Below are 57,671 nucleotides of genomic sequence, written 5' to 3'. Positions count from 1 at the left end.
CCAGAAATTCATGGTATCCAGGATAACAAGTTTAGGACGCTTATTCATTTTTTCAAGTACTGACAACTGAACTCCAGGGTGTAGGTTTCCAAGTAATAAAATTTCTGAATCCTGCATAGAATCCGGAATTTTAGGATCAAAATTTTCCAACACATTCACTTCTGTAGCTAAAGTGTCTCTGGTATTTAAATCATTATGATATTTTCCTGACCAGAAGAAAGTTTTCCCTTCTTTTACAATTTCAATTCCTTCAATGTTTATGTCTCTGTCTGTAAACATATCAAGGTATTCTTGTGGAAAATCTCCTCCTACTACAGAAACGATACCCGATTTAACGCCTAAAATAGATGAAGTGATTCCAATATAAGTGGCTGCACCGCCTAAAATTTTGTCCGTTTTACCAAATGGTGTTTCGATTGCATCAAATGCAACACTTCCTACAACTAAAAGTTTCATATATTTTTCAATGTATATTAAAAGTAATTATTTTTTCCATTCAAAAGAGTCCAGCAAGTGCTTCATATCGTTTTTGATATAGTTCACTGCAGGAGCCAGAGAGTCCGGTTTCGGTCTCGTATTAAAGTATAAGTAAGCAGTTACAAAATGTTTTGTACTGTCTGTAATGTAAAATTGAAGATTGGAGGCACTTTGCCCTTTCAGTTCATAAAAGTTTCCATAGACCTTTTTTTCAGGATACTCAAAAGACTTCGTGTCTATAGAACTGGCTTTAATGGTGTGTTCATAAACCATTTTTTCGGCTTCCTTGATATGTTCAGCAAAGTCATTCTGTATCGGATAATACGTAACAAAAACTTTGGCTTTCATTTTTGGATAATTAAGATAGTACCAGCAAGGTTTCTTTCCTGCCGTAATGGAAACAAAATCAGAATATTCAAAAGTATAAGCACAATTGTTTTCAAACTTTTGATATTTCGGAGTTGGATATTCCAGACGCAATTCTCCATAAGGCTTCGGAGCAGTGTCTTTTCCACATGAAAGTAAAAGAAGTGATACAAAAATAAAAATGACTTTTTTAATCATTTTGCAAAAGTACAAATTAGATTTCAGATTTCGGAAGACAAATTTCAGTCTTTCAGAGAGTTTTGAATGTAATTTTCCAAAGGTTTGGGAAAGGATTTTTCATGAGAGCCCTGAATATCTGTAATGAGGTATTGATTTTCAGCTATAAAAGTATTCCATATCTTCTCTGAAGGCACTTCCACATTATATATTTCAATACTTAAATTCTTGTGAGTCAGCTTATGGGTAATGGTTTTCGAATGGGTAATAAAAGTTTCCATTTCCACAGGAATAGCTGTTGGAAACTCAAATAATTTTTTCCAGATAAAGTCATCTTTTCTCTGGCGGATCAGAAAATGCCCATTTCTTTGAACGAAATAATAGGTTAAAGCAAGATCTTCAGTCTTTACTTTCTTTGTTTTCACAGGATAATTGGCTGTTTTTTGCAAAGAAAATGCAAGACAATCTTTATTAATTGGACATTCTCCGCAAAGAGGATTTTTCGGTTTGCAGATCTCTGAACCCAGATCCATCATCGCTTGATTGAAATCGCCTACATTGTCAGGCATCACCAAAGCAGCCAATTCCGAAAAATAGATAAAAGCTCTGGAGTTTGAAATGTCAAAATCATCAGCAAAAAGACGGCTTAGCACTCTATAAAAGTTTCCGTCTACAGCAGGCATCTTTCCTCCGAAACAGATACTTGACACCGCAGCTGCAGTATATTTACCAATTCCTTTTAATGTTAAAATATTTTGATACTGAGTTGGAAATACCCCCTGATAATCATCCATTATCTGCCTGGCCGCTTTATGAATATTAATAGCTCTGGAGTAATAGCCTAATCCTTTCCAGTATAATAAGACCTCATCTTCATCAGCTTCTGCCAATGTTTTTACATCGGGAAATCTTTTGATAAAATTATTGTAGTGATTTAATCCCTGATTGATCCTTGTCTGCTGAAATACAATTTCACATATCCAGATCTTATAAGGGTCTTTTGTCTGTCTGAAAGGCAGATCCCTTGCATTATTTTTATACCACTCCAAAAGCCTGTTTCCTATATGAAGAAAATCTGAGCCTGTTCTACTATTTTCCAAAAATCTTAACTATTTATATCGCGGAAGAGATAAAAGCTCTCCTGATGAACATTATTTGAAGCTGCAAAGATAGGTTTATTTTATTTTTTCTTCACAGAATATACCGGAGCTGCTTTCAGCCACTGATATTTAAGATTTCTGTCTTTTGCAATAAACCGGTATCCCTGAAGGCTTTTCAGATAAACGTACATAGAATCATTATTCTTCAGCTTGAGCCTCTGTGGTGATAGGAACTGAAACGGATATTTCATGACAGAATCTCTTACGGTTTTCAATACTGTTCCGGATCTTACCTTATAGATAAAGAATGGTTTTCCACGGTCTTTTGAACTGTCTGCCAGCTTTACTTCCGAGCTTGCAATTACCAGCTCACTACCATCAAAGCATTCGTCTTCGTTCATGATATAAGCTTTACCTTCCTGATGCTCATCTGCAAATAAATCATTCTCGTAATTGCCCGGGCTCTGGTATTTTTTTTCACAGCTTACCAAAACTGCCATTAATAATACAGGCAGTACCAGGTTCAATTTTTTATTCATCTTACTATTTATTGGTGTTGGTAGAAAAAAACCGATGAAAAAAATTGCATCGGTTCTTTATTATTTAAAAATAAGTTTTTTATTCCTGAGTATATTCTGCATCCCATTCGTTACCATCATCTCCTTTGTGTCCGTCTAATTTAATAACGAAACTTTTTGTTGGGAAATAAGGGGTCATACGGATATCAAGCCATACTCTGTCTTTGTTCACTCTGTCTTGCTCGAAACGAACAATCTTGAATTTTTCAATTAATTTATCCGGTCCTTTGATATTGTCTAAGAATGTTACGATCTGTCTTCTCAAGTCATCTTCATTCTTAGCATTCCAGTTTTCGAAAGCTCTTCTGTTCAGGAAGTCAAGTAATACTTTAGTTACATAGTCGAATACACGAACTACGGAATAGGTCTGAAGACCGATGTTATCTCCTGTAAACAATGTTTTTGCAGAGAATGCCATGATTTTTCCATATTCGTTTACCATTGGTACAAGACCCATTTTTTCCAGCTGAGAAATTTCACTTTTCTTCAATTCGAATTTTACAGCGTCTACTTCGTTGATATTACCGTGTTTTTTACCGGCAGCTACCTGAGACATTAAAGTTTTGTGGATTTTTCCTGCTAATGAAGTGGAAGGAGGAAGTTCTACGTTATCTTCTTCTCCTACTTCTTCGGCTTTTCCACGTCCTACCAACCAGTTACAGGTCATAATTACATTACTTCTGTGAAGTTCTCCTCCTGTAAGGTTTGCAGAGTGGAATAAATCTACTACATCATCCGGTTTATCAAGGTTTGCAAAGTCTGTAACCATCATTACTTTATTCTCGTTACAGATTTTCGCCCATTTTTCAATGACTTTATTAGATCCTAAATACCCTGGTATTGCAAGGATTGAATAGTTATCTCTAAGGTCTAAACGGTCATAATAATTTTTGAATTCTTCAGAAATTGCATCAATAAATAAAGGATTATCTAAATCTGAAACCTGATCGATACTGGCATTGACAATGCTTACATTATCCACTTTATCCAATTCTGTATTTTTATAGAATTGTGCTACTGTTCTATAGTTGGTTTCCAACAGACGAACAGCATCAAGTGTATTTTTTAAGTTGGTTTTTAAATTCTGATCGGCCTGCTGTGCTTTACTTTTGCACGTTTCAGCCATTTTATCAGCAGATTCATTTCCTTCCAACAGGCTCACCCAAAGGTTGATTTTCTGAAGAAGTTCTTTTCTTTCATCTGCTTTATTGCTATCGGTAAGGAAAATTTCTTTTCTTGCCTTTCTTGTAGGGTTCATATTGGCGACTCCGTCTACAACGGATTCAACAAAGCCAAAACCTCCCATTTTATTGAGCTCTGCAAGTGGGTTGCCTTTCGGCTGCCCTGAGTGTTGCTGCTGCCCTTGCTGTTGGCTTTCCTGCGCCTGTAATTTGCTATCCATGATTTAATGTAAGTCTTTAATTATTTTTCAAGTTCCTGTGCTACGTCTTTCAGTACTTCGATGAACGCAGCCCTTGTCTGATCGTTCTCCAGCATATTTCGTAGAATTTTATTTGTTTTCAGCTGACGTACAATCTTGTTGTACTGCTCCTGCTCCATGCTCAGCTGCTGCAGATAATCTGATTTCTGAGTAAGGCTTTTGGGTGTAAAGTCGCCAAGATTTTGAAAACGGAATTCTTCTTCTACTACGCTCCCATCTTCTGTTTCATGCTGTACAGCTACAGAAGGCTGAAAATGTCTGAAAACATCTTCTACGGTTTTTAATCCTGTTACAATTTCAGGGGTATAAGATTCTTCTGTTGTAAGCTGGCTTACTATCAGTGATTTATTTTCCTGTATTTCCTGAATAGCTTCATTAGCGTCTACTTTTACCTCGTTTCCGCCAACACCATAATTAAACATTGCCATATTATTATTATTTTGAGATTTACTATTTTGGTTTGGATCTGTGTTTGAGTAATTTACGGACGTATCAAATAAATTACCAATCCAATGTTTAAATTTAAAAAAAAACTGTAACATACAAAATTTTGTCAAGATTTTTCTTGATTTATTTAAATTTAGCTATAATTACTTAACATACAATCACCATTTTACGATATCACTAAGCTATGAAAAATAAATAAAAATAAACCATAGAAAGATAAAATAAAATTTGATGTACTTTGATCAAACATTTGTTAAAATCAGAATTCCTCCCACGTGAGGAAAAAATATTCTTTATATTTAAATAAAGTAAACAGAATAATGAAAGATGTAAAGATTGCTTTTAGAAAACCAATATATCCTGTTTCAGAGGCATTAGAGCAGTATTTGGAAAAACATAACAGGACAACCAAGATCCAGTTTTTATATGAGGATCTGCTAAGATTCAGTGACAGTGTGAATATTCTGGATAAGGACGGCAAAGATACTTTATGGCTTGGTGTATTATATTCTGAATATGAGTTCAGAGAAATAGAGGCTAATTTAAATAAAATTTATACCCTCCTTCATTCTGATGGAGATGAGGCTACTTTACCCTATCTGAAAGTGGATACGATCGATTTTTGCACTTTCGGAAACTCTAAACCTTTCCGAATTCGGGTGAGAAATATCCTGAACGACAATTATACCAATTTTTATATTAAACAAGCCGATGCTTCACGCATATACGGGCTGGAAATTGAAGACCTTCTTTCTCCCAACCGGATTAACTTTCTGATTTATAAAAACACTTTAATAGAAGAGCATATCCTAGGAATTCCCGGGGATGTTTTTATTCAGAAGCATTTACACAATTGTACAGAACCGGAAAAGGCGCAAATCTCCAAAGAATTTGTAAAATTCAATGAACGCTGCCTTATTGGACTGCTTGGTGACATGCGCTCTTATAATTACGTTATCATTCCTATACACGATTTTGATCAGGTTATCTACAGAATCCGTCCCATTGATTTTGACCAGCAAAGTTATGAAGGGAATTTAAAAGTTTATCTTCCTCAGTATTTCAAAGAAAACAGTGTGATGGTTAATATGGTACTGGAAAAATTGAAGCCTAATTCTATAGAACAATACCGTAAAGAAGTACGTTCACAAATTGTAAAAAGAGTGACCAGCAGCAAAAACAGATTCGATGAACTCATTTCTATTATGAAAAAAGAAAATATTGCGCCGGAAGCCAATGTTACAGAGCTAAAAACAGCTTTGCAAAAACTCACGTACGACATCAATTTCAAGTATTGTAAAACGATGGGAGATATTATAGAAACAGGGATAAAGTTTGTTCTCAGGAATTATAAGAAAGCGTATTAAAAGAGAATCCGTCTCACATTGAATTGAGACGGATTCTTTCTTTTCTAACAATTTTTGGTATTACTACCAGATTTTTATTCTGTCCTGAGGAGCTTTATACATTTTATCACCAGGTTTGATATCAAATGCTTTGATAAATGCATCCTGATTAACTAATGGTCCAAATGCCCTGTACACTCCCGGAGAGTGAGGATCTGTTTTTACCTGATTGATCATATACTGATCTGTAGCTTTTGTTCTCCAGACGGTAGCCCAGCTTAAGAAAAATCTCTGATCCTGAGTGAATCCACTGATCTTACCTGGATTTCCTTTATCTTTTAAATACATTTGAAGGGCATCATAAGCTACAGATACGCCTCCTAAGTCACCGATATTTTCTCCGCTTGTAAATTTACCGTTTACAAAACTTCCTTTTACAGGTTCATACGCATTATATTGAGCAGCAAGCTGTCCTACTTTTGCATCAAAGTTCTTACGGTCAGCATCTGTCCACCAGTTATTAAGATTTCCGTCACCATCGAAACGGGAACCACTGTCATCAAATCCGTGAGAGATCTCATGTCCAATAACGGCTCCAATTCCCCCGAAATTCACGGCTGCATCTGCTTTAGGGTTATAGAAAGGAGGCTGAAGGATTGCTGCAGGGAATACAATTTCATTATTTGATCCGCTGTAGTATGCATTTACAGTTTGTGGAGACATTCCCCATTCTGTTTTATCAACAGGTTTTCCTACTTTGTCTAAGCTTCTCTGATACTGCCATGCCGCTACATTCTGAAGGTTGGAATATAATGTTGCTCCCTTATTGGTAGCTTCCACTTTCAACTGGGAATAATCTTTCCATTTATCAGGATAAGCGATCTTTACTGTAAATTTAGAAAGTTTTTCCTGAGCTTTTACTTTTGTTTCAGGAGACATCCAGTCTATATTGGCGATATGCGTTTTAAATGATTTTAAAAGGTAATCGATATACGTTTCCATCTGCTGTTTTGCTTCCGGAGTAAAATATTTTTCAACATATAATTTACCGAACGCTTCCCCAAGAACACCGTTAACCATTGTAAGGCCTCTCTTGTTCATTGGACGCTGCTCTTTCTGTCCCTGCAGATATTTTGCATAGAAATCAAATCTGATTTGTTCTAAACTTTCATCTAAATTACTTGCATTACCGTTAATAAGGTGATACTTCAGATAATCTTTTAAGAGAGGAAGGTTTTTTGGCGTTACAAACTGATCCATATTCTGATAATATTTCAGTTCTCCGATGATTACCCTGTCTGTATTTACCCCTGCATCTTTTAAATATTTTGCAAGGTCTATATTTTTCACAAGCCCCGAAAGCTCAGATACATTTTTAGGATTGTATCTCAGGTTAGCATCTCTGTTCTGCTCAAGAGTCAATAAATAATTGGCAAGTTGTTTCTCGAAATCAACCACATTCTGCCCTGCCTGAGCTGAATTTTTATATCCTAAAACCCCGAATAATTTTCCGACATATGCCTGATATTCTGCTAAAGTTTTAGTATTTGCTTCGTTTACTTTCTGATAATAATCTCTTCCCAAACCAAGATCCGGACCTCCAAGATATACAGCATTCATTTTAGAATTCTTCATATCTGCGCTTACCCGCCAGCCATAGAAAGAATTATCTCCTAATTTTGTTGCTTCCAGAAGGTACTTCTGAAGATCATTAAGGTTTTTAATGGCATCAATTTTTGTTAAATCACTTTTTATAGGTGATAAACCATCTGCATTTCTTTTGCTGGTATCCATAAAAGAAGCATACAGATTCTGAATTTTCTGCCCTTCAGTTCCTTCAGCATATTTTTCGGATAAAATTTTGTTTAAGATATCCAGTGAAGCATCATCCACATTTTCCCTCAATGCATTGAAAGATCCCCAATTGGCTTTATCAGAAGGAATCTGAGTGTTTTTCACCCAATTTCCGTTCACATAGCTAAAAAAGTCATCCTGTGGACGCACATTGGTATCCATATATGATACATTGATTCCCTCATCTTTTACTTCTTCTTTCACCGTCTCAGCAATTACTGCCGTAGCTTCAGTTTTTGTATCTGTCCCTGCAGTCTTCGTTGTACCACAAGAATTAAGAAATACAAGACCTGAAAGGGCAAGTATTCCAATATTTAGCTTTTTCATTAAAGATATTTTTGATTTTACACAAACTTATCAAATATACAAACTTTACTGATAATAGTTGAGGGATAATTAAAAAATGATGGAGTATAATTAGTTGAGGGATTTGGGACATGAGACTCGGATATAATGTGGAGATTGGGTTTATTTTAGGTTTTGGCTAAAGCCTAATGTATGGTGTTTATGAAGAAAGCGGACTAAAGTCCGCTTCTATTGATGGGTGATATGTGGATGGTATCTGCATTCGTTATAGACCACCCGTCAAATCAAAGGTTTGACACCCCTCCGGAGGAGGGGAATGATGGAGGTCTTTCATTTACAGATATGGGTAAAGCACCCGCACTTCTAACTTCTAACTTCTCCTTTAATCCCTACAAAAACAAAAACCGTTCATTGCTGAACGGTTTGTATGATTACCAGATTTTAATTCCGGATTCTAAAAATTAAATTAGACGTACCTCTCCTGTTATTTTTATAATATCTGAGCCTTCAGACACCGGTCTTTTAATATTGATGGTACCATCATTATTGTTAATATGAGATTCCAAAACTCCTGTGGCTGACACTCCGGAAGCATTAAATTCATAAAAGATATTTCCTACAAAAAAACCTTTATAATATCTGATTCCTGACTGAACATTTACTTCAAGATTCACGTAAATAATCTGCGTCCATGTATTCTTTATCTTCGTTTTAAGATGTAAAAAGCCAGGCTGTGAAGAGTCCAACTCAAATCCTGACGGACCATCATATCCTCGTGTATATTGTCCTGAATAATTTCCTGGAATCAGACCTTTTCCATTTCGGATATTGGCTAAGTAAGAAGGGAACTTTGTTTTAGCATTGATATTAAAATTAGCTCCAAAATTGTCTATTAAAAGATCATTAATAGAATTTCCATGAATCGTATCAAAACTCATTTCCATTCCGTAACCATAATCATTTTCAATATTTTCAAATAGCTGTTGATAGTCTGTCATTCCAATAAACGTATTATTAGGTAACAGATGTACACTATTCAATGGCAATCCTTTATATTTTATAAGTTTGTGCTGGGGTTGTACAAATCTGATATAATTATTATCTATTGTAAAATTATTAATATAATCATTAAATTCAAAAGCTCTGTCAAAGCCTTCAAGGTATGAATTGACAATTGAACAGTTATATACAGAAGAGTTAAATTGAATTCCTGTTGTGACTCCTTCAATGGATACAGCATCAAAATGACAAGCCGTTAAAGGACCATCAAATTTATATCCCACTAAAGAATTGGCAGCTATCAATGAACGGAAAATATTCAGATTCATTTCACCTGAAAAAATAAAACGCTCACCTATTCTTGTATCATGCTGATGGGTGGTTCTTAAATCATCAAAAACTGTATAATAATTATTGATTGACTTCAGTAGAGTTGAAAAATTGGCTGAAGAAATGTTAAATAATTTACAACCCTGATGCCAGTTTTTAATAATCAAAGCAGGATTGGTAACATCATAAAAAGTGGTCTGAAGGGAAAAGTTTCCAAATTTAATTCCCTGAGACATGCTATTATCCTTATCTGTTTCTATTGAGCTGATTAATTGACCATTCTTATAATACCCAGACTTAAACACAGTGACATCAGCTTTTATTAAAAATATAGATTCATTAAAATCATACGTTTTAGATAAAAAGGCAAAATCAGGATGCTGCGGAATTAAAATAGTGTCAGAAATAACATAGGTTCCTTTACCCGCAGTAACCGATAATTTAAATTGATCTGCAATAATAAAAGCTTGCTGAATAGCAGCTGTACTATCAATGATACCCTGTGGTGATGCACCAAACCACCTGATATCTACACGACTGTCTTCCAGTACTCTTCTGTAGTAAACATTTCCAACTTTTTTGAAAAGAATATCATCACAGTAGCTATCAATAATTGGAATATTGTCATATGTTTTATCTGTCTCTATAAAAGTTACCCATTCTCCGATATACGGATCATTAATTTCAATTGTATTCATCTTATTATTTTTATTATTTGGTAGCGAAATAATACATCTTGCAAGATTTACTTCTGAAATCAAAGATATTTATGGGTAGCGACAAAACCCGTCGTGTTATAATTTTAAAAACAAAAAATCACCTAAAATTTAGGTGATTTTTTATGTTAATAATAGGTATTACCAGATTTTAATTCTTTCTTCAGGAGCTTTGTATAGCTTGTCTCCTTTTTTCACGTCGAATGCTTTGTAGAATGAATCAACATTGATCAGCGGGCCGAAACTTCTGAAGTACCCCGGAGAGTGCGGATCCGTCTTCACCTGATTGATCATGTATTTCTCACTTGATAACGTTCTCCAAACGGTTGCCCAGCTTAAGAAGAATCTCTGATCCTGAGAGAATCCACTGATTTTCCCTGGGTTTCCTTTATCTTTTAAGTACATCTGAAGAGCGTCATATGCAATATTTACACCTCCTAAGTCAGCGATATTTTCACCATTTGTGAAAGTACCGTTTACAAAAGTTCCTTTTACGGGTTCATATTTATCATATTGAGAAGCAAGAGCTTTTGTAGCTTTTTCGAAGTTGGCTTTATCTTCCGGAGTCCACCAGTCTACTAAGTTACCGTCTGCATCAAACTGAGCACCTGAATCATCAAATCCGTGGCTCATTTCGTGACCGATAACGGCACCAATTCCACCGAAGTTTACAGCAGCATCAGCTTTAGGGTTGAAGAATGGCGGCTGAAGGATTGCTGCAGGGAACACGATTTCGTTGTTTACCGGGTTATAGTAAGCATTTACCGTTTGTGGAGTCATTCCCCATTCTGATTTATCAACCGGCTTGCCAATTTTAGCTAGATCTTTATTGTACTGCCATTCAGCAATATTCTGAAGATTTTTGTATAATGTTCCTTCTTTAGATTCAGGAGTAATTTCTAATTTTGAATAATCCTTCCATTTGTCCGGATAAGCAACTTTCACTGTAAATTTGTTCAGTTTCGTCATTGCTTTTGCTTTTGTAGTAGCAGACATCCACGCTAAGTTATTGATGTGAACAGCAAAGCTTTTCTTTAAATAGTCGATCAGTTCTACCATTTGAGCTTTAGCTTCTGCAGGGAAATATTTTTCAACATATAATTTTCCGAAAGCTTCTCCCAGAGAACCATTAATCAGCTCAAATCCTCTTTTGTTTAAAGCTCTCTGCTCCTGCTGACCTCTAAGATATTTACCATAGAAAGCAAATCTCATATTTCCAAGGTTCTCACTTAAGTAAGAAGCACTTCCGTTGATCAGGTGAAATTTTAAATAGTCTTTGATGATAGGAAGGTTTTTAGCATTCACTAATTGATCAAAGTTTTTATAATACCCTAATTCTCCGATAATTACTTTATCAGAATTCACCCCTACTTTTTTAAGGTAAGCAGGAAGGTCAACTCCTTTTACCAAAGTGGAAAGCTCAGCCATTGTCTGAGGGTTATACTGAAGGGTATTATCACGGCTCTGCTCGTTTGTAAGATAAGTTTTAGCGATGCTTTTCTCATAATCAACGATACCTTTTGCTGCTTCATCAGCATTTTTGTACCCTAATTCTTTAAGCATAGAAGCTACATATTTCTGATATTCAGCAATAGCTTCTGTATTTTTTTCGTTTACTTTCTGATAGTAGTCTCTTCCTAAACCAAGAGATGCTTCACCCAAGTAAACAGCGTTCATTTTAGAGTCTTTTAAATCTGCATATACTCCCCATCCGTAGAAATTATTCTCGCCTTCTTTAGTTACAGAAGCAAGATAATTCTGAAGATCGGCAACATTTTTGATGGCATCAATTTTAGTCAGATTTCCCTGAATAGGCTTGATTCCGTCTGCATTTCTCTTCTGCATGTTCATATATGTAGCATACAGGTCCTGGATTTTTTTACCCTCACTTCCGTCAGCAAATTTATCTTTCAAAAGCGAGTTCAGGATCGTCATAGAGTTGTTATCCGTATCTTCAGCTAATTTGTTGAAACTTCCCCAAGTTGGCTTATCAGAAGGAATTTTGGCAGTTTTCATCCAGGTTCCACTCACGTAGTTATAAAAATCATCCTGCGGACGTACAGAAGTATCCATAAGGCTAATATCCAAGCCTGTATCTGTGCTGTTTACAACTGTTTTAGTTACTTTAGCCTGGGCATTCACTGTATTTTGTGAACATATTCCTGCTAATAAAAACAAAGAAAGCGTTAGTTTTTTCATTATGATAACAATTTATACAATATGTATGATTTATTTACTATTTGTTACTTTTTTATAAAAACAAATTTAAACAAATATTAAGAAGTTGCTATCTCTTTTACATTTCCTGTTCTTTTCAGGAATCTCCAGGCCTGTATTTCGCCTTTCAGAGCTTTTCTTAAACTTTTAAACAGTACGATATACATCAGCCATCGGTATCCAAATCTCTGCGGAATAACATACGGCAGATTCGTTAATCTTTCACGCTGCATCATAAAGGGAAAAGGAATATCAGTAATAGCTAATATTTTGCTTCCATTTCCGGATAAAATTCAAAAAAAACAATGACGCCAGCCAGCAGTGAGAAAAACGGGATAATATATTGGAATAAGAAGATATTAGGCATCGCCCAAAGCCCCAATCTTTTATTTTAGGGTTAAGAAAGGTCTGTTTCTGCTCAGAAATAATCTTCTGAACTCTTATATTTTATGCTGTAAAAAAAGAGGCGATCTATTAAGAATTTACTAAAAGACTTACCAAATCCTGGATAACCTTTTGAGAAACGAAATCCATAAAATCTACTCTCTCCAGATGTGGCATATATAATTTAGAAGTTACCTCCTGATCATTAATCCTGATGGTATAGAAAACGGTTCCTACTTCTTTACCGTCTTCACCTTTTCCCGGACCTGCAACACCGGTTGTAGAAAGAGAGATATGGCTGTCAAATAATTTCTGAACACCTTCTGCCATTTCCTGTGCCACCTGTTCACTGACTACCGTAAATTGGTCTATCGTTTCCTGAGAAACATTTAAAATCTTCACTTTTTTCTCTGTGGCATAAGCTACTACCCCACCAAGAAAGTATTTTGAACTTCCGGAGACGGAAGTAATCATTTTAGCAAGCCCGCCTCCTGTGCAGCTTTCTGCAGTAGAAATCGTCAGTTTTCTATCAGTAAGCATTTCCGCCAGGATATTTTCAATTTTATCTTCAGATGTTGCAATAACATGATCTTTTATCAGTGGAAGCAGCTTCTGGATTTCCTCTTCAGTCTGCTGTTTCAGAAAATCTTCGTTATCACCGGATGCTGTAAGCCTAAGTTTAACCCGTGTTCCCACCGGAAGATAAGACAGGGCCATATTTTCAGGAAGAGCAAGTTCCCAGTTTTCAATGGTATCAGCCAGGATACTTTCAGGGATTCCGACCACGGAAACAATGCGGCTATGGATATAATTAAGGTTAAATTTTTCCTGTAAATAAGGGATAATCTGGTCTTTGATGAGTGGTTTCACTTCATAAGGAACACCCGGAAGGCTGTAGCATAATTTTCCGTTCTGTTCCATCATCATGCAGGGTGCCGTCCCATAATGATTTTGAAATACGACAGATTTTGTGGGAACAAAAGCCTGCTCTTTATTCCTTTCAAGGATATCCTGTCTTCCTCTTCTTTCCATATATCCCTTCAGATGGTTAAAAGTAACCTCATCCAGGGCAATTTTATCATTAAAAAATTCAGCCAGTGCTTTTTTGGTTTTATCATCTCTGGTGGGTCCCAGCCCGCCGGTTGTAATGATTAAGTCTCCAAGCTCCAAGGCGATTGCAAGTGTATTTTTAATGGTTTCAATTTCGTCCGAAATTGTAAATATCTGAGAAACTTTAATACCTATATTTTTAAGTTCAGAGGCAATAAAATTAGAATTGGTATCTATTGTATTTCCGGAAAGGATTTCATCCCCAATAGTAATCAGAACAGCTTTTTCCATAGATCAGTTTGTTGAAAAAATTCTCCTGCAAATGACGGAAAAATCTATGGCTGCGGCAACATAAAATGATTTTTTCTATTTTTGATGTCGATTATTTAAAACTATAATTAAAATTATGTCTAAATACGATGACGCCTCATGGCATTATGGCGGTGATTTTCCTGAAGAGCTTCCTGAAAAAAATGGAGCTACCCATACGGGAATGTTCCTGAACTGGTGTATTAACAATGATCTTATTTCTGATGATTTAAAAGAAGATGGTAAGGAAGAAATTGAAAAACTAAAACAGCGGGAAATTACAGGTGCCGAGTTTATTATGGATTCCTGTAAAGGTAAATTTTCTGAGTATGACCTGAATGAATTAGGAAATAAATTTGCAAAAGATTACTATGCAGATGATACTGATTTTGGGAACAGATTCAGCTCATTTGCCGATGACTATGTTAATATTTTTGATGCGAAGGCTGAAGAGAATGATTATGAATATGAAACGTTTTATCATATTGAAGATACTTACGAAAACTACGATTTGATGAGGCTGGTTATTGATCATCGTTTTGAAGAATGGAAAGAGTATTCTAAAAAATAAGAGAAAAGGGCCAGTCAGATGATTGGTCCTTATTATTTATTGATTATGTTTCACCCAGATAAGTTCGTCTGTATTATATCCTAATTTCTTTGCTTTTTCTATGAATCTTTGGCGCATACTTTCAGGAATATTAGGGGTTCTGGATAAAATCCAGAGGTATTTTAAACTGCTTCCTGCCACCAGGGCATACTGATATTCTTCATCAATATCAATCACATTATAGCCTGCCCAAAACGGCTTAAAGAATGCCACTTTGAGCCTGGCCTCTGTTTTATCTTTTACAAATCTGGCTTCACCAATGGCTTCTTTCCATTCTTTTTTCACGTAATTATAGCCCTTATTGTTTACTTTTACTGTTCCATCCGGATTTTCTGAATATTCTGCGGTGACATTATCCATATCCCTTTCGAAACGGTAATCAAAACGGGCTATTTCATACCATCTTCCGAGATATTTTTTAATATCAAAATTCTTTACCACTTTAGCTCCTGTGGGAACTCCCACCGAATAGGAATTAAAAATGATCAATCCGAGTGCTCCCAGTGAAACGGGAAGTATAATTTTGTGAAGAGTTTTCATAACAGAAAATTTTGCGTGGTTCTTATAAAAACTTCAAAAATAATGCCTTTACGCTGTTAAAGATTGGTAAATTCTATGAAAAAACTTTCAGAAAACCATCTTTAAAACTACCGGAAACTTCAATCTCCGTATCATCAGAAAGCATTACTGTTCCACTTTTATGATAAGATTTTACAAAATCTGTATTGATAATATGGGAGCGGTGCACTCTTACAAAAGGGTTTTCCAGCAAATCATCAAAATGTTTTAAAAAACGGCAAACCATTTTTTTGGAACCATCAGTAAGATATACCTGAGTAAAATTACCATCTGCCTGAAGCCGGACAATATCCTCCGTTTTCACCACATCAAAGCCTTGTAAGGTGGGAAGTATAAGCTGTTGTTTTTCGGGTTTCAGCTTTAAGTTTTCAAGCAGAATTTTATTCCTGTTGAGCTCATCTTTTTTCTCAAGGCTCTCCACAACTTTGTTGACTGCCAGAATGAGCTCCTGGATATCAATAGGTTTTAAAATATAATAACTTGCCGATTTATTTAAAGCCTGTAATGAATACTGTGAGAATGCTGTAATGAAAATGGTTTCATAGGAAAATTCTTTAGTTGCTTCCAGAACATCGAAAGCATTTCCAAAAGGCATCTCTACGTCTAAAAACACCAATTGTGGCTGTTTCTCAGCAATCAGGGGAACCGCTTGTTTTATATTTTCTGCTTCGCCAAGAATTTCCACCTGCGGACAATACTTAGTAATATAATTTCTCAGCACTTCTCTGGCTATGAGTTCATCGTCTACGATTACGGCTTTTATTTTCATAGGATAGGTTTTTTAATAGGCAACAGCTAGTAGGTGGCAGGTAATAATTTGAAGATCACAACCGGAATTGTTTATTCGTTTTTAAATTTTAATGTTTAGTATGTAGTTTTTGTACAGTTCCGGAGCATAGAGAAAACAATGTTAATAAATACTTCATGTCAATGCATTTACATGAGGTTAATTTTTATAGTCACCAGCACTCCACTGCTATTCTCTTTGTCTTTTACACTACAGGTTATATTTTTTTTATACAGGTCATTCAGCAGCTGTATTCTTTCCAGTGTGTTTTTCATTCCTCTGCCTTCTCTTGTTTTTTGATGCTCGGTTTTCTGTTTTTTACTTTCTTCAATTCCTATTCCATTATCTTCAATAGTCACCTTTACATATTGCTCTACTTTTTCAAAATTCAGTTTTAAAAATCCTTTTTCAGTTCTGTAGCGCAATCCGTGCCAGATCGCATTTTCAAGAAATGGCTGTACAAGCATTCCGGGTACCAGCTGGCTTTGTACATTCAGATTCTCATCTATATCAACTTCATAATCAAATTTGTCTGCAAACCGTGTTTTTTCCAGGGCAAGATAGTTCTGAAGAAGATCCAGCTCCTGTTGGAACGGGATAAAATCTTCTGTAGAGTTTTCCATTACCCCCCGCATCAGCTTAGAGAATTTTGTCAGATACTGGTTGGCTTCCAGTTCGTTATTGGTGGCTATAAAATGATTAACGCTGTTCAGGCTATTAAAAATAAAATGAGGATTCATTTCTCTTCTTAGCGACTGAAGGGCAATCTTCTTATTTTTGGTCTGAACTTTTTTCAGGGTCCTGAAAATAAAAATGATCAGGCCTGTCAACAGGATTAAAGCTCCAATCAGACCATAATTGAAAACATTTTTCTTGCGGATCAGCTCATCTTTCAGTTCTCTTTCTTTTTCGAGCTGAGAAATCCGCTGTTCTGTATCTTCCAGAATTTTATTGTCTACCAGACTTCTGTCTTTGGAAACCAGATCAGGAAGTTTTCCTAAAAAGTCTCTGTACAACGACACTGAAGCATCTGTATTTCCTGCTATATTGTAAAGGCTGTCCAGTTTTTTCACACTTTTTTGTGCTTCCAGTGTATGTCCTTTATCTAAAGCAATACCATAGGCATTTTTCAATAAGGCAACAGCCTCCTCTGTATCGTTCTTTTTTATATAAATATCTGCCAGTTCCTGAATCTGATTAACTTTCTCCTGAGAATCATCTTTTACGAAGTCTTCTTTCATCACCTTCTTTTTGGCCGCTATCGCTTTATCAAAATTTTTATTTTCAACATACAGATTCGCCAGCTTCTGATTAATTTCCAATGCCTGTTGTGGAGCCTCTTTTTTTGAAATCTTATAAGCAGCATTCAGGTTATCTTCAGCTTTAGAGACCTCATTCCGTTGTATATTGACATCTGCTAACTGGCTATATCCTTCTGCTAAACCGGTCTGCTCTTTTTCTTTTCTGATGAGATTGATATTACTCTGGATAGCTTCAGTCTTTTGCTCAGGTGTAGGAGAAGAAAGTCTGGTCACATCATTGGAATTAACGGCTCTGCTTTTTTCAGAATACCCCACTTGTGCTGCCATACTGTAATTGCTGATAGCGGGTGATATTTTATTCTGCTTTTCCTGAGACTGGGCTAATCTTCGGGTTACTTTTTCAATATTGGGTTTATCGTTAACCTTTTCATAGATCTTTTTAGCTTTTGTATAGTATTCTTCGCTTTTCGGAAAGTTTCCGTCATTGAAAAATGTTTCCCCAATATTATAGTAAGAATCAGCCTGAGCAGGTTCATTTTGGGTATCAATAGCTTTTTTCAGCTTCCTGGTTTCTACCTGAACTTCTTCCACAGCCTTAGTACTGCTTTGAGAATAGGTGCTATTTCCCAAAATCATTAGTAAAAGGATCGTAAAAAGTCTAAGTATTTTCATAAAACAAAGATATACATATATATAGTCTGCTCAAAAACTATTCACCAAGCGAAGCTGCCCGTTCACCAAGTTGAGTCCTCTAAGAAAAATCAATACCTCCAGGACTTCAATCTTCATAAAAAACACAAAACATTATATTTCAAATCAATAAGGCTTTATTATATTTGTATCCTCACCTCACTGTATAAGATCATGAAAAAATTTCAAATAGCATTAGCTGTTATTCTGTGTTTCAACAGTATCCGGGCTCAGATCTATATTCAAAATGTAACCGTCGCAGATGTAATTCATAAGAAAATGATTCCCGCTCAGACGATCATTATGAATAATGGAAAGATTACCAAAATAAAACCAAGCAAACAGATTAACATACCCCAGAATTCACACGTCATCAATGGTGAAGGTAAATATCTGATTCCGGGAATGACAGATGCCCATATCCATTTTTTTCAAAGCGGAAGTTTATATACAAGACCTGATGCACTTGATCTGAGAAAACATGTTCCTTATGAGGAAGAGATCAGCTGGGGACATGATAATATGGAAAACCTTCTTCAGTATTATCTTAAAGCCGGGATAACTTCTGTGATTGATCCCGGGGCTACCTACAATTTTCTTCTTCTCAGGGATTCTTTACAAAAGAATAAAAGATTACCCACGGTCTATATGTCCGGACCTCTTATTACCACCTATGAGCCTGAAGTTTTTAAAAACCTCAGTAAAGATGAACCTTTCAAACTGGCTCTCACGGCGGAAGAAGCCAGAAAATGGGTACAGGAACAGCTTCCTTATAAACCAGACTTTATCAAGATATGGTATATTGTTTTGGGAGATGCCAAAAAAAAGAAAGAGGAAGCCCAAAAACTGGAACCTGTAATAAAGGCTACTATTGAAGAAGCCCACAAAAACAATCTTAAAGTAGCAGTACATGCTACAGAACGTTTTACAGCAGAAACAGCAGTGATGAACGGTGCTAATTATCTTGTTCATAATATAGAAGATGAAGTGGTTTCGGATGATTTTGTAAAACTTTTACAGTCTAAAAAAGTGATCCTATGCCCTACCCTCACCGTAATGGACAATTATTACGACACCTATGCACAGAAGAAAAATTATAATACCTACGAACTTGAGCATTCCAATCCGAAAAGTATTGGTTCTATGTATGATTTAAAGCATCTGAAAGATACCTCAGATTCTGCAATGATAAAGAAATATAAACTAAGATTCAATTCTCCTCAGATAAAGGCCTATGTTTCAAAAACAGATTCTATCAGGAGAATTAATCTGAAGAAACTGACCGATGGCGGAGTAACGATTGCTGCCGGTACAGATGCCGGAAATATTGGAACCCAGCATGGCACTTCTTTTATCAACGAACTTAAAGCTATGAAGGAAAGTGGTATGAACAGCTGGCAGCTTCTACAGTCGGCAACCATCAATCCGGCTAAAATTCTTAATAAAGAAGCTCAATATGGCAGTATAGAAGAAGGAAAAGTTGCAGATCTTGTTCTGTTGAATGCCAACCCTATTGAAAATCTGGAAAACCTCACCCAGATTGATACTGTTATCAAAAACGGACAGCCCCTGAATCCCAATACAATACCGGAAACAACAAATGAAACATTGGTTCAGCAACAGGTAAATGGCTATAATGCCAGAAATATAGATGCCTTTCTGGAACCTTATGCAGAAGATGTGGAGCTGTATTCATTTCCTTCCAAACTATTAAGCAAGGGAAAAGAAGCGATGAGAAAGAGCTATGAGAAATTATTTGCCAATCATCCTGACCTTCATTGTGAAGTCAGACAGAGAATCACCAACCTAAATACCATTATTGATAGAGAAAGTGTTTCCGGGGTAAAACCGGATAAAAAGATAGAAGCTACCGCTATTTACGAGATCAAAAATAATAAAATAGCAAAGGTTTATTTTCTGTATTAATTTAATTTCATTCCAATAAGGAAGCTTATTATGAGCTAAAATAATAATTTAGCAGCTTAGTCTTTTTAAAGCAGTCTTATGTAGAGATTCCTTTTTGTACCCGTTCACCAAGTGAAAGTTCCTTTTCACCAAGTCTTCCGGTTTTCAGTTTCAGATCTCCCTAATTTTACTTCAGAATTTAAAATTATTTACAATTAAAAAACAGGAAATTATGAAATTGAAACATTTTTTATTAATCGGAATTTTAACTTTGGGGAGCTTTGTAAACGCTCAGGAAGTAAAGAAAAACGCAATTGAAGTAACCGGTGTTGCCGAAATGGAGATAGAACCCGATGAAATCATTTTCAGTATCGGAATAAAGGCAGACAACAAAAATGAACTGGCAGACAATGAAAAGAAATTGTTTGAAACCTTAAAGAATGCCGGAGTAAAGAATGAAGACATCAAATTTAAATCGATGTATCAGAATATATACTCTAAAACGGCCAAGTTCACTAAAAGCTATCAGTTTAAAGCCAATACAAAATCAAACATCAGTAAGATTTTTGAAGACCTCAATCAGAAATGGGTAAGCAGCCTGAATATTGCAGAGGTAAAGAATACCAAGATTGCAGATTTCAGAAAAACAGTAAAAATCAATGCCTTAAAAGCAGCCAAAGAAAAGGCAGATTACCTGTTGGAAAGTATGGGTAAAAAAACAGGAAATGCTATTGAAATTATAGAAATAGAAGATTATACCAGTGATACTATAATGCCTGTTGCCTACAAAGGGAGAATGAACAGCGTACAAATGGAAATGGCAGATGCTGCGGTAGATTATTCTTTTGATAATATTGAAAACATCAAACTGAAATACAGTATCAAAACAAGATACGAAATCCTTTAAAAATAACAGATGTAAGAAGACAGCCTCAAAAGGGCTGTTTTTCTTTTTTATGCTTTATCAGATTTACCAAGTGAAACCTGCATTTCACCAAGTCTCCCGAATTTCAGCCTTAAATAGGGATAATTTTACTCTAGAAATTCAAAATAATAAACGATGAAACGTTATTTTTTACTATTAATGACATTTTCAGTTGCCTTTTTAAAAGCACAGGAAATAAAGAAAGAAATTGATGTAAAGCAGGCTACCGTATTTCTACAAGGGGCAAAAGTCTTTGGAAATACTAATGTGAGCCTTCAAAAAGGAATCAATAAGGTAAGAATTATCAATCTTCCCAATAATCTGGATGAGAATACGTATAAAATCAATCTTGAAAAAAATACAACACTTCTTTCCATTACGCCCCAAAATAATTTTTTGAAAGATGATGAGCTGTCTGATGGTGAAAAGAAGCTGGAAGATGACAGAAAAAAACTTCAGCGACAGGTGAACCTTTTGAATATTCAGGTGAAAAACCTGACGGGAGAACAGAATATCATCAATGATAACTTAAAAGTATCAGCTAATGATAAATCTACTCCTCAGGAACAGCTTGTTAAGCTCACTGAGTTTTACAGAAAGAGAATGCTGGAAATTGATAACCAGGTCTTTTTACTGAATGAGCAGAAAGATGTTCTCGACGAAAGTATTACCAAGCTTAATAAACAGTCTGCTGAGGAGCAAACACACAAAAATACCAACAGAAAAGAGCTCCTGCTTGAAATTCTTGCTGATTATGACACCAGTCTGAATTTAGGGGTAAGCTATATTGTTTCAGATGCCGGCTGGATCCCTTCTTATGATCTGCGTGCAGAATCTGTAAAAAAGCCTCTTGAAATGATCTATAAAGGAAAAATTTATCAGAAGACCGGACAGGACTGGAAAAACATCAAGCTGTTTGTCTCCACCTATAGACCCTCCTATAACCAAAACAGACCTATTTTATCTCCATTGTATGTTGCTGAATATACGCCTTACAATCCTCAGATAGAAGTAGCAGGTTATCAAATTAAAAAAGAGGCTGCTGCAGTAAATGCCTACCAGATGAGAGCAGATAAAGCGATAACACCAAGCCAGGTTCCTATAGCTTCTGTTTCTGACAGCCAAATGAATGTGATTTATGAACTTAATTACAATCAGACTATTGTAAGTCAGGAAAAAGAACAGTATGTTATCCTTGATAAAAAGCAGATTGATGCCACTTACAAATACCATACAGTTCCGAAAGTAAACAACCAGGTATTCCTGATGGCTTTTGTGAAAAACTGGCAGCAGCTCAACCTTATTACGGGAGAGGCAAACATCTATTTTGACGATAATTATATTGGAAAAACAACCATCACCAGCAATTATGTAAAAGATAAATTCCCAATTTCTCTGGGTGTAGATGAAAGAATTACGGTAAAAAGGAGTAAACTGGAAGATAAGACATCCCAAAAAGCAATGAATTCTAATAAATGGGAAACAGAATCTTATCAGATCAGCATCCGAAACAATACCAAAGAAAGTATTGAACTGGAAATTCTCGATCAACTGCCGATCAGTGAGAACTCTAAAATTTCGGTTAAGGCAGTAGAAACCGGAGGTGGAAGTCTTGATGAAAAAACAGGAAGTATTCTCTGGAACAAAAACATCAGCTCAGGAGGTTCGGAAAAAATAAACTTCTCTTATGAAGTAAAGTATCCAAAAGATATGCAGATCCAATATTACAGCAGATAACTTTAAAACCGATGGCTCAATTTTAGTCATCGATTTTTTTTATAAACAGCTTACTTTACTATAACCACAAAAGTCACAAAAGATTTTGAACACTTAAGTTTATTTTAAGTGACAAGCTTTGCGTATAGAAGTGCACTTAAGTTTTTAAAATCTGTGATTTTCATGGATATCACGATGAATATTACAATGGAAGACGTGATATTCCTTTCCTCTGGAGGGATGGCCAAAATTCAAAGAATTTTTGACGGCCTGGTTAAAACTACACTCACAAAATTAATTTAAAGAGTTATTAAACAGTCTGTTTGTCATTCCGCAGGAATCTCCACAACGTATTTTCTTTACATCATCTAGATTCCTTCTGAATGACAAAAATTACACTCTAGCCACAATAGAAGATTCAACGTAGTTAAAAGGCACAAAAGCTTTTAAACACTTAAGCTTATTTAAGTGACAGGCTTTGCGTATAGAAGTGCACTTAAGTTTTGAAAATCTGTGATTTTCATGGATATCATGATGAATATTATAATGGAAGACGTGATATTCCTCTCCTCCGGAGGGATGGCCAAAATTCAAAGAATTTTTGACGGCCTGGTTAAAACTACACTCACAAAATTAATTTAAAGAGTTATTAAACAGTCTGTTTGTCATTCCGCAGGAATCTCCACAACGTATTTTCTTTACATCATCTAGATTCCTTCTGAATGACAAAAATTACACTCTAGCCACAATAGAAGATTCAACGTAGTTAAAAGGCACAAAAGCTTTTAAACACTTAAGCTTATTTAAGTGACAGGCTTTGCGTATAGAAGTGCACTTAAGTTTTGAAAATCTGTGATTTTCATGGATATCACGATGAATATTACAATGGAAGACGTGATATTCCTCTCTTCCGGAAGGATGACCAAAATTCAAAGAATTTTTGACGGCCTGGTTAAAACTACACTCACAAAATTAATTTAAAGAGTTATTAAACAGTCTGTTTGTCATTCCGCAGGAATCTCCACAACGTATTTGCTTTACATCATCTGGATTCCTTCTGAATGACAAAGATTACACTCTAGTCACAATAGAAGATTCAACGTAGTTAAAAAGCACAAAAGCTTTTAAACACTTAAGCTTATTTAAGTGACAGGCTTTGCGTATAGAAGTGCACTTAGGTTTGAAAATCTGTGATTTTCATGGATATCATGATGAATATTATAATGGAAGACGTGATATTCCTCTCTTCCGGAGGGTGGCGAAAATTCAAAGAATTTTTGACGGCGTGGTCTTACAACAACTTACCTCCTCATCACCTTCCAAATTTAAAATAACGCGATAGGGCATGTTTCTTATTTTTCATAAACAACGAAGCCATTTCCATTCCTGTTACGGAAAAGGTAATTCCATTTCCACCAAAACCCAGAACAAAATATGAATTTTTAAATTTTTTATGTTCTCCTATATAAGGAAGTCCGTCTTTAGTTTCCCCAAAAGTTCCCGCCCAAACGAAATCGGGATAAAAATGATAATCCGGCTTTATTTTCTTTAGGGTTTTCAGTATTTCTTTTTCCTTTTTATCTAATAGGGCATCTCTTTTCTCTGCATTATAAAAGTCTTCATCACCTCCTCCTATTAAGAGCCTTCCATCATCGGTAGTTCTCATATACAGATAAGGGTTATCAGTATTCCAGACTAGTGTATTGCTGATATTTTTAAATTTATCTGTATCAATTTCTGAAACAACAGCGTAGGTACTTTTCAGGTTTACAAAATTTTCTTTTAACAGGTTTTTACTTTCATAACCAATACAGTAGATAATTTTCTTTGCTTTGATCTGAAATCCACTATCGACAGTCACCAGGTTAAACCCTTTATGATAGTCTACTTTTGTCATCCCGGTCTTATCGAAAATTTTCAATCCTTTCTTTATATTATGTCTGAATAATTCATGAGCAAATCGAAAAGCATCGATACTGGCACCCTGTCTGGATATAATTCCGCCATAAGTATTTTCAAATCCAAATTGGTTCAACACCTGTTCTCCGTCCAGCCATTTCACTTCAAAACCTGCATTCTTTCTGGCTTTACACTCTTTTTTCAGCCATTCGGTATCTTTTTTTCTGGACGCAAAATACAGTGATTTTTTCCGTTTGAATCCTGCATCAGATTTTATTAATGCTGAAAGCATCTCAATGGTATCAATAGCATCAGAGCAGGCTTTGTAACTTAAAACCGCAGCCTTTTCTCCTATCTTTTCCTGTAATTCAAAAAGAGGAATATCTATTTCGTACTGCAGCATGGAGGTAGTAGCTGAGGTACTTCCGTTACACAGTTCCCTTTTATCAATAAGAATTGTATCATATCCATCTCTTACCATCTGATGGGCAATAAGGCTTCCTGTAATTCCGCCACCAATGATAAGTACATCACATTTTTCATCTGATTTCAGAGAGGGATAAGAGGCGACAAGTCCATTCTTTAAAAGCCAAAAAGGTTCGTTAGATTTGAGATCCATATTTATATTTTACATTAAAAATAACAATATTTACAGGAATTTTAACAACTTATTGGCAACTTATGGTTTAATTATTGTAGTTGCCTTTAAAATCAAACCACCATAAAATATTTTACTATGATAACAATTATTCCAGAAGCTCCGGAAAATGTTGCTGCATTCAATGCAACGGGAGAAGTAACGAGAGAGGATTTTGAAAGACTGGTAATTCCGCATGTAAAAGAAAAAGTAGATCAATTTGGCGAGCTTAATTATTTACTGTACCTGGATACTGATCTGGATAAATTTACTATAGGTGCATGGCTTGAAGATGCTCTTTTAGGATTAAAAAACCTTACCAAATGGAACCGTACAGCTATTGTCACAGACAAGGAAGGTGTACAGAATTTTACAGACATTTTCAGTGTCGTTATGCCGGGAGAGTTTAAATCTTTCCCAAAAGAAAACTTATACAATGCGCTCTACTGGTGTAAAAACGGAAATGAGGTAGAGGTATAAACCTATTTACAAAAAAAAGCTGTTTCCCTATGGAAGCAGCTTTTTGTATAGAGAATAAAATCTTTTCTTTTTATTTGTCACATGAAACACATTCTGTAACAGTTTCTTCAGTAGATGGTTTACCGTACAAATACATATATCTTACGCTTACCACAACACCTATAAAGGTCATTCCGACCCCTACCAGAGCTGGATAATTGAAAGGCAGCCCATATTCTAATGGAATTCCTCCAAAAAAAGCTCCCATAGCATTGGCAATATTAAAGCCGGCCTGCATAAAAGCGGCAGCCATCATTTCGCTATTGGGTGCTGCTTTCATCATCATAATATTAATGGGTGAAGCAATAGACATTGACAGTGCTCCACACATGAACGTAAGTATAAGAGCAATATTCTGATGTTCAGAAAGGAAAAATACTCCTGTAAGAGAGATCATCATCAGAAAAATCAGTAATGCGCAGGTTTTCTCCGGACCAAGCTTATCTGAAACCACACCGCCCACAAGGTTACCCACTACCATTCCGGCTCCGGCAAGAACCATTACATAGGCCATCTGACTGCTTTGGATCCCCGAAACTACTGTCATTAAAGGAGTGATATAACTAAGCCATGTGAAAAGGCCTCCAAATCCAATTGCTGTAATGGTAAGCACCAGCCACGCCTGTTTATTCTTCAGGAATTTCAGTTCTTCCAGGAAATGGGTATTCTGATTGGATTCCATCGCAGGAAGCCACAGTTTTAAAAACAATATAGCAAAAAGCCCAATCACGGCTACAATTGCAAAATACAGCCTCCAATGGAATGTATGGCCAATATACGTCACCAGAGGAACCATGACGAGGTTCGCTACAGTAAGCCCTGTAAACATCATGGATATATAAAATGCTTCTTTGCCCTTTCCTGCCATTTTAGCTGCCACTACTGTTCCCACTCCGAAGAATGCCCCATGAGGAAGTCCGGACATGAATCTTATGATCAGCATAGAGGTATAGTTTGGAGCAATAGCAGAAAGCCCGTTAAATAAAGTAAACAGGATCATAAAAGCCATCAGTACCTTTTTTGGAGGAAATTTCACCGAGTATCCGATAAGAATAGGTGCACCAATTACCACACCCATTGCATAAGCAGAAATTAAATGTCCTGTTTGAGGAATCGTAATCTCCAATGTCTTTGCAATATCCGGCAGCAATCCCATCACCGTAAACTCTGTAGTTCCTATTCCTAATCCACCTATGGCCAGCGGGATTATCCTTTTATCAATCTTCATTATATGTTCTTTTTTCTGATTTTATTTTTTATAAATTAAAAATGATAATCACCTTTACTTATGAAAGTGCAAAAATCGAAAGAAATATTGAATTTCACTGCTCTTGAAATGATATAAATTTGCTCCATATTAACCTTTTTGTTTAATTTTAAATTCAGAAACAATCAAATCAGAACAAAATGAAAATCCAGAAAGAAATTATAATGTTTGATAAAGGGAAATCTTTCAAACTTTTCTCACCTTCTTTGAAAAATTGTTTTTTCTGGCATTATCATCCTGAAATAGAGCTTGTTTATGTAGAAGCCACCAATGGAATCCGACATGTAGGAAAAGATATTTCCGGCTTTACAGAAAGTGATTTGCTGTTGATAGGTTCCAATGTACCTCATCTGAATTTTGATTACGGTATTCAGACAGAATGTAAACAGCTTGTATTGCAAATGCATGAAAATTTCCTTCAGGATATTATTCTGCCTGTTCCGGAATATGAAGAGATCAAAAATCTGTTGGAGAGATCTTATCTTGGATTATCCTTCTCCGGGGAAACAAAAAAAATAATTGTAGAAAGGCTTCAGTCTATGAAAGAAAAAAATTCTTTTGCATCCCTCATCGGACTGATGGAAATTCTGCAGATCCTTGCAAATTCTACAGATGTAAAAGAACTCAATAAAGAAGACACCAGAATAAAATGGTTTTTGAATGACAAGATCAGAATGGGAACCATCTATGACTATATCCATGAAAATTATGACCGGAAACCTAATGTAAATGAAATTGCAAAGATAGTCAGCCTGAGTACTCCTGCTTTCTGCCGTTATTTTAAAAAGCAAACGAATATGACTTTTACAGATTTTGTGAATAATTACAGAATTAACCAGGCCAAAATATTTCTGCTGAAAGATTGTTCTGTAACGGAAGTCTGTTTTCAGGTGGGATTTGAAAGCCTGTCCTATTTTAATAAATTATTTAAACAGCACACCGGAGAAACACCGTCTGAGTTTAAGAAAAAACAATTTAAACCTATTGAGATCAATGGAAGGATCGGAATTATTACCAAGGAATCTTCATGTAATAAATAATCCCGAAGATTTTTAGGTTTCGGCTAAAGCCACATTGATTGGATCTATATATAAAATGGGCTAAAGCCCATTCCTATTGAATTTTAATAGTAAAATATTTATATTCTTTATTCTTTATTCTTTATTCTTTATTCTTTATTCTTTATTCTATTAAAAAAGTCCATCCTATCCACCCGGTAGCCTAACCTATACCCTATTATCCGTCACCTACTGATATATAAAAAGCCGCTCATTTCTGAACGGCTGTATATTTTCTAGTGAATATGTTTTTCTGCGTGGTAAGAACTTCTTACAAGAGGTGAGCTCTCAACATGTCTGAATCCTAAGCTTCTTGCAAAATCTCCAAACTCATCAAACTCTTCCGGAGTAATGAATTTTTTTACAGGAAGGTGTTTCTTAGTAGGCTGAAGATATTGCCCAAGAGTAATGACATCTACATTTGCATTTCTGATGTCTTCAATCGTTTGAAAAACCTCATCTCTGGTTTCTCCCAGACCAAGCATTACACCGGTTTTGGTTCTTCTTTGTCCTGCTTCTTTTAGGTATCTTAAAACCTCAAGGCTCCTTTCATATTTTGCCTGAATTCTCACTTCTCTGGTTAACCGTTTTACGGTTTCCATATTATGAGAGATTACTTCAGGAGCAACTTCCACTAATCTGTCAAGATGTTTGGTAATTCCCTGGAAGTCCGGAATCAATGTTTCCATTGTGGTTCCCGGAGAAATTCTTCTTACAGCATTTACCGTTTCACCCCAAAGGATAGATCCCATATCTTTCAAATCATCGCGGTCTACAGAGGTAAGAACGGCGTGTTTGATTTTCATTAATTTGATGGAACGGGCAACTTTTTCAGGTTCATCCCAGTTTACATCAAGCGGTTTTCCTGTTTTTACTCCACAAAATCCACAGCTTCTGGTGCAGATATTTCCCAAAATCATGAAAGTGGCGGTACCCTCTCCCCAGCATTCTCCCATATTGGGGCAGCTTCCACTTTGGCAAATTGTGTTTAGTTTATATTTATCAACCAAAGTTCTAAGTTCCCGGTAGTTCTTTCCGGTAGGAAGTTTTACGCGGATCCATTTTGGTTTTTGAACGGTAGTGTCTTGAACTGAATTTTCCATTTCTAAAATTGAAGTTCAAAGTTAAGGATTTTTTAATGGAAACCATCTACCGGAAAAATTGATGAAACTGATAATTCAACAATAAAGTTCTAATTTTCAACAGGAATCATACATTAAAACATTTATTATAATTTCTTTATAATATTATTTTCATACCACAAAACAATATTTATTATTAATAATATAATTTTTTGGAAAGATTATTGCTGTATTCCATCTATGAAAGAACAAAGCTACAGGAATCACAGGAAATTTTATACCCCTCATCATTTCATATATCTTCCCATATTAATTGTATTGGAAATTTTAGGAATTTATAAAATCACAGATGATCCGGGAAACCAACTGATCTGGGTTTTGTTTTCAATTGTGATTTTTCTGCTTTTTTATCTCGCATTTATGACCAGGCAGCATTATGCTTTGGGTCTTCAGAACCGCATGGTCATTCTGGAATTTAAGCAGCGGTATTTTGAAATTTTCAATAAAAGGTCTGATGAGATTGTTGAAAAATTAAAGTTCGACCAAATTGCTGCCCTGAGATTCACTTATGATGATGAATTTAAAGAACTTTTATATAAAGCACTTGATCAGAATATTTCCGGTGATGAAATCAAAAGATCTATAAAAAACTGGAGGGCTGATCTTCTCAGAGTCTAACACCTAAAATATATTCTTATGAAAAAATGGAGCATTTACAGCATAGCGATATTAAGTTTGCTAACACTCACAAGTTGTGAAGCAGTAGAAACAATTTTTAAGGCAGGAATGTGGTGGGGAATTATCTTAGTCGGCGCAATAGTAGTGATTCTTTTACTGATTTTTTCGAAGGGTAAAAACTCTTAACCATGTCTTATGGAGAAGAATGCAGATTTAGAAATCATTTCTCACCTTAAGCCTTCAAAAATTGTTAAAATCATGAAGGATCCGGAAGCATCTGCAAAGGCGGTACATCTTATATATACCACCGATGCAGAAACTGCCGGAATTACGCGTAAAAAAACAGGAAAGAAATATTCCTATTATAAGGACGGCGAAAAAATTAAGGATAAAGAGGAAATTACCAGAATTAATAAGCTGGTCATTCCGCCGGCCTGGGAAAACGTTTGGATCTGTGCGCTGGACAATGGCCATCTTCAGGCCACAGGTTTTGATGTAAAGAGAAGAAAACAATACCGCTACCACCCTCTTTGGAGTGCTTTAAGAAATCATACGAAATTTTACAGGATGCTTCAGTTTGGATATGCATTACCCAATATCCGTCTTCAGCTGGAACAGGATCTGGCTTTAAGGAATTTTGAAAAACGGAAGGTATTGGCGTTAATTGTCAGCCTGATGCAGAGAACCAACATCCGTATCGGCAATAATGTATATGAAAAACTATATGGATCTTTCGGGCTTACCACACTGAAGGATAAACATGTTGAAGTAAAAGGGCAAAAAATCAGTTTTTCATTTAAAGGAAAAAAAGGCATTCAGCATCATATTGACCTTAGGAGCAAAAAACTGGCAAGACTTGTTCAAAAATGTAAAGATATTCCGGGGAAAGAGCTTTTTCAATATTTTGATGGTGAAGGTACGCGCCACTCTATAGATTCCGGAATGGTAAATGAATATATCAAAGAAATAAGTGGTGAAGATTTTACAGCAAAAGACTTCAGAACATGGTCCGGAACGGTAAGTGCCCTGATCGCTTTTAAGGAAATAGGGTATGCTGAAAATGATACTCAGTATAAGAAGATGGTAAAAGAAGCACTGGATATCGTTGCCAAACATTTGGGTAATACTATCGCTGTCTGCAGAAAATATTATGTACATCCTCTGGTGATTAATCTCTACGAAAATAATACCATAAAAAAATACCTTGACGAGTTAGATATCATTGAAGAGAATGATGGCAAAGCCGGCCTTACCCAGGAAGAAAAGCTTGTTCTTAAAATTCTGGAAAATGAAAAGATGTAAAGGAAATATCACTGGTGAATAGTGAATTTGCCCCGCGATGAATTAACTCCTGTTTATCATTATTGCAGTTTCCGGATTTGCGTTGATATGAAGAATTTATTGCCTTCACTCATTGAATTGCGCAGCAAAATTGACCATTGACATTATTGTATATAATTAATCTCACTTATCAAACAGGAACTCTGCTATTTAAAAACTGTATCCTGTATTCTTTCGGGGTAATTCCTGCAATCTTTTTAAAAAGCTGCGTAAAATGTGATGCTGTATGAAAATTCAGCTCATAGGCTATCTCTGCAATGTCTTTACTTGAATGCAGCAGTGCCTTGCTGTAATTGATATCTATTTCATTAATCCATTGTTTCGGAGATTTCTGGGTAACTCCTTTCACGCATTTGTTCAGATAACTTTCTGTCACCGACAGCTTATCAGCGTAGAAAGCCACTCTTTTTTCTACGACATGATACTTAAACAGTAAATCTCTGAACTGAAGAGACAACTCCATAGGACGTGTGGCTGATTTATGATGGGTATCAGAATCTGTACTCAGCATTTTGATTAGGATAAGGTGAAGCATAGTCACCACCACATCATTTACATTAAGATTATTCAGCCATAATTCCTGTTCCATAATCGGAAGGAGCTGTGTAATAGTACCGTAAGTGAGGCTGTCCAGATTCAGAAAAGGAGTCATAAAGAAAATGCTGCTTTTATGTTTGGGTAATTCCTGTTCGGAAAGAATATTATTTTCATAGGCAAGAAAAAAACCTTCAATATCGTCAGACAATTCTACGGTAGCCGTAATTGTTCCCTGCTTGATAAAGATAACACCTGCTTTTTCAGCATGGTATTCTTTATTTTCAAGATACTGTTTAATATGCCCGTTGGTAATGAAAATAATGAAATTAAAGGTGGTACGGTATGGAATCACCGGCATCAAAATCCCTTTAAGATAATTTTCTATCCTATACAGCTGTATATCAGCATTATTAGCCAGTATCTTATCCGTTATCTGAGGTAAAAAGAGCTTTTTGTATTGAAAATTGGATAATACTTCCATCCGATGTAATGATTATTTAAAATTATACAAAATTTATTAGTTAGAATCATAGAATTTGAAAATTTGAGAATGAGTTAATTTGAAAATGAATAATACTATTCTTTATCATCCTCAAATTCCCTCACCCTCAAACGCTCCTACTCTAAAACTTATAATACACTCCCACTCTTATCCCAAAAGGGCTTCCCGGTGTATAAGTAAGGTCTGTAATTGATTCTGCTTCTCCTTTTAACTGGGTTTCTGTTGCGAACTGAGCTTCATTCCATTGTACATTGAAAAGATTGCTGACCTGAAGGTTAGCTCCCCATTTCTGGTGGTTGTAAGCCAATACCAGATCATTTACGAAATAGGCTTTTGTTCTGATGCTGTTGTCTTCTACAGCTGGTCTTGCACCAAGATAACGATATTGAAGTCCCAAAGAAAAGCCGTTCAGGAAATCCCAGTTTACAGATCCGGTACTGGTAACCACAGGTGCTAACGGAATGTAATCCTGTCCTTTTTCTTCTTCAATAAATCTGGCATGAGAATAGTTGATGTCGGCATTCAGGTAAAAATTTTCCAATGGCTGAAAACGGATTCCAAGATCTGCCCCGAAACGTCTTGATTTTCCGGAAGGTTCTACGACAGCATCATCACCTACGTAAACAAATTCCTGCTGCAGATCCATAAACCAAATAGCCGGTGTAATGATAAGCGACTTAAAAGGATGCAATCTAAGTCCGAAATCCCCACCAATTGAATATGGCAGTGTTTTTTGACCGTTAGTCGGAACAACAACTCTCAGGTCATTGGAATGAAAACCCATACCCATTTTCAGGAACCACATGATGTTATCATTTTGAGCATAGGAGAAATTTAGTTTCGGGCTCAGCCTTGTGGCTTCTTTTGACTGTCCGGATGGCAATTGTCCGGCATCCAGCAGATTATGCATATTGAAGATAAAGTGATCTACTCTCAAAGCCGGATTGATGGTCCACTTTCCTGTTTTCCATAGTAATCCTGAATAGGCATGAAGGTTGGTTTCCGTACCCGTTACATCCGACATTCTGTTCAATAACAAATCTCTGTGATACACATGATTAAGCTGAAGAGTATTAATATCATCGTTTCTTACCCCTATTCCTGAAATCCAGTTTAATGAGCTGTTGGCAAGAGAAAAGGTTTTGGTATATTTTACTTCTGCTCCATATATATTTCTTCCGTCTGCCTGCTGAATTTCGTCACCATGGTCTTTATCTTTCAAATAAAAGGTAAAATCAGAATAGAGATTAAAATTATACCTGGAATAAAAAGCCATGGCATCAATCTGCTCAGAAGGGGAAATAATATGCTTAAAATTCATCTGAAGATTTGTTCTGGATGTTTTTCCTCCTTCAGTAGGGTCTATGCTGCCCCATCTTCCAATGATTCCTTCATCTACAGCCCGCTCCGGAATCTGCCCGGAAGCATTCCATGAGGAATTGAATGTTGAAAACTGGATATTGAAATAATCATTATCTGTAAGCCATTGGTTATATTTTCCGAAAATATTGACTCTGTTAAAGTTTTGTTTTACATCAAAAGGACCGTCTGTATAGTTATATTCTGCTGCTACATACGCATTTTTTCGCCCCAGATCATCATGCAGGATATTGAACATCCCCAACACTCTTTTTGAATTAAACGAACCTCCTTCCAGTTTGATCATGCTGTTTTTCAATCCATTATAAGTTTGAAAATCAACATACCCTGCTGTATTGAAATCTCCGCGATCCATATAATAGGCTCCTTTTCCGAAATCAATATTATTAACCGTTTCAGGAATCACAAAATGAAGATCAGAATATCCCTGCCCATGGGCATGCGATACAATATTCACAGGCATTCCGTCTACATTTACGCTTACATCGGTACCATGATCGGCATCAAAACCTCTTAAAAAAAGCTGCTCAGCTTTTCCTCCTCCTGCATGCTGTGCTATAAACAATCCCGGGACTTTTCTCAGCAGGTCCTGTGCTGAATTCACCGGAAACTTATTCAAATCAACTTTGGTAATCGCCGATAAAAATGAGCTGTGATTAATGGCCACTTCAGAGATCTGAAAAGGTTTATGCTGTAAAAAAATAACTTTGTTTTTATCTTCATCGTTGGTAACCACCCATTTTACCTCATCATATCCCTGACGGCTGATCACCAGTGTATCTGGAAGAGATGGAACAGGAATAGCAAAAGTACCGTCTGTTCCTGTATGAGTATGGCTGTTTCCGTGGTCATATTTTATAAGTACGTCCGCAATGGGAAATTTGTCATCAGCATCTTTGATCAGCAACTGCTTTTCTGCTTCCTGAGCCGTCATTTTTCCAGTGAAAGCCATGATCAGAAATGCTGCTGCTATTTTAGTTATTTTCATTTTTTATTTTTTTGATAAAAAGTATGTTGTATAATATTAATGGCTGGGAGTTGAGAGTGAGACATAGAGATAAGAGACGTGAAACCTTTATCAATAGTGAATTCTGCCTCTCAGGTGAATTGTTAATCATCAGTGAAGGGATAACAATTTTGAACTTTAGCGCTAAAACGCTTTTACTCTCCCACTCTCAAACCTAAACACTATGTTTTGGCTTTAAGAAATATCTTCTGAATTAAAAGTGTAATCCATGTTCCTGTTACAAATGGAAAAGTAAGCACTCCACCTACTGCCCCCAGAGTATTGTTGTCTACAAGATAATCGTCGATAAGTACGGTTAAAACGACAGCAATAAAAACCCAAATTCCGTCTGTCTTTTTGAACCCTGAAAAAACAATTGCAGAAAGCACTGCATTGAACCCAAAAAGCCCCATATGAATTTTGTCGATAGGTTCCCCATGCATATGAGATACGTAAGAACCCAACACCGCTCCTACAAATCCATATAAAGCTGCCGCCGGAGAGCTGATAAAAACAGCAATAAAGAAAATAATACCTGAAAATACTCCGCCCTGGAAAATCACTTCCCCAAAAGCATTGGTACATGTAAGGAAATCATCATAATCCACGGGTCCTGCAGTTGCTGAAATGGCTGCCGAAGGAGGAATCTGGGTAAAATGGTGTAAAGCAAAAATGCATACCCATGTAATGATAATAAAAGGAAAAGTAAATACGGGGATTTTCTTTTGGATAAAGAAATGCTGAATAACAGCTGCCAAAACTCCTCCCAGTATAATAAGCATCCAGATGAGTACTGTCGTCTGAAACACAAAAGACAATGCTACTCCTACAAGTGCTGCACTGAAGCCGTACAATCCGGCATTAATTTCAGATTGGTCATAATTAAGCTTCATCGCAGTGAAAGTGGCAGCTGCTGTTGAAAGCAATACAGCAATACCTCCCTGCCAGCTTCCTATAAAGATACCTATAAGAAACAGAAGTCCGGTCCATCTGTTTTCCTGAAGCATAATCTGCCCGATTCCTTTTAAAACATAGTCTATAAAGGGTAGTTTTTTGAAAAGTTCGTCCATAGTTTTTTCTGTATAATGTATTTTGTACAATGTAAAATATATTGATGATTTGAATGTAGGATTGGAAGTTAATAGCTGGAAGCTAGAGGTTAGAAATTAGAAGAAAAACTTTTACCCTCAAACTCTACCACTCGAACTCAGAAACTTTACCATCCAAGAAAGACCATTCCGATGCCACAAACTGTTACCACCACTCCGCTCACAACTCCCATATATCTTTCCAGCTTATCTGTATTGAACAATGTTGAGTAGCCATAACGTCCCAGCAGAACCATTCCAAGCATTGTTAATACCGTAGTAATAGTGAATGAAGTCACCAAAACAGCAATTTCTGATATGGAATGTTTTACTCCTGAATAGAATAATAAAGGAATCAACGGTTCACTTGGCCCCATTACAAAAATCATAAAAAGGACAAGTGGAGTTACTTTTATTCTTGTTTGGGGCATGACCACTTCACTGTGATTATGTTCATACACATACACATCGTCCCCCATCACATCAAAATGCTTGTGAGGCTTGTTCCTGACAGCCTGGATCAATCCATATATTAAGTAAACACCTCCAAAGATCAACAGTGCCCATCCAGAGAAATTTCCTCTCAGGTCCTGGAACCATGAGATTTTATTCAGCTGCCAACCCAGAAATACTCCTATAAACCCTAAAATCAAGGAGCTTAATACATGTCCCAATCCGCAGACTACTGTGAGTACTGCTGTTTTCATCCCGCTCCATTTTTTAGATTTTGAGAGGACAATAAAAGGCAGATAATGATCCGGTCCTGAGGCTGTATGTATAAAGCTTATTGAAACAGCACTTAAAAGAAGTGCCCAAACTGTACTATCCATTTTTGTTTATCTATTGTTTGTTCTTTTTATTAAGTTTTGGCTAAAGCCAGTTGAAAAATATTCTTTTGTCAGCGTGGGCTAAAGCCCACTTCTATCGATAAAATCAGCCTACCTACTTCAATAAGAATCATTTTAATTTTTATTCCAGTGACCAGAGAATTTCCTGAATATGAAGGAAAAAATTGTACATCAATTCTCCGCCATGTCCCAAAACTCTTACTACAAAACCATTATCCTCCATAGCAGAAACACCTGCTTCCATTTCTTCACGGTGCTGTTCTGCGGCCTCAACAATTTCTTCAATAAGACCGTTTTTGTCTACATTCTCCTTTGTGCTGTAAAAGATCAGAGTTCCCTGATGCGTATACTGTTCCAGATTTCCGATACTGCTGATGGGGATCATATCAGGCTGAATGACAACATTGTCCTTCACTACCAGTTTATTGTCATGATAGATTTCCATAAGGTTTTGAAAACGTTTCAGCTTGAAGACTTCTCCATAATGTTTTCTCCCGCAGGTAATGATCTCACTGATGATGATCTGGCTATTTTTCCCGATCTGAATATTGGCTTTACTTTTAAAGTTGGAATCTTCATGGGGAACGATAGGATGAGGAACGTAGGCAAAGGAAGTTTCATCCTCCATGGTAACATTAAGCTCCTGAACAGCCTTATCTTTCATATTGAAAAGTCTCTGATACGACTGCGACTGCAGTTGAAGTGAAGCTCCTTTTTCCAGGGCTACATCCAAATGGTAATGGTCACCGTCCAGAATTCCCGGAGAGGAGCTCATCACCATCTGATAGAGCTTTTTGTCACTTTTTCGCTGCCCTACAGAAACCACTCTGAAAGGAAGTGAGACATAAAGATCCTTCACATAGGATTCTTCTCCCTTGAATCCTGCAATAATATGTAAACGACTATCCATTATCTTACCAAATCCGGTTCTTCAATTTCTTCTAAAAGGGCATATTTTTTAATCCAGCCGATTACTTTATCCAGTCCTTCGTCCGTTTTTAGATTCGTGAATACAAAAGGATTTCCTTTTCTCATTCTTCTGGCATCATTTTCCATGACTTCGAGGCTTGCTCCTACATGTGGCGCAAGGTCAATTTTATTAATGATCAATAAGTCTGATCTTGTAATACCGGGGCCTCCTTTTCTGGGAATTTTTTCCCCTTCTGCCACATCAATAATGAAGATCGTAACATCTGCAAGATCGGGGCTGAAGGTAGCGGAAAGGTTATCACCTCCACTTTCAATAAGTACCAGTTCGATATCCGGAAAACGGGCGGCCAGCTCATCTACAGCTTCAAGGTTCATACTTGCATCTTCACGAATGGCAGTGTGAGGACATCCTCCTGTTTCTACTCCGATAATTCTTTCATGGGGAAGAAGACTGTTTTTAGCCATAAATTCAGCATCTTCTTTGGTATAAATATCATTAGTAATGACTCCAAGATCATATTTCCCGAATAATTTTCTGCTTAAACGTTCCAATAATGCAGTTTTTCCTGATCCTACAGGTCCTGCCACTCCTACTTTTATATATTTTCTATTTTCCATTTTTTTCTAAATTTCACTTTGTTTGTTCTGACTTTTTTAACGCTAAGGGCGCTAAGCTTTTTTTGATTGAGAATATTTTAAGTTCGCAGAGGCGCTGCATTAAACAAAGAATATCAGCATTCCAATCATTTACCTTTTACCTTTTCAGCTTATTATGACATATAAAGCCTTGAATACAGTCTCTCATGCTGCATGCATCTGATATCAAAAGCCGTATTACACAGTCCCACCATATCTCTATCCAGCTCCATGGTTTCCCAGACTGTTTTTTCCATAACCGGATATAAGGAAAAAAGAATATCCTGGCCATCAAGCTGCCCCAGCGGTACCAGCTTCACAGCATTGGTGATCATCCCGGCGACTGAAGTGTAATAGAATCCTAATAAGGCTTCGTATAAAGGAATTTTCATTAAACAGGCATATACTCCAAATACAATACAGTAGTGAGAATTGGCCTCTTTATTTTTAATTGCTTTTTCAAATTCCTCCATGAAAGGAAAATTTTCTCTTCTTTTGAAGATTTTAATCAGTCTCAATCCCAATTTTTGACTGGCCTGACGGATTTCCTTTGGACATTTTATGGCATTGCATTCGTTATCAAGTTGTAACAACAATTGTAAATCCCCATTCTCTGCTGCTTTATATGCCAGTTTTACAAAAGCTCCATCATTGAATTTAAGATTGTACTGAAGCATATTCTGTACAAACTCTTTTGCCGTTTGTAAATCATGTACTATTCTTTCCTGCACATAGGTTTCAAGCCCGTTGGAATGGGTATAACCACCGATAGGAAGTGTAGGATCTGCAAGATGAAGCAGTCCTGACAAGAAGTTTATATTATTCATCTTTGGGAGCTGCCATTTTTAAGATTTTGGTAAAAATTGTTGAGCCCAGACTTCCATGTCCGTGAGGTTCAACATTGGATTTAAGGAGATTCAGCAGTTTTACGGATTGCTTTTCCGGGTTGAAACCGCTTGCCTCCAGCCATCTGAACATGGGCATTTCAAAAGGCAGCAATACTTTATCTTCCTGGATAAAAAGAGGAATATGTTTATTTCCTATTTCATAGCATACCGTTCCCATTTCCAATAAAGAGCCTGGTACCATTACAATAGCTTCTGTTTCCAGCACATTGACAGCTATTACTTTTTCTGCATCTTCGAAAAGAATATCTCCTTCACGCAAACGTTGTCCTTCCTTAAGAAATTTAATGGCAACATCAGTTCCCTGTCTGGTTTTTTTACGTTGGATCCTTTTTGTAGTTTCAAACCATTCCAGATCGAGATAATCTATGGTTTTTGCTGGAGGATTTTCGGTTAGATTGCCTATGGTTTGATTAATTATCATCTTTAGCGGATTTTTTTCTGAAGTCAAAGTTTTTGGAAATGCCTACCCCGAATGTTGAACCACTGAGTCCTGCTACATAGCTTTTTGTCCAGCCTTCCTGTTTTGTTTTGGTCTGAAGCATTGAAAGCTCAGCAAACTTGAACTTTAAAGCCCAACCCCCGCCTAACAATATCCCGATCAAAGGATAAGCACGAAGACGGAATCCATTAAAGTTCTGCATAGAATCTGCAGCTCCGGACAATTGTTGTCCCCAGACATAGTGAGCATCAACCTGCCCGATCAGTACAAAATATTTCCCAAGCATTAATGACGGACTGTACCAAATTCCCGCTTCATTTTGTTTATACATTACATGATGGTCGACAGAGTTTTGTGAGTATGCATAATTCACTCCGATAAGGTCATTATTATTGATAAAGTATCCTACTCCAAGCGGAGCACTTGAAACCGTACTGCTGCTGGTGGATGGTGTAGTAACTTTAGAGTAATCCAATGAACCATACACCATAAATTGTCCTTTTGGTCCCTCTTCATCACTTGTAAGCCTGTGTCCCCCCAGAAACTGAGCGCTTATATTTCCTGAAAGCATTGTCATTCCGGCTACAGCAAGGGAGCAAACTGTTTTATTTACGTATTTCATTCTAAACTTAGTTCTATAATTATTTTAAATTCTATTGGATAAACTTTTCAATTTTTAAGTAACCTTATAGGTTTTAGAAACCTATAAGGTTTGTAGTGGTTGGTATGTTTATCTTAGAACAAGTAATACAACTGTGTTAAAGGAAGTTTTTCTGCCGGTTCACAAGTGATGTACTCTCCATCTACTGTTACTTTATAGTTCTCAGGATTCACTTCAATTAATGGGGTCTTATCGTTATGAATAAGGTCTTTTTTGGAAATATTTCTACAGTTTTTCACAGGAAGGATCATTTTTTCCAGTTTATAGGATGCAATGGTTCCGTTATCTATGGAGATTTGAGAAACAAAGTTGGCACAAATACCAAACTTAGCTTTCCCATGAGCTCCAAACATATTTCTGTAGATAATGGGCTGAGGCGTCGGAATAGAAGCATTAGGATCTCCCATCTTAGCGGCAATTACAAATCCTCCTTTGACAATCATCTCGGGTTTCACACCAAATAATCCCGGCTTCCAAATCACTAAATCTGCCAATTTTCCTTCTTCAAGAGATCCCACATATTCTGAAATACCGTGTGCAATAGCAGGGTTAATGGTATATTTAGCCACATATCTTTTGGCACGGTAGTTATCATTTCCGGTCTCTTTATCTTCTTCCAGATCTCCTCTCTGTTCCTTCATTTTACTGGCGGTCTGCCAGGTTCTGGTAATTACTTCACCCGGTCTTCCCATCGCCTGAGAGTCAGAACTCATGATACTGAAAACTCCCATATCGTGAAGGATATCTTCTGCTGCAATGGTTTCAGGACGGATACGTGAATCTGCAAATGCCACATCTTCAGGTATATTCTTGCTCAGGTGATGGCATACCATCAACATATCTAAATGTTCATCGATCGTATTAATAGTATAAGGACGGGTTGGGTTTGTAGAAGCAGGAAGTACATTAGGGTACATTGCTGCTTTAATGATATCCGGTGCATGTCCTCCACCAGCTCCTTCTGTATGGAATGTGTGGATTACCCTTCCATTGATTGCTCTCATGGTATCTTCAAGGAAACCTCCTTCATTTAAGGTATCCGTGTGGATAGCTACCTGAACATCATATTTATCTGCTACTTTTAGCGCTGCATCAATTGTTGCCGGAGTTGCTCCCCAGTCTTCATGAATTTTTACTCCTAAAGCGCCTGCTTCTACCTGCTCTTCGATAGGTTCTTCTGCAGAACAGTTTCCTTTTCCGAAAAATCCAAGGTTCATAGGATACTCTTCAGCCGCTTCAAGCATTTTCTGCATATTGAATTTCCCTGGAGTTACTGTAGTAGCGTTCGTTCCGTCATTAGGACCCGTCCCACCACCAATCATTGTGGTGATTCCGCTGTACAAAGATGTTTCGATCTGTTGTGGACAGATATAGTGAATATGGGTGTCAATTCCTCCTGCTGTTACAATATATCCTTTTCCCCCATGAACTTCTGTAGAAGCTCCGATGATCATATTGGGAGATACGCCATCCATGGTATCAGGGTTTCCTGCTTTTCCTATCCCTACAATCTTACCGTCTTTAATTCCGATATCCCCTTTTACAATTCCCCAGTGATCGATAATTACTGCACCGGTAATACAAAGGTCTAAAACACCTTCGTCTCTTTTTGCAGTAACATTCTGCCCCATTCCGTCGCGTACGGTTTTTCCTCCTCCGAAAACGGCCTCATCTCCGTAATGGGTGAAGTCTTTTTCAATTTCAATGATAATTTCAGTGTCTCCCAGTCTGATTTTGTCTCCGGCTGTAGGACCTAATATATTGGCGTATTGTTTTCTGTCTACGTGTAAGCTCATCTTAATGATTTTTAAAGTTTAAGTCTTCAACTTTTGCAAGGCTTGCTTTTTTCTGTTCTTCAGAATCTACCTGTCCGTCAACAAGATTATTGAAGCCCATTGCTTTTTTGGTTCCTCCTATTTCTACCAGCTCCACTTCTTTTTCTTCTCCCGGCTCAAAACGCACTGCAGTACTTGCTACAATATTGAGTCTCTTTCCGAAAGCTTTTTCACGGTCAAAACTCATGGCTTTGTTCACCTCAAAAAAGTGGAAATGGGAACCTACCTGAATAGGGCGGTCTCCTGTATTGGTTACTTTTATTTTGACAGTTTCTCTGCCTTCATTGCAGATAATTGTGCCTTCTTTTACAAAAATTTCTCCTGGTATCATGATGAAATTGGTATTAACGGATTGGGTTGTGTACGGTTACCAGCTTAGTTCCATCAGGGAAAGTAGCTTCAATCTGAACATCGTGGATCATCTCCGCAACGCCCGGCATTACATCTTCTTTTGTAAGAAGGTTTCCACCTTCCTGCATCAGTTCTGCCACTCTTTTCCCGTCTCTGGCTCCTTCAAGCAGGAAATGACTGATTAGTGCTATGGATTCTGGATAGTTTAATTTAAGGCCTCTTGCCTTTCTTTTTAGAGCAAGTTCGCCTGCCAGAAATAGCATAAGCTTCTCCGTTTCTCTCGGTGTTAAGTGCATTGTTCTTTTATTTTAAAATTGGATATACAGTATCTGGTCTGCCTTTCAGAAAAGGCAAATAGAAATACTCAGAAATGTTAACATGAAGAATGAATCCTCCGGACATGCATCTTTTACAATGTAAATCCTGTCAATGGACCATTAAAATTACAAAGGAATTAGCAGCCTGCTATCTGCAGAGAATGGTACAGAATGTACCTTGGTGCTGTAATATAAATACGGTTTTGAACGGCCGCAACCTGATTATTATAGGTATATTCTGCAAAGAAATAGTGAAACCACTGCTGTGCAAGTATTGAATAATCAAATTTTACCTTTTCCCAATCATTGGAGTCCTGAACATCCTGTACGTCTGAAAAACTATACATTTCAGGCTGCGTCTGCTGATCCGATTTTTGCTGAAGAAGATGAATTTTTGAAAGCACATCAGAGTACGCCTGAGTTCTCCCCTTATGTGCAAAAAGACCTGCACATAAAACCGCGAAAAACAACAGAAAAGAGAAAAAGACAACTCTTTTTTTCATACCTTTTAATAATGGTGTAAAATTAGAGTAATCTTAAAAACCGGGCTATCAAAAAGATTATTTAAAATGTTCAAAATCGCGACAAATGCAATTTCATGTAAAATTCACATTCATGCATAACCACCTAGTTTACAATACTTAAAAGCATTTCATCAACTATGACAAACTTTTTATAGTTCTAATTCATATCAGAATCAGAATTCAGCTCTGTTTTATTCTATTTAAAATATCAAATAAAATCGTTAAAAATCATCATTTTTCCATCATTAAAAAAGATATATTCCTGGCATCCCGCAATAAAAAGGTTTATTCTATAAAAATTTGCTGTATTTTTTTCTTTCCTTATAATTGTCGTAAATTTGTATACCAACATACTTATTTAATTAAAAAATAATACAACGTAATATGTCAAAAGCAATTTCGCAAGTACCATTGGCGGTAAATGAGCCGGTAAATTCTTATATACCGGGATCTCCAGAAGTTAAAAGCCTTATCGACACTTATAAAAAAATGTGGGCAGAGAAGGTAGAAGTTCCCATGATCATCAACGGAAAAGAAGTAAAAACTGATAAAAAAGTACAGCTTCAGTCTCCACAGGATCATGCTCATGACTTCGGATTTTACTACCAGGGTGATATGCAGCATGTAGATGACGCCATCAATGCGGCATTGGCAGCTAAAAAAGAATGGAATGAACTGGGATGGGAGCAGCGTGCAGCCATTTTCTTAAAGGCAGCTGATCTTTTGGCTGGGCCTTACAGAGATGTGATTAATGCAGCCACCATGATCGGACAGTCTAAAAATGTACACCAGGCTGAGATTGACGCAGCTTGTGAGTTCATTGACTTCTTGAGATTTAATGTAGAATTCATGACAGAAATGTATTCTGAGCAGCCTGTTTCTGATAATGGTATCTGGAACCGCGTAGAATACAGACCATTGGAAGGATTTTGTTTCGCAGTAACTCCTTTCAACTTTACAGCTATTTCCGGAAACCTTCCTACTTGTATGGCTATGTTAGGAAACGTAGTGGTATGGAAGCCTTCCGATAAGCAGGTTTATTCTGCAAAAGTAATCATGGATGTATTGATCGAAGCGGGTCTTCCTGCAGGGGTTATCAACATGATCTTTACAGATGGTAAAGAAACAGCTGAAAAAGTATTGGCACACCGTGATTTTGCGGGTCTTCACTTCACAGGTTCTACAAAAGTATTCCAGGGAATGTGGAAAATGATTGGTGACAATATCCATAATTACAGAACGTATCCAAGAATTGTTGGAGAAACAGGAGGTAAGGATTTTGTAATTGCTCATCCTTCTGCTAATGTAGAAGCGGTAGCTACTGCTTTGGTAAGAGGAGCTTTCGAATACCAGGGACAGAAATGTTCTGCAGCATCCAGAGCTTATGTTCCAAAATCTCTTTGGGCTGATGTGAAAAAAGTAATGGAGGCTCAGATGAGTAGTATTAAAATTGGTTCTCCGGTAGACCCTTCTAACTTTGTGAATGCGGTAATCGACAAAAATTCTTTCGAAAAATGTAAAGGATACATCGACAGAGCTAATGCTTCAGGTGAAGCTACAGTAGCTATTGGTGGTACATGTGATGATTCTAAAGGATGGTTCGTGCACCCTACAGTGATTGAAACAACAAACCCTCAATACGAAAGTATGGTGGAAGAAATCTTCGGGCCTATCTTATCTGTATTTGTATATGAAGATCAGGACTGGAAAGAAACGCTAAAAGTAGTTGATTCTTCTTCTCCTTATTCATTGACAGGTTCTGTATTCTCTCAAGACCGTTATGCAATCAACGAGGCTTACAAAGCCCTGGAAAATGCATCAGGAAACTTCTACATCAATGACAAACCTACAGGTGCTGTAGTAGGACAACAGCCTTTCGGTGGTGGTAGAGCTTCAGGAACCAACGATAAAGCAGGTTCTAAGATGAATCTTCTAAGATGGACCTCTGTAAGAAGCGTAAAAGAGACATTTGTTTCTCCAAAAGACTACAAATATCCATACCTAGGATAATAAGTAATGAGTATAGGTAATGAGCTATTGTTATCTATTCTTTCCATACAGCCTCGGAATTTCGGTTTCGGGGCTTTTTTGTGGTTGGGTGCGGGATACGAGATTCGGGATGCGTAAGGTATAATGTTATCGGATACGCGGTTTCTTTTATCATAACAGTATTTTATTCTCTCCATTCTAACACTCTAACACTCTAATACTCTAATACTTATTCTAATACCCTAAAACTACCTACCATCCGTTGCTTTTCTAACATTTTTTAACAAACTTTACCTATATTTTACAATTTCTTACTACCACTTAGGAATAATTGTTGATTTTTCACTAATACACCCCTAAATAAAATTGTATGAAAAAGTTTTTGTTAGCAGCCATTGGAGTAGGATTATTTGCAGTGAGCTGTGGAACCAAGGAATCAACTATGTCAACGAGTAATACTGATTCAACAGCAGTAGACAATACCCAAAAAACGGTACCCTCTACTACTGATACAATGCGTACGAAAGTGGCGAATCCTGACAGTATCAAGATGAAAAAAGATTCAATGGTAACAACTCCTGTCAAATAAGTTATTATAACGTTTAATTTAAAATGGAAAATCTGCAGCTGAAAGTACTGCAGATTTTTTTTTACATTTATCTGATGGCTGATGGCTGATGGCTGATGGCTGATGGCTGATGGCTGATGGCTGATATTTAGCAAAGTTCTTTTAATCTTTTTAATTAAATCACTATATTTGATAAGATCAATCAAAAAAAATATCATTATGAAAAAATTCTGGATAGGAGCTATTTTAGGGCTTTTCTTTCTGGGGAGCTGTGCTCAAAACAAAGAAAAAAGAGAAGAATTCAAGGATGCTCACAATAAAGACTCTTTAAGAAACAAAATGGGAGATTCTGCTGTCGCCAATTCTGAGCAGGCACCGGTAACTTCCGACACTACAACAAAAACAGACAGTACAAGGGCTAAATAAAATCACAAATCCACAGAATATCTGTGGATTTGCACTTAAAAAAACTTGACTGAAAAAAACCGGGCAATCAACCCCGATTATATTGTATTCCCTAACTTTTCGATTAGGTATATTTCCTACGAAGACAAAACAAGGAACCGTGATTATTTCATGGTGAAGAAATAGGCACGAATTCCGGATTAAAATTTTTGGTTTGATTAAAATTAAGTAGTTTCTCTATTGTAAAAGAAAACATATTCTGTAAATACAATAGAGATTAACTGTAGTATAATAGTGATCATTCCCGTTAAGCTGAAGCAAAGATAGGATAGCAATCCTATGATATAAAACAATAGGTTGTTCATTTTCGTGAAAATAGCAACAGTGAATTAAAAAAAACAGTGATTTTTAATCATTTTCCTGAAAACGGACATCTTTATCTGGTTGATTTTCAGAATCCAGATGCTTAATATATGCTGATGGAGAGAAATCAGTTACGGCTTTGAATACCGCAGCAAACTTACTGTGTGAAGAAAAGCCACATTCATCAGCTAAAATACTTATTTTGTACTGTCTGTATTTCTCGTCATTGATAATTTTATCCACGATATAATTGATCCTTAATCGATTAATATAAGATTTAAAGTCAGCACTTTTGTGCTGATTAATCACATAGGACAGATATTTTGTATTGGTATTAAGTTCACCCGAAAGAAAAGATAATGACATACTTTTACTGTTATAGAGTTTTCCTCTTTCAAAATCTTCCAGCAGTTCCAATAATTTCGCCTCAGTTTCAGAAGTCATCAGAGATTCATTTCTCTTTTTACCGGCATCACTGTCTTTTTCTTCTATTTCTTCAACAGAAATATTTGAAAATTCAGTTTCATTAGGGGATTGTTCTACTCTTTCCTTTGAACCATAAGCCAATTGCTGGCGGGTCCTTATCATACTTCTCAGTTTTGAGCGCTGCTTTTTCTCTTTTGTTTTGAAGAATATAATCAATCCAATAATGGATATGAATAATATAATGATGGCAACATTCTTTACAATATTCAGTTCTCCGTTTTTAGCGGTTTTATTGATGGTATTTTCTGGGGTTTTAGTGACAAACTCCTGATTGCGGACCGTAATACTGTCATAAGCTCTTACATATTTCACAGCATACAAAGATGCCTTAAATGTATCACCAATATCCTCATAATAATCATTAATATTAGAATATACAGCCTTTCGGAGTTTAAGGCTTCGGGAGGTATCTGCAATTTTTTCCGCTTTTTTAAGATACATCTCTGCCTCTTTCCAGTTTTTTTGTTTTAGGCGGATTCCTCCGAGACCATTATAAATCAACCCTAACGTACAGCTTCCTTTCTTAAGTAGTGCTTCCGCTTTTCTATAATAATTTTCGGAAACGAGGTAATCATTAAGCTTAAAATATACATCTCCCAAAACCTGATAAGAAACAGCGATTGTTCTGCTTTCATTGGAAATTTTTGCTTTTTCAAAAAATGTAAGAGAAGATTCAATATCCTTTATAGCATTTGAATAATTACCTAATTCCATTTCATAAAAAGCCATTTCCTGGTTCATCAGGCCTGCTGTTTCATTACTTTTCTGAAAATCGGTGATCAGCTTAGAAAATTCAAGACCTTTTACAATATATTTTTTTGACCTTTCATAAAGCCCAACCTGTCTGTATTGTTTGGCCAGCAGCCTGCAGATATAAATCATCTGTTCCGGATCATTGGTCCGGCTAATTAAAGAGTGTGCAGTCTCACTATAACCAATAGCTTTTTTAAAATTCCCTGAATAGTGATAAAGTTCCGAAGAAAGAATAAGGCTTTTTATCTTTTCCTGTGGTGTCTGTGCAGCTATATAGAGAGAGTCCGCAGTTTTAAAAGCTGCCGCCAAATTTTTATGAGAAGTGACAACAGTTGTCTTTTCACAGATCTGGTCAAAACTATTCTTTTCCTGAGCAGATATCGGGATTGCTGTTGCAAGAAAAAACAAAAGCTGGAGTACATTTTTAGGCATAAAAAAACAAATTATTATTCTTGTTTTATAATAACTCATCATCTTTTCAACGGGGTGTCTTTTTGTTTTTTACAAAACTACTAATATTTTACTTTTTATTAAAATATTCTCCTGTAATTTAATCATTTAAACCAAATCGTCAATTTACATTAATTTTAATAATAAGAACAAAATAATACATGATCATCTTTCATATCAAAACTATGCCTATACTAAAATCAAGATTTATGTGTAATTATTTCCAAAATGATTGACTTAATTGTCATCATATTTATTACATTTGTATGGAACAAAATTAATTTCATGAAAAGATTAGCTATAATTTCAGCTTTATTTATAGGGATTTTTGCATTTGCACAGGGTATAAAATTTGAAGACGGCAACTTTGCGTCTGTCCTTGCCAAAGCAAAAAAAGAGAACAAACTCATATTCATTGATGCCTATGCTTCTTGGTGTGGTCCCTGCAAACTGATGGTAAAAAATATTTTCCCTTTAAAAAATGTAGGTGATTATTATAATTCTCACTTCATCAATGCTAAGATTGATATGGAAAAAGGAGAAGGTGTTGAATTGGCTAAAAAATACAATGTAAAAGTATTTCCTACTTATCTATTTATTGATCCAAACGGTGAAACTGTACACAGAACGATAGGCTATGTAGAAGAAAAAGACTTCATCCAATTTGCAAAAGATGCTGAGGATCCTAACAAGAAACTAACCGCATTAAAGCAAAAGTTTGAAAATGGAGAAAAAGATCCTGAATTTTTAAAAAATATTGCCGGGCTTACCCTTTACAATGATACTGAATTTGCCGGTAAAGTACTGACCCGTTATTTCCAGCAGAAAACTGCCCTGGATCAGGAAGATGTTCAGATTCTTCTTTCAGGAACACAAAGTACAGAGAGTCCTTTGTATAAAATATTCCAGGAAAAGAAAGCTGAAATCATCAAATTTTATCCAGCAGATAAATATGAAAAATTTGAGAAAAACATCAAAGTAAATACCGTAGCGCAAAAGGCTTATAATGCAGATACAAAAACATGGAATGACAATTATTTTATGACAGGAACCCAGACTTTCCTAAGCAAAGAGGAAGCTGAAAAGGTATTAAAGAGAATGAAAGCCAACAGAGCTTTAAAAAACAAAGATATTCCTGTTTATGAAAAATTAATCCTTGAGCTGTATCAGGACTATTCTACGGCAAGCTCCGGAGAATTAAACTCTCTTGCCTGGAATTTCTTTGAAAATGTAAATAACAAAGCATCTTTAGAAAAAGCTATCACCTGGGCACAGGAATCTGTAAAAAAAGATCAAAGCTTTGCCAATACAGATACTTTAGCTAACCTCTATAATAAAGTAGGTGATAAGAAAAATGCAAAAATATGGGCTGAAAAGTCTATTGAACTGGCAAAAACTTCCGGAGAAGATTCAGCAGATACAGAAAAATTACTAAAAAGTCTTTAACAGATAAAGCATAAAAAAACAAACCCGGCAGATAAAATCTGCCGGGTTTTTATGTAACAATCTTTTGTCGAATCTATGATTCTGCCACTATTCACGGAAGGAAATCATCCCTTTAAGGGTCTATCCGAAGATTAAATAAAATGGTAGCTCTATCTTAATATTCAAACAAAACACTTCCCCACGTAAACCCACTTCCAAATGCAGAAAGAAGGACTAAGTCTCCCCTTTTTATTTTACCTTCTTCAATGGCTTCACTTAAAGCAATTGGAATAGAAGCTGCCGTTGTATTTCCATATTTCTGAATATTATTATGGATCTTCTCATCCGGCAATCCGAATTTCTGCTGAACAAACTGGGCAATTCTAAGGTTTGCCTGATGAGGAATGAACATATCAAGATCTTCAACTGTTTTTCCAGCTTTATTTAAAGCTTCCAACATCGTTTCCGGAAATCTTGTTACGGCATGCTTGAATACAAAATTACCGTTCATAATCGGATAAACTTCTTTATTGGTTACATTTTCCGGTTCTTTTCTCATTCTATCGCTCCATCCGAATTTAGAACCTGGAAACTGTGTACAGAGTTCATCTGCATATTTACCTTCAGAATGCATATTTACCGCTAAAATATCTCCTGAAGTTTCATCTTCTGTAGCACAAAGCACCACTGCTCCTGCTCCGTCTCCGAAAATAACAGAAACTCCTCTTCCTTCATCAGAAAAATCCAATCCGAAAGAATGAACTTCGGCCCCCACCACAAGGATATTTTTATAAGTACCGGATTTAATAAAGGCATTGGCCACACTCATAGAATAAACAAATCCGGAACATTGGTTTCTCACATCCAGCGCTCCAATAGTATCACATCCCAGCATATCCTGAAGCAACACCCCACAGCCCGGAAAATAATAATCCGGTGAAAGGGTAGCGAAAACGATGTAATCAATATCTTTAGCTGTAAGACCTGCATTTGCAAGTGCTTTTTCTGAGGCTTTAAATGCTAAATAAGCAGTAGTTTCCTGAGAATCATTTCTGTTCTTACGGTGTCTTCTTTCTTTGATCCCTGTCCTTTCTGTAATCCATTCATCATTGGTGGTCATTAACTGCGACAGATCATCATTGGTAACAACATTATCCGGAACATAAAATCCTACTCCTTTTATGGTACTTTTAATCATATAGTTTTTTAATTTTGGTAAAGATAAAACTTATTTAAAACATAGTATTTCAAAATATTAGTATTTTTACTTTATGCCAATTGATATAATATACAGAAGCTCCCAGTGTGAATGGGTAGATGTAGAGGCTCCTACAGCAGAAGACCTTAAGTTTCTTCATGAAAGATATGAAATTAACAACCTTCTTCTGGAAGATACCATGGACCCAAACCACCTTCCCAAATATGAAGAGGACGGTAATGTAAAATTCTTTCTCCTTCGTGAGAGCACAGAGCTGGAAAGAAAAAATCTGAATACTATCAGCGATATCAGTACCAAGATCGGAGTTTTTTTACTGGATAATACCATTATCACAATCCACAGGATGAAGACCCGAAGTATTTCTGAGACCAAGAAACAGATATCGGTAATTCAGGAAGACGTTACTCCTCAGAAAGTTCTTTTAATGATTGCTATATTGATCATGAAAAGCTTTGATGATGAATCCCTGAGCTTATTTGAAACTATGGACAATATTGAGAATGAGATTTTCCTCAAGAACACCAATCATACCAGTCAGATCCGAAGACTTTATAAACTGAAACGGAAGTCCGGATTGAATTCACGGGTGTTGATCATTTCTACCGATGCTATAGACAAATTTAAATTATTGGATCTTCAGGATTCTGAAATTGTCGATTTAAAAGACAAGCATAAGGATGTAGTTGCCGATTTCGACCATTTAAATATACAGATCACCAACCTTATTTCTATGTTTCTTGCACTTTCTGATCAAAAAGCCAATCAGGTCATGAAAGTGTTGGCTATCTATTCGGTTTATTTTTTACCAATCACCTTTATTGCCGGTGTGTATGGGATGAACTTTGATAATATGCCTGAGCTTCATCATAAATATGGCTATTTTATAACGATGGGGATCATGGCTACTGTAGTGATCAGTACATTTATCTATGTAAGGCGCAAACAATGGTAATCTGAAGTCAATAAGCAGCCAGCAAAGAATGAAGCAGAGCAGTGGCATCAGTTCATTGAGAGACTGCCTCTGTCTTTTCCAACCACAAAAAACAAAAAACTATGAAAACTGAGGATCTTAAAAAAATTCTGAAAGATAATTCGCTTTCATCAGCATCAAAGGAAAAGCTTGCGGCCCTGCATGAAAATATTTCATCCAAAGAATTCTCTGATCTACTGGATCAGCATGGAAATCAGTATGTAGAGTTTGTACAGGAAGGAGGCGGAGTCTGGGGAAGTGCCCTGGTAGGCTATCTTTATGGGTTGGAGATCTTTGGAGTCCGTTTTTTAAAGGTGGCGGGAACCAGTGCCGGAGCCATTAATACTATGCTGATTGCAGCCTGTAAAACTAAAGAGGAAGCCAAAAGTGAGCTTATTAAAGATATTCTTTTCAGCTGGAATTTTGCTGATTTTATGGATGGTAAAACATATGTAAAAACAACCCTCCATTCCATGCTGAACAATAAGAACTTCTTTACCATTAATCTCATTATTGCCATAGCACTGTTCATTATTCTCATCAGTATTCCTTTTGCAGTTCCATCAGAAACAATACTGAATGCCAAGCTTATGTTTCTGATCCCTCTGATTCCGGCAGTTATTCTCTTTTTCTGTATCAAAAAGCTATACAACAATTTCAGAAAAGAAAACAGCGGACTTAACCCCGGAAATGTTTTCACGGATACCATGAGAAATGCCCTTGATAGTTTTGGAATAAAAACGGTTGCCAACCTCAATGAAAAATTTATCCGCAAAGAACACAACCTTAACCTCAATTACCGTTATGGAAACGGCGAGGAATATTATACACGGGCTTTGCAGAGTATAGAAAAGATTAAAACTAAAAACCTGGAACATATTGACCAGACCCGGTACAGAATTTTCTACGAAAGTGCCGTGAATAATGATTATTACAAAAACAATCCGTTTTATCAGCTACGGTCAGAATATATTGTAATCACCACAGATATTAATGCCAAAATAAAAGTAGAACTTCCTACCATGGCCAATTTGTATTGGTCTGAAGAAGAGCTCAAACGCATCAGCCCTGCAGAATTTGTGAGAGCTTCCATGTCTGTGCCTTTCTTTTTTGAACCTTTTCAGAAAAGAATCAATAAGGATGATGATTCTGTGAAATATGCCTGGAAATTCTGGATGAATACCAAACCGCAGGATATTAATCCTATAGGTATATTCATTGATGGTGGCAGTATCTCCAATTTCCCGATCGATATTTTCCATGCGGATGAAGTTTTCTATCCAAGAATGCCCCTTTTTGGAGTACAATTGACCAATGATTCCGATATTCTTTCTGAAAAAGGAAAAACAAGCGAGGAAATTCTTAAAACACCCTTCACCTATGCCGGAAATATCATCAGTACTTTAAAAGGTTTTAATGACAAAACCTTTCTTACCAAACATACTTTTTATCATCTGTTCAGTATACAAACCGTCAATTGCGGAACCAGCAGCTGGCTTAACTTCTTCATGAAAAAAGAGGAAAAGGAAGAGCTTTTCAACAGAGGCTTTCAGGCAGCACTTGATTTTCTCAACCAGTTTGACTGGGAAAAATACAAGTATGAAAGAATGATGCTCTCTATGAAAGAGAAAAAAATCCTGAAAGAAGAGGATACCCCTACGGTGGGATAAGGATTTTTAAGTATTTTCGTTAAAAATAAAATAGACTATGAAATATATCTGTGAATGCCATGGAGAAAAATGCTGAGTAAATAAAATATTTCCAGGAATGAAAAAAAGTATTGTACAAAAATTCTCTATTATTCTTCCAGTTTTAACTATAATATTGATTGTGTTGAGTTTTGTTCATGAGAGTTTCTGGATAAAACAGATGCTCAAAAAACCCAGATATACAGTTGCGGAGGCTACTACAGACTGGCATCAGAAGAATAACAATGGTGTAGGAACAGATTATAAATATCGGGTTAAAGACAAAATATATTTCGCAACTACAAATTGTTCTTACCAAAAAGGGGATCAGTTTCTTATCATTTTTGACTCTCTAAAACCTAAAAATGCAAAGGTCCTTGGTATCTACTCTATTGAAAATTATCTTATTGATTTAAAAATCCCTGTCGATGGTTGGAAGTATGAGGATGTTCCATTTAAAATAGACAGCAATACCATAAAAAAGTATGTGCAGGACGGAAATATTGAACCCTTTGAATACAATCAGGAATAATCTTCAATGAGTATAGCAAATTCGGAAAAAAAATAAGTTGAACTTACAATAGGAAATCCGAATAAGTCAATTTACTTTTATTGCATTATAATTTATCCAAAAACTCCAGATACATCGGAACACTTCTTTCAATCCATTCATCAGAAGAATTACGTTCTATTCCGTAATATACAAAAGGGTCCTTATACTCTGCTTTTATATAGTCAAAGGTCAATTCATAAGGCTGGAAAAGTTCATTCATTGTATATTTATATTCTCCGGATGCACTATACCCATCTTCATCAATTCCTGCAGTAACAGCCAGAGACATTTTCTTTCCTCCAAGCTTATAACCGCTGCTGCTTCCATAGGCCCAGCCATACAAAACAACCTCATCCAGCCATTGTTTTAACAGCGGCGGACTGCTAAACCAGTAAAAAGGAAACTGAAATACAATTTTATCATATGATTCCATCAGTTCCTGCTCTTTAGCTACATTAATCTTTCCATCAGGATATGCTTCATACAGCTGATGAACAGTATATTTTTCAGGAAATTTCTTGAGTTCTTCAATCCATCTTTTATTGATTACAGACTTTTCAATATCAGGATGAGTGACAATAATTAAGGTTTTCATTCAATTTAAATTTCTATGGCAAAAATACGACACGTAACTTACATTTTGTACATTAGCAACCTATTGTATGGTACTATAAAAAATGTAAGTAATGACTAAAATAAAAGAAACCTCCACTAATTTTGCCAATAAAAAAGCTCTTGCTGATGAATGTCCGGAAATCTATGCTTCCAACCTTATTGGAGGGCAGTGGTCTTTGGCTATCTGCTGTTATCTGATCAACGGCAAAATGAGGTTTGGAGAACTTAAAAAAAAGCTTCAGAATATTACTGAGCGTATGCTTACCTTACAGCTTCGGAGACTTGAGGAAGACCAAATTATTACAAGAACTGTTTTTGCAGAAGTTCCACCACGGGTAGAATATGAACTTACAGAAATTGGGTATAAACTGAAACCTATTATTCTGGAGTTTGAAAAATGGGGAAATGAACATAAACAGCTTTTGAAGTAAGAAATTTAAGATAGCATAAACTTGTGCCGACAGAATATCAGCCGGCACAAATTAATATTGATTTTATAAGTTATCTTCAGCTTGTTTCCATAGCGGATTTTGTTCCAAAATTTTATCATAAACAGGACAGCTTTCTGTATGGCATCCTTTCAGATAGCCCGTACTCATCAAAAATTCATTTACAATCTCTCCTCCTGTGAATTTGAATGTTTTTTTGAAAAGCTTCATCCATTCCTGTAATGTTTTAGGGTGATGGTGTTCCAGCCATTTTTCAAAAGAACCAAAGTCTTTCTGAAGTTCCACAATGGTTTTGGCATTTTCAATCGCAGCATTCACTTTTAATCTATTTCTGATGATCCCACTGTCATTCAGCAGTCTTTCACGGTCTTCTTCAGTATAGGCTGCCACTTTCTGAATATCAAAATTGCTGTATGCTTTTCTGAAGCTTTCTTCCTTTTTTAAAACCGTTTCCCAACTGAGGCCGGCCTGATTTATTTCGAGAAGCAATCTTCCGAACAGCTCATTATCATCATGAATAGGAAATCCATAATAATTATCATGATAATTTTTGTGCAGCTCTTTTCTGCTTTCAGGCTGCATCCCATCTATGGCTAAACAATAACTCATGTAAGTATATTTTCTGTTTTGTTAAAATTTGAAATATAATATTTTTTCCACAACCCCTTCGTCAGTAAGAAATGATAAAGATAAGGCAGGGGTATGACAACTGTTAGTCAGGAGAGGTTTAAATTTTATTTTTTTAGCCTCATTTCTTTAAACAGACTATAAATTAATTATTTTAAGCTGCCGGACAGCCTTCTCTTCCCTTACTTAAGATGAATTCTTATAATTTATTAAGCCTACATTTAAAATAAAGTGTAGTTTTGTAAAAATGTCAGAAACAGGAATCCATATAAAGACCTATAAAGCTATCATAACGATGCTTATTCTGGCATTTTCATTATCACCATGTTCTGTAAAAAGAGATGTTCTTGACATTTTTGACATCCAGTACATCAGTGGCTTAAATAAGGTAAAAACAACTTCCTCCTACCCTTTCAGCTGCGATATATCTTCTACAACATCTAGATTTTCAGTTTCAAAATCCAATATTAAATTAATCGGTAAGCCTTTCTTTTATCTGAATTTCTCAGTACAAAAAACGGAAAATGAAAGATTCTCTTTCAACAAATACTCCGGGCATACCACAGGCAACAGTCCTCCAAAGTATATTTTGTTTAAAAGATTAAAATTAAGTTTGATACAGGTTTAAAAACATCAAACTCAATCAGTCTTTTACATAAAATAAACTTTAATGAAACATACCATAAAAAGCCAGTCTTCAGATTTGGCAGGCTTATACACTTTATCTCTCCGAATGGTTATCGGATGGACTTATTTTTCAGCTTTTTGGCGCAGGCTTATCCTGGAAAACAAACTTACTCCCGATGAAAACGGATATATCGGAGAAAAATTCAATCACTTTCTACCGAATGCCTTAGGAATAAAACCCATTATTGAATATCTAGTTACCCATCCAGATGCCCTACAGCAGTCTATGATGATTTTTACCATTATTGAAGCTATAGTAGGTTTATGTATCATTCTGGGATTATTCACCCGGTTCATGAGTATCGGAATCTTTGGTCTTGCCTTAGGAATTCTTCTGGGTTCAGGCTGGCTGGGAACAACATGCCTTGATGAATGGCAGATCGGCGTTTTGGGAATTGCAGGCGGATTTGTTCTTTTTCTCACGGGAAGCGGTCCTTATTCTCTGGACTACTATTTTATGAAGAAAAACAGAGCTTTTACTCAAAAAAAATGGTTTAAATGGCTGGGTTCCGGCAATTTACCCATTTCAAAACCTAAGATTATTGTATTGACAGGTTCTTTGATTATTTTTGGACTTACCCTTTACACCAACCAATATTTTCATGGTGGCGTCTGGGGAACATTACACAATAAATCGGTAAAACCAAAGGTTGAAATTTCCAATATCTCACACAATAATTCAGATTTAAAATTTGAAGTCTATAGAACTGAAGGTGCCGATGTATATGGCTCTTTCCTCATAGGGATCCACATTCTGGATAAAAATGGAAATATATTAAAAGAACTGAATCATCAGGAGCTTTCAGAATTTTCCAAAGAAAACATTCACAACCATTATGTAGCTAAAGTAAAACCCGGGAAACACAGCCTGGTGCTTCCATTGGGAGCAAAAGCTGATATTATGATTGACATCAGAGATATTCTTCTGAAAGATAATATGTATAGCTTAAAACTTGTTGATATCAGTGGTATTGAATGGATAGGAAAAATCCGATAAGTTTTTAATTACAATTTGTCATTTTTGGTAAACGTAATGGTATGCATATTTTTCAATTGGATTTATTTTACTTTCAAATCAAGTGATGAACCATTTTTTGACTATTGCGTTTACCAATATCTGACTTCTTTTAAAAAACTATGTTATTAATAAAAAAGGCCTGATTATGAATGGATCAGCACAGCATTATTATGTGAGTATGGGAGACCGTTTTTAGGTTTCGGCTAAAGCCAAACTGGATGGTTCTTTCAAAAAAACGGGCTAAAGCCCGTTTCTATTGATGTAGAAGGTGTTTAATGTTCACATTATACATTATACATTATACATTATACATTATACATTATACATTATACATTATACATTATACATTATACATTATACATTATACATTATACATTATACATTATACATTA

54 protein-coding genes (1 of these 54 running past the window's edge) are annotated in these 57,671 nt (G+C 36.2%); 20 read left to right on the top strand and 34 right to left on the bottom strand.

Going from position 1 to position 57,671, the window contains the following annotated elements:
* The 6 genes from MP477_RS10600 to MP477_RS10575 all read right to left on the bottom strand — a co-directional run.
* On the bottom strand, positions 1 to 456 hold the beginning of the coding sequence (locus tag MP477_RS10600; RefSeq protein WP_257190396.1) for a PfkB family carbohydrate kinase. The gene continues 468 nt to the left of window position 1, outside the view; the window shows 456 of its 924 coding nt (coding positions 1–456); the start codon lies at positions 454 to 456; its stop codon lies off the left edge, out of view.
* 27 nt (positions 457 to 483) lie between these two features.
* Positions 484 to 1,041: a gliding motility lipoprotein GldD gene (gldD, locus tag MP477_RS10595; protein ID WP_257190395.1), complete on the bottom strand. Its 558-nt coding sequence runs from the start codon at positions 1,039 to 1,041 to the stop codon at positions 484 to 486.
* Between the two features lie 44 nt (positions 1,042 to 1,085).
* Entirely contained in the window at positions 1,086 to 2,120 is a 1,035-nt protein-coding gene (gene mutY / locus MP477_RS10590) for an A/G-specific adenine glycosylase (RefSeq protein ID WP_257190394.1), read from the bottom strand.
* 80 nt (positions 2,121 to 2,200) lie between these two features.
* Positions 2,201 to 2,659: a hypothetical protein gene (locus MP477_RS10585; protein ID WP_230037843.1), complete on the bottom strand. Its 459-nt coding sequence runs from the start codon at positions 2,657 to 2,659 to the stop codon at positions 2,201 to 2,203.
* Between the two features lie 79 nt (positions 2,660 to 2,738).
* Positions 2,739 to 4,100 carry a DUF5458 family protein gene (locus MP477_RS10580; protein ID WP_230037845.1) on the bottom strand — a complete coding sequence of 454 codons (1,362 nt, stop codon included), beginning with the start codon at positions 4,098 to 4,100 and terminating at the stop codon, positions 2,739 to 2,741.
* A 20-nt stretch (positions 4,101 to 4,120) separates the two neighbouring features.
* Entirely contained in the window at positions 4,121 to 4,567 is a 447-nt protein-coding gene (locus MP477_RS10575; protein WP_047487911.1) for a type VI secretion system contractile sheath small subunit, read from the bottom strand.
* A 339-nt stretch (positions 4,568 to 4,906) separates the two neighbouring features.
* Here MP477_RS10575 and MP477_RS10570 point away from each other — a divergent pair, with 339 nt between their 5' ends.
* On the top strand, positions 4,907 to 5,953 hold the full coding sequence (locus MP477_RS10570) for a hypothetical protein (protein WP_257190393.1): 1,047 nt from the start codon (positions 4,907 to 4,909) through the stop codon (positions 5,951 to 5,953).
* 63 nt (positions 5,954 to 6,016) lie between these two features.
* Here MP477_RS10570 and MP477_RS10565 read toward each other — a convergent pair whose 3' ends face one another.
* Positions 6,017 to 8,113: a M13 family metallopeptidase gene (locus MP477_RS10565; RefSeq protein WP_230037849.1), complete on the bottom strand. Its 2,097-nt coding sequence runs from the start codon at positions 8,111 to 8,113 to the stop codon at positions 6,017 to 6,019.
* Between the two features lie 210 nt (positions 8,114 to 8,323).
* Between MP477_RS10565 and MP477_RS10560 the strand changes: the two genes are divergently transcribed.
* Positions 8,324 to 8,557, top strand: coding sequence for a hypothetical protein (locus MP477_RS10560; protein ID WP_257190392.1), 234 nt, complete (start codon positions 8,324 to 8,326; stop codon positions 8,555 to 8,557).
* On the opposite strand, the gene MP477_RS10555 is transcribed toward MP477_RS10560, so the two are convergent.
* The 4 genes from MP477_RS10555 to MP477_RS10540 form a co-directional block, all read right to left on the bottom strand.
* Positions 8,554 to 10,119, bottom strand: coding sequence for a hypothetical protein (locus MP477_RS10555; RefSeq protein WP_257190391.1), 1,566 nt, complete (start codon positions 10,117 to 10,119; stop codon positions 8,554 to 8,556). The two genes, MP477_RS10560 and MP477_RS10555, sit on opposite strands and share 4 nt — an antisense overlap.
* Positions 10,120 to 10,278: 159 nt before the next feature.
* Entirely contained in the window at positions 10,279 to 12,336 is a 2,058-nt protein-coding gene (locus MP477_RS10550; protein WP_230037853.1) for a M13 family metallopeptidase, read from the bottom strand.
* Positions 12,337 to 12,413: 77 nt separating this feature from the next.
* Positions 12,414 to 12,590 carry a hypothetical protein gene (locus MP477_RS10545; protein WP_257190390.1) on the bottom strand — a complete coding sequence of 59 codons (177 nt, stop codon included), beginning with the start codon at positions 12,588 to 12,590 and terminating at the stop codon, positions 12,414 to 12,416.
* Between the two features lie 238 nt (positions 12,591 to 12,828).
* The gene (locus MP477_RS10540; RefSeq protein ID WP_257190389.1) at positions 12,829 to 14,079 is read right to left on the bottom strand and encodes a CinA family nicotinamide mononucleotide deamidase-related protein; all 1,251 of its coding nucleotides are present in this window, start codon (positions 14,077 to 14,079) and stop codon (positions 12,829 to 12,831) included.
* 115 nt (positions 14,080 to 14,194) lie between these two features.
* Here MP477_RS10540 and MP477_RS10535 point away from each other — a divergent pair, with 115 nt between their 5' ends.
* Positions 14,195 to 14,668 carry a hypothetical protein gene (locus tag MP477_RS10535; protein WP_257190388.1) on the top strand — a complete coding sequence of 158 codons (474 nt, stop codon included), beginning with the start codon at positions 14,195 to 14,197 and terminating at the stop codon, positions 14,666 to 14,668.
* 36 nt (positions 14,669 to 14,704) lie between these two features.
* Here the strand turns inward: MP477_RS10535 and MP477_RS10530 are convergent, their stop codons facing one another.
* From MP477_RS10530 to MP477_RS10520, 3 genes are all read right to left on the bottom strand, one after another.
* Entirely contained in the window at positions 14,705 to 15,247 is a 543-nt protein-coding gene (locus MP477_RS10530; RefSeq protein WP_257190387.1) for a lipocalin family protein, read from the bottom strand.
* Positions 15,248 to 15,320: 73 nt separating this feature from the next.
* A complete protein-coding gene (locus tag MP477_RS10525) occupies positions 15,321 to 16,055 on the bottom strand; it encodes a LytTR family DNA-binding domain-containing protein (protein ID WP_230037863.1) in 735 nt (244 codons plus the stop codon).
* Positions 16,056 to 16,222: 167 nt separating this feature from the next.
* Complete coding sequence (locus MP477_RS10520) at positions 16,223 to 18,007, bottom strand: histidine kinase (protein WP_257190386.1); 1,785 nt, start codon at positions 18,005 to 18,007, stop codon at positions 16,223 to 16,225.
* A gap of 192 nt (positions 18,008 to 18,199) precedes the next feature.
* Here MP477_RS10520 and MP477_RS10515 point away from each other — a divergent pair, with 192 nt between their 5' ends.
* From MP477_RS10515 to MP477_RS10505, 3 genes are all read left to right on the top strand, one after another.
* Entirely contained in the window at positions 18,200 to 19,951 is a 1,752-nt protein-coding gene (locus MP477_RS10515; RefSeq protein WP_257190385.1) for an amidohydrolase family protein, read from the top strand.
* A gap of 211 nt (positions 19,952 to 20,162) precedes the next feature.
* Complete coding sequence (locus MP477_RS10510; RefSeq protein WP_230037869.1) at positions 20,163 to 20,837, top strand: SIMPL domain-containing protein; 675 nt, start codon at positions 20,163 to 20,165, stop codon at positions 20,835 to 20,837.
* Positions 20,838 to 20,990: 153 nt separating this feature from the next.
* Positions 20,991 to 22,592 carry a DUF4139 domain-containing protein gene (locus MP477_RS10505; protein ID WP_257190384.1) on the top strand — a complete coding sequence of 534 codons (1,602 nt, stop codon included), beginning with the start codon at positions 20,991 to 20,993 and terminating at the stop codon, positions 22,590 to 22,592.
* A 1,291-nt stretch (positions 22,593 to 23,883) separates the two neighbouring features.
* On the opposite strand, the gene MP477_RS10500 is transcribed toward MP477_RS10505, so the two are convergent.
* Entirely contained in the window at positions 23,884 to 25,089 is a 1,206-nt protein-coding gene (locus MP477_RS10500; protein WP_257190383.1) for an FAD-binding oxidoreductase, read from the bottom strand.
* Positions 25,090 to 25,206: 117 nt separating this feature from the next.
* Between MP477_RS10500 and MP477_RS10495 the strand changes: the two genes are divergently transcribed.
* Positions 25,207 to 25,587: an STAS/SEC14 domain-containing protein gene (locus MP477_RS10495; RefSeq protein WP_230037875.1), complete on the top strand. Its 381-nt coding sequence runs from the start codon at positions 25,207 to 25,209 to the stop codon at positions 25,585 to 25,587.
* Positions 25,588 to 25,657: 70 nt separating this feature from the next.
* On the opposite strand, the gene MP477_RS10490 is transcribed toward MP477_RS10495, so the two are convergent.
* Positions 25,658 to 26,854, bottom strand: coding sequence for an MFS transporter (locus MP477_RS10490; protein ID WP_230037877.1), 1,197 nt, complete (start codon positions 26,852 to 26,854; stop codon positions 25,658 to 25,660).
* Between the two features lie 179 nt (positions 26,855 to 27,033).
* Here MP477_RS10490 and MP477_RS10485 point away from each other — a divergent pair, with 179 nt between their 5' ends.
* Positions 27,034 to 27,933, top strand: coding sequence for an AraC family transcriptional regulator (locus MP477_RS10485; RefSeq protein WP_230037879.1), 900 nt, complete (start codon positions 27,034 to 27,036; stop codon positions 27,931 to 27,933).
* 254 nt (positions 27,934 to 28,187) lie between these two features.
* Here the strand turns inward: MP477_RS10485 and lipA are convergent, their stop codons facing one another.
* Positions 28,188 to 29,054 (bottom strand): lipoyl synthase, encoded by an 867-nt coding sequence (gene lipA / locus MP477_RS10480; RefSeq protein ID WP_027374985.1) that lies wholly within the window; start codon positions 29,052 to 29,054, stop codon positions 28,188 to 28,190.
* Positions 29,055 to 29,273: 219 nt separating this feature from the next.
* Between lipA and MP477_RS10475 the strand changes: the two genes are divergently transcribed.
* Together MP477_RS10475 and MP477_RS10470 are read left to right on the top strand one after the other, a co-directional pair.
* A complete protein-coding gene (locus MP477_RS10475; protein WP_230037880.1) occupies positions 29,274 to 29,711 on the top strand; it encodes a DUF6526 family protein in 438 nt (145 codons plus the stop codon).
* A gap of 195 nt (positions 29,712 to 29,906) precedes the next feature.
* On the top strand, positions 29,907 to 31,013 hold the full coding sequence (locus tag MP477_RS10470; RefSeq protein ID WP_257190382.1) for a DNA topoisomerase IB: 1,107 nt from the start codon (positions 29,907 to 29,909) through the stop codon (positions 31,011 to 31,013).
* Between the two features lie 169 nt (positions 31,014 to 31,182).
* Here MP477_RS10470 and MP477_RS10465 read toward each other — a convergent pair whose 3' ends face one another.
* The 13 genes from MP477_RS10465 to MP477_RS10405 all read right to left on the bottom strand — a co-directional run bounded on the left by MP477_RS10465 (position 31,183) and on the right by MP477_RS10405 (position 42,993).
* Positions 31,183 to 32,070, bottom strand: a complete 888-nt coding sequence (locus MP477_RS10465; protein WP_257190381.1) for a helix-turn-helix domain-containing protein — start codon at positions 32,068 to 32,070, stop codon at positions 31,183 to 31,185.
* Positions 32,071 to 32,212: 142 nt separating this feature from the next.
* On the bottom strand, positions 32,213 to 34,459 hold the full coding sequence (locus MP477_RS10460) for a TonB-dependent receptor (RefSeq protein ID WP_257190380.1): 2,247 nt from the start codon (positions 34,457 to 34,459) through the stop codon (positions 32,213 to 32,215).
* A 200-nt stretch (positions 34,460 to 34,659) separates the two neighbouring features.
* Positions 34,660 to 35,547 (bottom strand): urea transporter, encoded by an 888-nt coding sequence (locus MP477_RS10455; RefSeq protein WP_257190379.1) that lies wholly within the window; start codon positions 35,545 to 35,547, stop codon positions 34,660 to 34,662.
* A 146-nt stretch (positions 35,548 to 35,693) separates the two neighbouring features.
* A complete protein-coding gene (locus MP477_RS10450; protein ID WP_257190378.1) occupies positions 35,694 to 36,395 on the bottom strand; it encodes a hypothetical protein in 702 nt (233 codons plus the stop codon).
* Positions 36,396 to 36,534: 139 nt separating this feature from the next.
* Positions 36,535 to 37,323: an urease accessory protein UreD gene (locus MP477_RS10445; RefSeq protein WP_257190377.1), complete on the bottom strand. Its 789-nt coding sequence runs from the start codon at positions 37,321 to 37,323 to the stop codon at positions 36,535 to 36,537.
* A complete protein-coding gene (gene ureG / locus MP477_RS10440; protein ID WP_230037894.1) occupies positions 37,323 to 37,961 on the bottom strand; it encodes an urease accessory protein UreG in 639 nt (212 codons plus the stop codon). The genes MP477_RS10445 and ureG overlap by 1 nt, the downstream gene beginning before the upstream one ends.
* A gap of 152 nt (positions 37,962 to 38,113) precedes the next feature.
* The gene (locus tag MP477_RS10435) at positions 38,114 to 38,806 is read right to left on the bottom strand and encodes an urease accessory protein UreF (RefSeq protein WP_257190376.1); all 693 of its coding nucleotides are present in this window, start codon (positions 38,804 to 38,806) and stop codon (positions 38,114 to 38,116) included.
* On the bottom strand, positions 38,799 to 39,308 hold the full coding sequence (gene ureE / locus MP477_RS10430) for an urease accessory protein UreE (RefSeq protein WP_257190375.1): 510 nt from the start codon (positions 39,306 to 39,308) through the stop codon (positions 38,799 to 38,801). Before ureE ends, MP477_RS10435 begins: the two co-directional genes overlap by 8 nt.
* Positions 39,298 to 39,948: a hypothetical protein gene (locus tag MP477_RS10425; RefSeq protein WP_257190374.1), complete on the bottom strand. Its 651-nt coding sequence runs from the start codon at positions 39,946 to 39,948 to the stop codon at positions 39,298 to 39,300. The genes ureE and MP477_RS10425 overlap by 11 nt, the downstream gene beginning before the upstream one ends.
* Positions 39,949 to 40,061: 113 nt before the next feature.
* Entirely contained in the window at positions 40,062 to 41,783 is a 1,722-nt protein-coding gene (gene ureC, locus MP477_RS10420; protein WP_257190373.1) for an urease subunit alpha, read from the bottom strand.
* Between the two features lies 1 nt (position 41,784).
* Positions 41,785 to 42,153 (bottom strand): urease subunit beta, encoded by a 369-nt coding sequence (ureB, locus tag MP477_RS10415; protein ID WP_047487501.1) that lies wholly within the window; start codon positions 42,151 to 42,153, stop codon positions 41,785 to 41,787.
* A 13-nt stretch (positions 42,154 to 42,166) separates the two neighbouring features.
* Positions 42,167 to 42,469 (bottom strand): urease subunit gamma, encoded by a 303-nt coding sequence (gene ureA / locus MP477_RS10410; RefSeq protein WP_047487498.1) that lies wholly within the window; start codon positions 42,467 to 42,469, stop codon positions 42,167 to 42,169.
* 158 nt (positions 42,470 to 42,627) lie between these two features.
* Positions 42,628 to 42,993, bottom strand: coding sequence for a hypothetical protein (locus MP477_RS10405; protein WP_257190372.1), 366 nt, complete (start codon positions 42,991 to 42,993; stop codon positions 42,628 to 42,630).
* A 405-nt stretch (positions 42,994 to 43,398) separates the two neighbouring features.
* Between MP477_RS10405 and pruA the strand changes: the two genes are divergently transcribed.
* From pruA to MP477_RS10390, 3 genes are all read left to right on the top strand, one after another.
* Complete coding sequence (gene pruA, locus MP477_RS10400) at positions 43,399 to 45,024, top strand: L-glutamate gamma-semialdehyde dehydrogenase (protein ID WP_257190371.1); 1,626 nt, start codon at positions 43,399 to 43,401, stop codon at positions 45,022 to 45,024.
* Between the two features lie 349 nt (positions 45,025 to 45,373).
* Positions 45,374 to 45,592, top strand: a complete 219-nt coding sequence (locus tag MP477_RS10395) for a cytochrome C551 (RefSeq protein WP_230037907.1) — start codon at positions 45,374 to 45,376, stop codon at positions 45,590 to 45,592.
* 198 nt (positions 45,593 to 45,790) lie between these two features.
* Entirely contained in the window at positions 45,791 to 45,997 is a 207-nt protein-coding gene (locus tag MP477_RS10390; protein WP_230037908.1) for a hypothetical protein, read from the top strand.
* 387 nt (positions 45,998 to 46,384) lie between these two features.
* Here MP477_RS10390 and MP477_RS10385 read toward each other — a convergent pair whose 3' ends face one another.
* Positions 46,385 to 48,010, bottom strand: a complete 1,626-nt coding sequence (locus tag MP477_RS10385) for a tetratricopeptide repeat protein (protein ID WP_257190370.1) — start codon at positions 48,008 to 48,010, stop codon at positions 46,385 to 46,387.
* A 303-nt stretch (positions 48,011 to 48,313) separates the two neighbouring features.
* Here MP477_RS10385 and MP477_RS10380 point away from each other — a divergent pair, with 303 nt between their 5' ends.
* Positions 48,314 to 49,474, top strand: coding sequence for a thioredoxin family protein (locus MP477_RS10380; RefSeq protein ID WP_257190369.1), 1,161 nt, complete (start codon positions 48,314 to 48,316; stop codon positions 49,472 to 49,474).
* Between the two features lie 154 nt (positions 49,475 to 49,628).
* Here MP477_RS10380 and MP477_RS10375 read toward each other — a convergent pair whose 3' ends face one another.
* Complete coding sequence (locus MP477_RS10375; protein WP_257190368.1) at positions 49,629 to 50,651, bottom strand: 3-oxoacyl-ACP synthase III family protein; 1,023 nt, start codon at positions 50,649 to 50,651, stop codon at positions 49,629 to 49,631.
* A 73-nt stretch (positions 50,652 to 50,724) separates the two neighbouring features.
* Between MP477_RS10375 and MP477_RS10370 the strand changes: the two genes are divergently transcribed.
* The 3 genes from MP477_RS10370 to MP477_RS10360 all read left to right on the top strand — a co-directional run bounded on the left by MP477_RS10370 (position 50,725) and on the right by MP477_RS10360 (position 53,862).
* The gene (locus MP477_RS10370; RefSeq protein ID WP_257190367.1) at positions 50,725 to 51,624 is read left to right on the top strand and encodes a CorA family divalent cation transporter; all 900 of its coding nucleotides are present in this window, start codon (positions 50,725 to 50,727) and stop codon (positions 51,622 to 51,624) included.
* A gap of 101 nt (positions 51,625 to 51,725) precedes the next feature.
* A complete protein-coding gene (locus MP477_RS10365) occupies positions 51,726 to 53,312 on the top strand; it encodes a patatin-like phospholipase family protein (RefSeq protein ID WP_257190366.1) in 1,587 nt (528 codons plus the stop codon).
* 97 nt (positions 53,313 to 53,409) lie between these two features.
* Positions 53,410 to 53,862 carry a hypothetical protein gene (locus MP477_RS10360; protein WP_230037920.1) on the top strand — a complete coding sequence of 151 codons (453 nt, stop codon included), beginning with the start codon at positions 53,410 to 53,412 and terminating at the stop codon, positions 53,860 to 53,862.
* Between the two features lie 85 nt (positions 53,863 to 53,947).
* Here the strand turns inward: MP477_RS10360 and MP477_RS10355 are convergent, their stop codons facing one another.
* Positions 53,948 to 54,478, bottom strand: coding sequence for an NAD(P)H-dependent oxidoreductase (locus tag MP477_RS10355; protein WP_257190365.1), 531 nt, complete (start codon positions 54,476 to 54,478; stop codon positions 53,948 to 53,950).
* A gap of 91 nt (positions 54,479 to 54,569) precedes the next feature.
* On the opposite strand from MP477_RS10355, the gene MP477_RS10350 reads away from it, so the two are divergent.
* Positions 54,570 to 54,929, top strand: a complete 360-nt coding sequence (locus MP477_RS10350) for a helix-turn-helix domain-containing protein (protein WP_257190364.1) — start codon at positions 54,570 to 54,572, stop codon at positions 54,927 to 54,929.
* A gap of 63 nt (positions 54,930 to 54,992) precedes the next feature.
* Here the strand turns inward: MP477_RS10350 and MP477_RS10345 are convergent, their stop codons facing one another.
* Positions 54,993 to 55,556 (bottom strand): DNA-3-methyladenine glycosylase I, encoded by a 564-nt coding sequence (locus MP477_RS10345; protein ID WP_257190363.1) that lies wholly within the window; start codon positions 55,554 to 55,556, stop codon positions 54,993 to 54,995.
* A gap of 265 nt (positions 55,557 to 55,821) precedes the next feature.
* Here MP477_RS10345 and MP477_RS10340 point away from each other — a divergent pair, with 265 nt between their 5' ends.
* Both MP477_RS10340 and MP477_RS10335 read left to right on the top strand, forming a co-directional pair.
* Complete coding sequence (locus tag MP477_RS10340; RefSeq protein WP_257190362.1) at positions 55,822 to 56,202, top strand: hypothetical protein; 381 nt, start codon at positions 55,822 to 55,824, stop codon at positions 56,200 to 56,202.
* A gap of 42 nt (positions 56,203 to 56,244) precedes the next feature.
* The gene (locus MP477_RS10335) at positions 56,245 to 57,258 is read left to right on the top strand and encodes a TQO small subunit DoxD (RefSeq protein WP_257190361.1); all 1,014 of its coding nucleotides are present in this window, start codon (positions 56,245 to 56,247) and stop codon (positions 57,256 to 57,258) included.
* Positions 57,259 to 57,671: the final 413 nt, after the last annotated feature.

It is taken from the genome of Chryseobacterium sp. WG23, from assembly GCF_024586575.1.
In the GTDB taxonomy this organism is placed as follows: Bacteria; Bacteroidota; Bacteroidia; order Flavobacteriales; family Weeksellaceae; genus Chryseobacterium.
Note: the sequence above shows the minus strand (reverse complement) of the source record. Positions and strands in the feature narration are given on the sequence as shown.

Coding starts and splice junctions, on each gene's coding strand:
- MP477_RS10475 (WP_230037880.1), top strand. CDS start 29,274: ATGAAAGAACAAAGCTACAGGAATCACAGGAAATTTTATACCCCTCAT.
- MP477_RS10525 (WP_230037863.1), bottom strand. CDS start 16,055: ATGAAAATAAAAGCCGTAATCGTAGACGATGAACTCATAGCCAGAGAA.
- MP477_RS10405 (WP_257190372.1), bottom strand. CDS start 42,993: ATGAAAAAAAGAGTTGTCTTTTTCTCTTTTCTGTTGTTTTTCGCGGTT.
- ureB (WP_047487501.1), bottom strand. CDS start 42,153: ATGATACCAGGAGAAATTTTTGTAAAAGAAGGCACAATTATCTGCAAT.
- MP477_RS10585 (WP_230037843.1), bottom strand. CDS start 2,659: ATGAATAAAAAATTGAACCTGGTACTGCCTGTATTATTAATGGCAGTT.
- MP477_RS10465 (WP_257190381.1), bottom strand. CDS start 32,070: ATGGAAGTATTATCCAATTTTCAATACAAAAAGCTCTTTTTACCTCAG.
- MP477_RS10345 (WP_257190363.1), bottom strand. CDS start 55,556: ATGAGTTATTGTTTAGCCATAGATGGGATGCAGCCTGAAAGCAGAAAA.
- MP477_RS10490 (WP_230037877.1), bottom strand. CDS start 26,854: ATGAAGATTGATAAAAGGATAATCCCGCTGGCCATAGGTGGATTAGGA.
- MP477_RS10340 (WP_257190362.1), top strand. CDS start 55,822: ATGTCAGAAACAGGAATCCATATAAAGACCTATAAAGCTATCATAACG.
- MP477_RS10535 (WP_257190388.1), top strand. CDS start 14,195: ATGTCTAAATACGATGACGCCTCATGGCATTATGGCGGTGATTTTCCT.
- MP477_RS10515 (WP_257190385.1), top strand. CDS start 18,200: ATGAAAAAATTTCAAATAGCATTAGCTGTTATTCTGTGTTTCAACAGT.
- MP477_RS10455 (WP_257190379.1), bottom strand. CDS start 35,547: ATGGACGAACTTTTCAAAAAACTACCCTTTATAGACTATGTTTTAAAA.
- MP477_RS10500 (WP_257190383.1), bottom strand. CDS start 25,089: ATGGATCTCAAATCTAACGAACCTTTTTGGCTTTTAAAGAATGGACTT.
- MP477_RS10335 (WP_257190361.1), top strand. CDS start 56,245: ATGAAACATACCATAAAAAGCCAGTCTTCAGATTTGGCAGGCTTATAC.
- gldD (WP_257190395.1), bottom strand. CDS start 1,041: ATGATTAAAAAAGTCATTTTTATTTTTGTATCACTTCTTTTACTTTCA.
- MP477_RS10505 (WP_257190384.1), top strand. CDS start 20,991: ATGAAACGTTATTTTTTACTATTAATGACATTTTCAGTTGCCTTTTTA.
- MP477_RS10425 (WP_257190374.1), bottom strand. CDS start 39,948: ATGAAATACGTAAATAAAACAGTTTGCTCCCTTGCTGTAGCCGGAATG.
- MP477_RS10450 (WP_257190378.1), bottom strand. CDS start 36,395: ATGGATAGTACAGTTTGGGCACTTCTTTTAAGTGCTGTTTCAATAAGC.
- MP477_RS10445 (WP_257190377.1), bottom strand. CDS start 37,323: ATGGATAGTCGTTTACATATTATTGCAGGATTCAAGGGAGAAGAATCC.
- MP477_RS10375 (WP_257190368.1), bottom strand. CDS start 50,651: ATGATTAAAAGTACCATAAAAGGAGTAGGATTTTATGTTCCGGATAAT.
- MP477_RS10380 (WP_257190369.1), top strand. CDS start 48,314: ATGAAAAGATTAGCTATAATTTCAGCTTTATTTATAGGGATTTTTGCA.
- pruA (WP_257190371.1), top strand. CDS start 43,399: ATGTCAAAAGCAATTTCGCAAGTACCATTGGCGGTAAATGAGCCGGTA.
- MP477_RS10470 (WP_257190382.1), top strand. CDS start 29,907: ATGGAGAAGAATGCAGATTTAGAAATCATTTCTCACCTTAAGCCTTCA.
- ureA (WP_047487498.1), bottom strand. CDS start 42,469: ATGCACTTAACACCGAGAGAAACGGAGAAGCTTATGCTATTTCTGGCA.
- MP477_RS10385 (WP_257190370.1), bottom strand. CDS start 48,010: ATGCCTAAAAATGTACTCCAGCTTTTGTTTTTTCTTGCAACAGCAATC.
- ureC (WP_257190373.1), bottom strand. CDS start 41,783: ATGAGCTTACACGTAGACAGAAAACAATACGCCAATATATTAGGTCCT.
- MP477_RS10395 (WP_230037907.1), top strand. CDS start 45,374: ATGAAAAAGTTTTTGTTAGCAGCCATTGGAGTAGGATTATTTGCAGTG.
- MP477_RS10390 (WP_230037908.1), top strand. CDS start 45,791: ATGAAAAAATTCTGGATAGGAGCTATTTTAGGGCTTTTCTTTCTGGGG.
- MP477_RS10355 (WP_257190365.1), bottom strand. CDS start 54,478: ATGAAAACCTTAATTATTGTCACTCATCCTGATATTGAAAAGTCTGTA.
- MP477_RS10545 (WP_257190390.1), bottom strand. CDS start 12,590: ATGATGCAGCGTGAAAGATTAACGAATCTGCCGTATGTTATTCCGCAG.
- MP477_RS10565 (WP_230037849.1), bottom strand. CDS start 8,113: ATGAAAAAGCTAAATATTGGAATACTTGCCCTTTCAGGTCTTGTATTT.
- MP477_RS10485 (WP_230037879.1), top strand. CDS start 27,034: ATGAAAATCCAGAAAGAAATTATAATGTTTGATAAAGGGAAATCTTTC.
- MP477_RS10570 (WP_257190393.1), top strand. CDS start 4,907: ATGAAAGATGTAAAGATTGCTTTTAGAAAACCAATATATCCTGTTTCA.
- MP477_RS10575 (WP_047487911.1), bottom strand. CDS start 4,567: ATGGCAATGTTTAATTATGGTGTTGGCGGAAACGAGGTAAAAGTAGAC.
- lipA (WP_027374985.1), bottom strand. CDS start 29,054: ATGGAAAATTCAGTTCAAGACACTACCGTTCAAAAACCAAAATGGATC.
- MP477_RS10530 (WP_257190387.1), bottom strand. CDS start 15,247: ATGAAAACTCTTCACAAAATTATACTTCCCGTTTCACTGGGAGCACTC.
- MP477_RS10360 (WP_230037920.1), top strand. CDS start 53,410: ATGAAAAAAAGTATTGTACAAAAATTCTCTATTATTCTTCCAGTTTTA.
- MP477_RS10460 (WP_257190380.1), bottom strand. CDS start 34,459: ATGAAAATAACTAAAATAGCAGCAGCATTTCTGATCATGGCTTTCACT.
- MP477_RS10540 (WP_257190389.1), bottom strand. CDS start 14,079: ATGGAAAAAGCTGTTCTGATTACTATTGGGGATGAAATCCTTTCCGGA.
- MP477_RS10495 (WP_230037875.1), top strand. CDS start 25,207: ATGATAACAATTATTCCAGAAGCTCCGGAAAATGTTGCTGCATTCAAT.
- MP477_RS10580 (WP_230037845.1), bottom strand. CDS start 4,100: ATGGATAGCAAATTACAGGCGCAGGAAAGCCAACAGCAAGGGCAGCAG.
- MP477_RS10350 (WP_257190364.1), top strand. CDS start 54,570: ATGACTAAAATAAAAGAAACCTCCACTAATTTTGCCAATAAAAAAGCT.
- MP477_RS10510 (WP_230037869.1), top strand. CDS start 20,163: ATGAAATTGAAACATTTTTTATTAATCGGAATTTTAACTTTGGGGAGC.
- ureG (WP_230037894.1), bottom strand. CDS start 37,961: ATGGAAAATAGAAAATATATAAAAGTAGGAGTGGCAGGACCTGTAGGA.
- MP477_RS10520 (WP_257190386.1), bottom strand. CDS start 18,007: ATGAAAATACTTAGACTTTTTACGATCCTTTTACTAATGATTTTGGGA.
- MP477_RS10550 (WP_230037853.1), bottom strand. CDS start 12,336: ATGAAAAAACTAACGCTTTCTTTGTTTTTATTAGCAGGAATATGTTCA.
- MP477_RS10435 (WP_257190376.1), bottom strand. CDS start 38,806: ATGAATAATATAAACTTCTTGTCAGGACTGCTTCATCTTGCAGATCCT.
- ureE (WP_257190375.1), bottom strand. CDS start 39,308: ATGATAATTAATCAAACCATAGGCAATCTAACCGAAAATCCTCCAGCA.
- MP477_RS10370 (WP_257190367.1), top strand. CDS start 50,725: ATGCCAATTGATATAATATACAGAAGCTCCCAGTGTGAATGGGTAGAT.
- MP477_RS10365 (WP_257190366.1), top strand. CDS start 51,726: ATGAAAACTGAGGATCTTAAAAAAATTCTGAAAGATAATTCGCTTTCA.
- MP477_RS10555 (WP_257190391.1), bottom strand. CDS start 10,119: ATGAATACAATTGAAATTAATGATCCGTATATCGGAGAATGGGTAACT.